The sequence below is a fragment of the Pseudophaeobacter sp. A-200-2 genome (assembly GCF_041008815.1).
In the GTDB taxonomy this organism is placed as follows: Bacteria; Pseudomonadota; Alphaproteobacteria; order Rhodobacterales; family Rhodobacteraceae; genus Phycobacter; species Phycobacter gallaeciensis_A.
This window is the reverse complement of the sequence record NZ_JAXGFU010000014.1, coordinates 56,282-99,682: the sequence shown is the minus strand read 5'-3', so window position 1 is coordinate 99,682 and position 43,401 is coordinate 56,282. Positions and strand designations below refer to the sequence as shown.

Here is a 43,401-nt window from a genome sequence, read left to right as displayed (position 1 = left end):
CCTCATCCTCAAAGATGCCTCAGTCTCTCCTGAGCGTCTCAACCGTCTTTCCGATCCGTCAGCAGCGTCTCCGCCGCGCCCCGTAGCGCCTCAGCGCCGCCGGTGAAGGGGGTTCTAGTCCCAACTCCAAATACCCGCAACCCTAAAATCAACAAAAACACATTTTTCAGGGAGAAAGATGGAATAACAAGCGAATACAATGATTTAAGTGAAGACATCGCGCCAAAGAACTGCCAGGAGCCGCCCCATGCCTGCCCAGCAGACGGACGCGTGGAAAGACTCACTCGCGACAAAACCCCACATCTAGACGAATGCCACAATGAGACCACAAGACACCCGCGACTCGCGGCAGCGACTCGGACTGATATCCGTCGCAAAACAGTCGAATCCTCCGCGTCGGCGGTTCTGCTAACAACCGACGGACCATCGTCTGCAGTCTGGCAGCGACGTCGGAGGATATGCCCCCCTCCCCTACCGCCGCAGTTACCTCTGCGGCGTCGCGTGAGGATCCACTTGGCCAAGCGGGACCAAATGCGCATAGTGCAGGCATGAAAGCAGCTGCAATCACCATGGTGCACAAGGACTACTGGGCTTTGCGCCAGTGGTACCGACATTATTCCGGCGCCCTGGGGGCTGAGAATCTCTTTGTCGTCGCCCATGGGCCGGACCCGGTGGTGCAGGAGATTTGCCCGGCAGCATCGGTCATCACGATCCCTCGGGACCGGTTGCAGGGGTTCGATCATTGGCGCGGGCGTCTTCTGAACGGAATTCAGCGAGGCCTGCTGGAGATCTACGACTGGGTGATCCGGACCGATGCGGATGAACTGATCTGCGTCGCCCCGCAACTCTGGTCTTCTCTGCCGAAGATGCTGGCCGCACAAGAGGCCAGCGCCATCTTTGCCCTTGGGGTGAATGTCTTTGCACCCGACGGCAAAACCGGAGCTGCGCCCTATGACGGTGTGTTCTCCGGGCATTACAGCAAGGCCTGGGCCGTGCGTCAGCCGCATGACCTGCGGCGCCACGGGGTACAGGTGCGGCCAAGGCGGCTGGCGGAGTTTCCCTATTGCATGCCACGCGGCGTCTATCTTGCGCATCTGAAGTTCGCCAACCGGCAGGCGGCGACCGAGATGGCCGACATCCGAACCGAGGTTGCAGGCGCAGTAGGCACCGGGACCCCCGGCAAGGCCTGGAAGCAAGCACATCAGGAAATGGCAGCGCAATACGCGGCCCTTGCCGATCTGCCACTGTCGCCATGGGAGAAAGCAGAGGCAGCGGCCTGGGACGCGTTGCAATCGCCGGTGCGGGACGAGGGGATCTCGGTCCTGCGCAGCAAGAGCCTGCGGTTTGACAGCCGGGTGCATCTGCCGGACTGGTTTCCGCCCCTGGGAGACTAAGGGCAGAGGCTAACCTCTGCCCTTTCGCTCTTTCCTTTACAGGTCGACCTCGATGGTGCCGTCCTTTTGTGCTGCGCGCGATTGGCACAGGATGACCGCGCCTTTGCGCTGCGCCTTGGACAGGACGAAATCGCGGTGCTCGACCTCTCCGGAAAGGAGGTCACATTTGCAGACCCCACAGATCCCGTCGGCACATTTCACATCGACGGTGATCCCGGCCTCTGCCAGCACATCGGTCGCACTTTTGTCCGCCGGGACGTGCAGATCCCGCCCAGACTTGCGCAGGCGCAATGTGAAGGGGTGGTTTTCATACTCGGGCGCCTCGGGGACCGAGAAATACTCCAGATGCCGCGCCTCCTCGGGAAAGCCCTGGCGCTCGGCGGCCTCAAGCACCCCCTGCATGTAGCGATCCGGGCCGCAGGTGTAGACGTGATACCCTGCCTGATAGCCCGCCAGAGCCTGATCAAGATCGGCCCGGGTGCCTTCCTTCGAGACATGCACATGGACGCGATCCGCCCAAGGCGCCTGCGCAAGATCGGGCAGATATCCCGCCGCTGCGCGGTCGCTTATGGAATAGTGCAGCTCGAACGGGCGGCCCAGCGCATGCAGACGATGCGCCATCGCGATCATCGGGGTGACGCCTATGCCGCCGCCCATCAGGAAGGACTTTGCAGCGCCCTCCTCCAACGGGAAATGGTTGATCGGCTTTGAAATGAAGATCCGGCGCCCTTCGGTAAAGATCCGGTGCAGCAGTTTCGACCCGCCCCGCCCGGCATCCTCGCGCAGAACACCGATCTGATACTTTGACCGGTCGGCGGGATCGCCCGACATGGAGTATTGCCGCAGGAATTCCGGCGCCACGACGATGTCGAGATGCGCTCCGGCGGTCCATTCCGGCAGGTCGCTGCCGTCGGGGCTGCGGAATTCATACTTGGTGACATCGGCGCTCATATCTTCGACCTTGGAGACGATCACCTGCAGCACGGGACTGTCCGCGTCGTTGGAATAGATGTGATCCCAGGCCCCGGTTTCCCCGCGCGCCCGGCGGGATTGATATTCTTCGGCAGTGACCATCGCCTGATAGGCCTCGATCCCGGCCTCCCGGTCCATTGGGAACGGATAGGGCCAGGGGTGCGGCGCCAGCGGCGCGGGATAGACCGCGAGGGTCTGATCCTCGTATTTCAGATCGAGATCCTTTTGCAGGCCGCGGGCATTGACCGGGTGACGAGTCGGGCGATAGCCACCGTCCTCTTCCAGCTCCAGATCCCACCACCATTTCTTGGCCGGGTTCATCTCGCCATTGCCGAGCGCATCGTCCAGTTTCGCCAGCGCAGGCGCCGCCTTGGGCAGCTTCATGGCCGCCCAGCGGAAGGGTTTTTCGGCAAAGATCCCCTCAAGATTCCACGGACAGGTCTTCATGCAGCGCCCGCACATGGCACCGCCCGGCGTGGTGATCCGGTAGGTGGTGCATTTCTGGCTGTCACTTTTCCAGATCTCATAGCCGTTGAACATCAGCTTGGGTCCGGCCGTGATCGCCCCCGAGGGGCATTCGCGGGCGCATTTGTTGCAGCTCTCGCAAAAGGACTGCAGGCCAAAGTCGATCGGCTTGTCATGCGCCAGCGGCATATCGGTGGTCACCACCCCGGATTTCAGGCGCGGGCCAAGGAAGGGATTCAGGATCACCTCGCCAATGCGGCTGACTTCCCCCAGCCCCGACAGCAGCAAAAGCGGCGGTTGCAGGACTTCGCCATCCATCACGGTGTGTGCCTTGGCCTTGTAGCCAAGGTTGCGGATCTGCCGCGCGATCACCCCGCCCAGCAGGGAAAACCGCAGATAGGCCCGCATGGATTGCGCCACCGCGATCCAGTCATCACCCGATGTGCCCTCAGTGGTGTCAAATCCCTGATCGACGATCATGCTGATCGCCTGATCGTGGTCGGGCACGATGGGCGTGCCGGTCGCGTCATGGCTGTACCAGGTCCAGTCGGGGCAGCGGCTGATGCCGACCGCGTCGATCCCCAGCCAGTAGCTGGCCGCCTTTACATTGGCCGCGTTGCGCTCTGCATCCGTGGGGCGCGGTCCCTGCGCGGGCTCACCATCCTGCAACAGGACAAAGGCCCCCAGCATCCGCCGCTGCGCCATCGATGGCGCCGCCTTGCGCGCATAAAGCCCACCGGTCGCGGCCTTCTGATTTGCCTTGCCCATGTCGCCGAACTGGCTGCGGGCAAACATGTCGGCGCGTTTGGGAACGCGGGCCACGCGCGCCTCGTCGATATAGGTGGTCGGCGTCTCAACCCGCTTCAGGGTTTCAAAGGGATGCGGCCCATCCTTGAAATCCCGCGCCGCGAAGGGATCCCCATTCAGCGCCGACCGTTCCGAGCCAACGCCAAGCCACCATTTCGGCCCCTTGGTAGAAAGGCCCGGCTGCTGGTCTTCTGGCGCCAGCGGGCGATCCATCGCAAGATCGAAATCGGTGGTCACCACCGCAAGGCCAAAGCGATCCCCCAGATAGGGATTCTCCAAACGGGAGCCATTCACCGTTGCCAGCCCCGCAGCCACGGCCAACTGATTAAGATCCACATCTGCCGAAGTGCCGGTATGCGCTTTTGCGTCCCAGCCCAGAAGGCGAATGTAATTGGCCAGCACCACGGCGGTTTCGCTGGCCCGCAGGCAGGCGCGGTGATGTTCCGCGTCGTGCAGCCAGTCGCAGCCATCCTCACCCGGATGCGGGTCGCGCGGCATCTCGTAAAGAAAGGTGATCGCACGGGTATGCCCGCCGACCCCACTGGGCGGCGCCTGCATGGCATCGCGCAGATCCGCCATGATCATATCAATGCCCGAAGCCAGCGTCTTGGTCTGCTTGGTCTTCAGATCATGGGCCAGCCGGTCGATATCCGGATTGCGATAGGGCTGCTGCAGATGCGCCGACTGTGGCACCGGGCCGATCCCGACCATCGCAGCATCAGCAAAATAGCCAAACGCCTTGATATGATCCGCCCGCACCTGGGGATCCTCCGGGCAGCCTGCCTGCGCCTTGTTGACCAGTCCATCCCGGATGGCATCCATCATCGCCTGATAATCGCCCATGGCGTTGACGATCGACCCCGGCAGATCCGGGCGGCTGAAGGTCAGCGGCTGAAACGGAGGCACCGCAGTGAGATCCGGCATCCTGCCCCGCGCCAGCCGCTCAAGCGGGAAAGGCCCCAGATGAACGGGCCGGTCACGAGTAGAGAAGAAACGCATCGCCATAACACCGGATCCTGCTGTGAACGAAAAAGCTGCGCAGTCTATACCGCAGGTACAGGCCTATCGGTAGCAGCCAATATCCAATTTCACAGAAAATCCACTTAAGTCGCTGAATAGTTTAAGAACAATAATGAGAGACGCGCCCGGTGGCGCAGCTCTCCACTTCTTATCAGGCCGACGGCCAAGCGACGGATCAGCCCGTGCGGCCGTCGAAACGGCGGACATCCACTCCGCCTTCGGTCAAGCTGGCACGCACCGCGCGGGCCAGAGACACCGCCGTCGGTGTGTCCCCGTGCAGGCAGATCGTGTCGATGGCGGTCGGGATACGCTTGCCGCTTTCGGTGATGATCGCGCCTTCCGTGACCATCTGCAGCATGCGCGGACCGGCCAGTTCCGGATCATGGATCACCGCGCCCGGCTGACTGCGATCAACCAGGGTGCCATCGTCGTTATAGGCGCGGTCCGCGAAGATCTCGCCACACCAGTTGCAGCCGAGATCCCGCACCACCTCTTCCATGGCCGTGGCCGCTAGCACCATGATGATGATGTCCGGATCCACCTCCAGTGCCGCCTGATAGCAAGCCCGCGCCATATCGTAGTCGGTGCAGGCCATGTTGGACAGGGCGCCGTGCAGTTTCAGGTGCCGCACCTCGGTGCCCAGCGCCGCCGCCATGCCACGTGCGGCGCCCAGCTGATAACGCACCAGATTGCCCAGCGTCTCATGCGGCACATGCATCCGGCGGCGGCCAAAACCCTGCAGATCCGGAAAACCGGGGTGCGCGCCGATGCCGACGCCATTGTCGCGGGCCAGCCCCATGGTACGCGCCATCACATCCGGATCGCCTGCATGGAACCCACAGGCAATATTGGCAGAGGACACCACGTCCAGCAGCGCCTGATCATCGCCCATATTCCACGGGCCAAAGCTTTCGCCCATATCCGCGTTCAGATCGACAGTTTTGCTCATGTATCGCCTCCAATGGCAAAGGGGTCGGCCAAAGCAGAGACCGCACCGCTGACAAGTTGATAGGACAGAAGGTCCTGAATATCTGCGGGATCCCGCAGCAGAGGATGGCAACCGCCCGGCAAGGCGCGCAGCGCCCGGTCATATGCGTCCTGAATCTGCAACCCCTCCTCCAGCGAGACCCAGCGGAACCTTATCGACGCGCCCGCCTGCGCCTGGGCCACCTTGGGCAGATCGCAAGGCAGGACTGTCCCGATCCGGGGATATCCGCCAGTGGTCTGGGCCTCACGCAGCAGCACGAAGGGTTTACCGTCGCCGGTCATCTGCACATCACCGGGCACGATCACTTCGGACAGGATGTTGAGCTGCCCGGCAGCCGCAAAGCCCTCCCCTTCAGACAGCATCTCAACCCCCATCCGGTTGGCCCGGCTGCCCCGAGTGAACTCTGTCTCCGCGAAGCGGTGGCGCACATCGGGTGGGAACAACGCGCTCTGGAAACTCTCCACGATGCGTAGCTCGCCGCCCTGAAACCGGTCTTCCGCAGCAAGGGTCAGCCCCGTTTCGCCCGGTGCATCCGGGCCGGCAGGCAACAGATCCCCCACCGCGACTGCCCGGCCCAGCCCCGCCGCCACATGGGCGGACCGGGAGCCAAGCACCGGATCCGTATCGATACCGCCCCCTAGGTGCAGATAGCCATAAACACCGCGCTGGGCCGGGCCGATGTCCAGCCGCTGTCCAGCCTCGATCCGGTGGCTGGCGTTCCACGCCAACGCCGCCCCATCCAGCGTCGCGGCCATCGGTGCCCCGGTCAGGGCAATGCGCAGGGGCGCTGTTGCTTCGAAAGTGCCGCCCATGCCGCCCATTTCCAGCGCGGCCAGCCCCGGATCCTGCCGCAGCAAGGCAGCGCCCTCAGCCAACGCCAGCACATCGGCAGCGCCGCCGCGCGACACACCTTGATCCAGTAGACCCGGACGCCCGCCGTCCTGCACCGAGGCCGCCGGGCCGATTTTCAGCACCTTCAGCGCGTTCATGCCGTGATCTCCTTTGAGATGGCGCCGCCCATGGCTGCATCACTCTCTCGCAGTTTCAGGAAATCAGCGCGCGAGACCGGTTCGAACTGCAACTCATCGCCCGCCTGCAGCGCAAAGGGCGCTTCGGATTCGGGGCGGAAGATCATGAAACCCGTTTGTCCGACATGGCGCCAGCCCGTCGGTGTGGCAGAAGAAAACAACACGAACTGACGGATCGCCAAGACCAGCGCACCGCGCGGCACCATCGGCGTCAGCTCGGTCTGGCGCGGAAGATCCCATTCAGGTCCCAGCGGCCCCAGATAGGGCTGCCCCGGCGCAAAACCGATGGTCAGAACCCGCACCCGCGCCGATCCCAGACTGTCGATGGCCTGCGCCTCGCTCATCCCCGCAGCATCGGCGGCCTCTGCCAGTTGCGGCGCCAGATCGGTGCCATAGACGGTGGGGACCCGCCAGAACCTGCGCCCGGGCGGCAGCGCCTGCTGATACCAATCCCGGGTACTCAGCTCTTCCTCAAGCCGGGCCTGTAGCCTGTGATGATCAAGGATCGCGGGATCGAAACGGATATAGACCGAGGCCAGCGAGGTTGCGGTTTCAAGCACGCCATCAAGGCCCAGCGCCTCAAGTCGCTGACGAAAGGCAAGCGTCGCCCGGTTCGAAGGCTCACTCAATGCATCGGCAAAGGTCACCAGCATCCCCGTCAGGCCGACCGTGCGGATCATTGGGAAATCCGAAGCTACGTGCGAAGTCATCCATGCCCCCTGTTTTGCGCGCAAACGTTGCGGCGCAGGGCGGGAGTGTCAACACAGCAGTTTTACACGTCGCCGGGGATCAGCCCCCCGCGAGGGCACCCCCGCCCCCATGACAGGAGACATCTGCGAACCAGCCAAGACAAGGCGGCGCGTGTCAATCAGAGGGTTTAGAAATCTTCCCAGCGCACAGCCTCGGCCGTGGCAGCGTTACCGACCGCGACCGGCGCGGCGGGCCTTGGCCGGGGGGCGGAAGCCTTGGCCGAGGGGCCTTTCCCAGAGCTCTCACCCTTGGTTTCCATGCCGATATCCGGACGCGTCTTGAAGGACTGCACCTCTTGCATCAGATGCGACGCATCGTTGGACAGAATCTGTGTCGCGGCCGTCGTCTGCTCCACCATGGCCGCGTTCTGCTGGGTCACCTGATCCAGCTGCGAAACGCCCGCACTGATCTCAACCAGAGTGGTGGACTGCTCTGAGGCGCCGGTGGCGATCTCGGAAATGTGACCGGAGATCGTCCCCACCGCATCGACGATTCGCTTCAGTTCCTCGCCGCTGCGGCCGACCAGATCGACGCCAGTGCCGACGTTGTCCTTGCTCTCGTCGATCAGTTGTTTGATTTCACCCGCCGCCGTCGCCGACCTTTGCGCCAGCGCCCGGACCTCTGCAGCAACAACAGCAAACCCACGCCCTGCGTCTCCGGCACGGGCGGCCTCAACCCCCGCATTCAGCGCCAAAAGGTTGGTCTGGAAGGCGATCTCGTCAATCACAGTGATGATCTTGGCGATCCGCTCGGATGAGTTTTCGATCGCGGACATGGCGCCAATGGCATCGGACACAACCCGCTCACTCTGCACGGCGACAGACTGCGTGTTGCCAACAATTTCCTCAACCTTGCGCGCGCCTTCAGCAGCAGCGCGCACGGTCGATGTCAGCTGTTCCAAAGCCGCCGCCGTCTGCTCCAGCGTGGCTGCCTGGCTTTCGGTGCGATGCGACAGATCGGTGGACGACTGACTGATCTCGGATGCGGTCTGCTCCACCGCGAAGGACACATTCTTGACCGTGTTAACGGCCTTTTCCAGCTGTTCCATGGAGCGATTGAAGGCTTTGGCGATTACCACCGTGTCTTCCGAGCTGCGCACATTGACCCGCTGACGCAGATCCCCCTCGCTCAACGCCTGAAGTCCGGCGGCAACCTCCTGCAGGGCACGACGGCGGGCTGTGACATCGGTTGCAACCTTGATGACCTTTTCGGTCACACCATCGGCACCAACCACAGGTGCATAGGTCGCCTGGATCCACACCACCGACCCATCCTTGGCAAGTCGGGGATATTGATCCGACATATTGCGCCCGGCTCGCAGCGCCGTCCAGAACTGTGCATAGTCCCCGCTTGCTGCAAATTTCGAATCCACGAACATCGCATGGTTTTTGCCGACAATCTCGTCGAGCTGGTATCCCAGCAACGAAAGAAAATTCTCGTTCGCAGAGATGATGGTTCCGTCAGCTTTGAACTGGATAACCGCCTGAGTTCGCTCGATCATATCCACGAGCACGCGATCCATTTCCGATCTTTCGGGCGCTGCCCGCGTCCTACCTTTAAAAAACACTCCAGCGCTCCGCGATGAGTTGGATTGGTTGTGTACTGAAAGCTCAAACTATCCGGAAATCTCTATCTAAACTTTAACGCTTGCAGAAAATCCGCGGTGCAAAAGAATAGCTCACGCTTCGACGGGATAGATGCCGACGGGAAAATGCGGCATGCCCGCTCCACTGCGAGAGGGCGTCTCTTCGACACCGAAAAAAGTAAAGGGGAGAAGAGAAGCAGTGGCGGACCGAGGAGGATTCGAACCCCCGACCCCTTGATTCGTAGTCAAGTACTCTATCCAGCTGAGCTATCGGTCCACTGCTGCGGGATTTAAGGCTCCCAGACGAATGCGGATTTACCATTCGTCTAACCTGCGCCGTCCACACCGTTTTCAGTGTTTCAGGTAGTGGCGGACCGAGGAGGATTCGAACCCCCGACCCCTTGATTCGTAGTCAAGTACTCTATCCAGCTGAGCTATCGGTCCACTGGTGGCGGGGTTTAATGTGACCCGCAGATAGGCGCAACCCCAAAAACGAAATTAGTTTCAGCGCACCCGCACGGGCGCGTGAGCGACTTAAAACGCTCCGTCTCCTTTGGGCAGGCAGATCTCAAAAACCGTGCCCTCCGGGCCAGTCTGACGCATGTAAACGGCGCCGCCATGGCCCCGCGCCAATTCCTGCGCGATGGCAAGGCCAAGGCCACTGCCCCCCTTGCGCGCGCCACCCTGGAACGGGGTGAACAGGTTGTCCTGCGCCTTTTTTGGCAGCCCCGGCCCGGTATCGGTGATCCGGATTGTCCAGGCGTCATCCTCTTCGCTGGCGGTGATTTTGACCTGCCCCGGCTTTCCGGTCGCGGCAATGGCCTGGCGGGCGTTGCGCACCAGGTTCATCACGATCCGGTAGAGCTGCTCCTGATCTGCCCGCACGGTCAGCCCGGCCGGGACCGCGGCCACGATCTCGACCTCTCCACCGCTGGCTGCCAAGGTCTCGCTTTCGGCGATGTCACAGGCGATTTCATGCAAGGAGACGAAAGCAAATGTTGGCGCGGGTTCTTCGGCGCGGCCAAAGGCCAGCGTGCCTTCGCACAGGGAAACGGCTCTTGTGATCGAATTCACCAGCTTGGGCGCCAGCCTGCGCACCAGTGGATCCTCGCTGGTTTCGATGCGGTCCGTGAACAGCTGCGCTGAGGTCAGGATATTGCGCAGATCGTGGCTAACCTTGGCCACCGCTCCGCCCAGCTGCGCCAGCCGTTCTTTCTGCTTCAGCGCGTGGGTCAGCTCGGTCTGCAGCTTCATCAGCGCCTCTTCGGCTTCGCGCAGCTCAGTTACGCCTGCGTTTGGCTGGATGATTCCCCGCGCATCCTCGGGCGCGGCTGCATAGCGCTGCATATAGCCCACAACGCCCTTGATCGGGCGCACCAGAAACACCCGCACCGCCATGAACAGCAAAAGCGCCGTAAAGACCGAGATGACCGCCGACAGGATCAGAATACGAACGCCATAATCGATCATCGCCGACCGCAGGGGCGCGGTCTCCATGGTGATTTCGATCAGCAGCCCGGCATCTCGCACCGGCGCGCCAATGACCCGGATAATGCGGTTTCCGGGCGTCACCATACGCGTCATCGCATCGGAAATGAGCGTGAACGGCCCGGCCATGCGCAGATCAAAGGTGCCTTCGATCGGCTGCGGAATCGGCGAGGACAGCACCAGCTGGCGCATCTCGTCCCGGCGCAGAACCACGTTGAAGACTCCGGCATTCGCCAGAAGCTCCTTCTCCAGCTCCGAATCCAGCATGTCGTCCGCCAGAAGCGCCAGCGAGGCGAGCTGCGCCCGCTCCAGACGGTCCGACAGGTAATCCAGCCGAAACCGGGAAATGGAGGGCACGAAGATCAGCACCTCGGCCAGCATTACAAAGACCGTGGTCAGAACCAGAAATCTGCCCGACAGCGTATTCAGCATTTCGCCCCTTCCGGCTTAGGGGATCCAGCGCTGTACGAACCGGACCACGCGTTCAACCTTGGGATTATCAAATAGACGAGGAGAGAAATAGGCCCCCGCGACCCGTTTGTTAACCTCACCAATCGTCGGATAGGGCGAGACCATGGCCGCGACCTGACTCATCTTCATATTATTGGCCAGAACAAGCGACCAGAGGTTGATCAGTTCGCCTGCCTGATGGCCGACAATCGTGACCCCCACCGGACGGCCCTTGACCACCATCGCCTTGATGAAACCCTTCGCCTTGCGCTCAGCAAGGGCGCGGTCGTTGTGGCTGAAATCAAACCGCGCGATCTCCAGCTTGCTGCCGTGTTTCTTCCGCGCCTCTGCTTCGGTCAGGCCGACCTGCGCCAGTTCCGGGTCCGTATAGGTGGCCCAGGGAATATGGGCGGTCTTTGCCTTTGACGGCAGCCCGAACAGGACAGAGCGGATGATCACCCCGGCATGATATCCCGCCACATGGGTAAACTGCAGCCCCCCGGCCACGTCACCGATGGCATAGACGCGGCGATTGGTGGTGCGCAGGCTGTCATCGACCTTGATCCCCGAGCGCGCGGTCTCGATCCCCGCTACGTCCAGGTTTAGCCGCTCCGTATTAGTCTTGCGCCCGACCGCCACCAACAGATGCGTACCTTTGAAGATGCGGCCATCCTTTGCTTCAACTTCAATAGCCCCCACCGCGCCGCGAATCTCACTAGCCAGGGCCTGTTCGACAATCTCAACGCCTTCGGAGCGCAGGTGATCCAGCACCAGGGTTGCGGCCTCAGGATCATCCTTTGCCAGCGCGGTGTCACCTTCGATCACCGTCACCTTGCTGCCCAAACGCACATGCGCCTGCGCCATTTCCAGACCGATGGGGCCACCGCCAATGATCAGCAGATGATCTGGGCGCTCGCGCAGATCAAACAGGGTCTCGTTGGTCTCATAAGGCACCTGATCCAGCCCGGGGATTGGCGGCACCAGCGGCGACGATCCCGTGGCGATGACAATCCGCCGCGCGGTGATGACGTGATCGCCCGCCTCCACCTCGCGCGGAGAAATAAACCGCCCGAGCGCACGGATCACCCGCACCCCGAACCCTTCGAACCGCTCCTGACTGTCGACCGGTGCAATGGTGTCGATCACATCCTGAACATGATCCTTGGCCGCCGCGTAATCCGCCTGCGGCACCTGATCAGCCACCCCGAAGGCCGCGGAATGCGCGGCGCCATAGGCCGCCTTGGCGCTGGCCAGCAGCGCCTTTGAGGGTACGCAACCGTAGTTGAGGCAATCGCCGCCCATCTTGTGCCCCTCCAGAAGGACCACATCGGCGCCCATCTGGCTGGCCCCGGCCGCGACAGACAAGCCACCTGACCCGGCCCCGATGACCAGCAGATCACATTTAATACGCTGCATGATCATGCCTCCGGCGTTTTGCCTGCACCCTTGCGGCGCAGCGATTTGACGATGATTGGCATGGCCGCCAGCACACAGAGCCCCAGAATCGGGCCGATCACATGCGGCTCCCACAGGAGCGACAGGTCGGGATCCTCGCCTCGGTCGAACACGGCGCCGACACCAACACCGATCCAGGTAAAGACGATGGCGCCGGGGATGATTCCCACCGCCGTCGTCCACAGAAAGTTTCCGAACTTCACCCCGACCATGGCGGGCAGCAGATTGGCCACGAAAAACGGTACCGCCGGAACAAGGCGTAACAGCAGGAGCACCTCAATCTCGTTTTCCCGCAGCGCCTGTTTCAACATTTGCACGCGTCCTTCGGCGGCTTCGAAGCGGGCCGAAAGTGTTTCGCCCAGCCCCCAGCGCGCCGCCAGGAAGATGCCTGCTGCACCGATGGTGGCCGAGACCACATTGAGCGTGGTCCCGGTGGCAAGGCCGAACAGGAACCCGCCGGTCACCGAAGCAACAGCGGCGCCGGGAAGCGAAAACACGACCATGACGATGTAAACGGCCGCAAAAACCGCCGCGAGGCCGATCAGATTCTCATCACGGAACTGCAACAGCGCCTCCCGATTGTCCCGAAGCGTGTCGAAGGTAAGGTAATCCTTCAGCGTCACGGCTCCGATCACCGCGACCACAGCCACGATAATCAAAGGCAGGTGCCGCGCGATGCCCGGCTTTTTGAGGTCTGTCATCTTGCTCTCACCCATGTCTTGGCTGTTCGGCAGGGCACGGCCACCGGGGGAGGTTCTCCCCCGTTGATCCGCCTGCCCCGGCGCCTTTTGCTGCTCCGGTGCATTTTTCTATGAACAATATGGCCCCGGCACGAGCCTGACGCATAGCAGTTCACGGGCGCTTGATCACCGGACATTTTTCGTGAGAAATCCACTAGTCCGCATGCGCGCCCTGTAACAATCCCACCGGTTTTCGTGACGCGACAGCGCCGCAGCCCCCCGAATTTTGACATAAATATTGCATGAGGGGACGAAAAGCGGCGAAAACACCGGCCAATGGGTTTGACTTGCCGCCCGATCCCTTCTAATGACCGGGCTTCGAGATTTGACCCCGGGAGGCGATTCCGCGCCCTGCCCGTAGATATAATGTGGAGACCGGAGCGATGAAACGCACCTATCAGCCTTCGAACCTGGTTCGCAAACGCCGCCACGGCTTCCGTGCGCGCATGGCCACCAAGGCAGGCCGCAAGATCCTGAACGCACGCCGCGCACGTGGCCGGAAAGAGCTGAGCGCATAAATCGCGCTCACTGCTTGATCCGCGTTGACGGTATGACACCGCCGAAGGCCCCCAAAGACGGCTCTGCCGACGACCGGGACACGCCTTCGGCGGTTTCCGTTTGTCCAGACGGCGCCGAATCCCCGCAAGGGATCGAGGTGTTGACCAAGCGCCGCGAGTTTCTTGCGGCGGCGCGCGCGCGTCGTCAGGGCAGCAAGGGCATGATGGTCCAGGGTCGCAACCGCCGGGATACCGGCGGCATTCGCGTTGGCTTCACCTGTTCAAAAAAGGTCGGCAATGCCGTTGCCCGCAACCGGGCCAAACGCCGACTGCGCGAGGTGGCTCGGATGATTCTGCCCAGTCACGGCCGCCCCGGCTGGGATTATGTGCTCATTGGCCGAGCCAATGAAACCGCCCAGCGCCCGTTCGAAGAGCTGAAACGCGACCTGATCTACGCCCTGAAGAAGATTCACGGCTGATCCTGTCTGCGGGGCCTTCCCCGGGCCCAACCTGCTTCCTATCTTGATCAGCATGACCTTCTTTGCCCGCATCCTTGCCCTGCCCGTGCGCGCCTATCGGCTGATCTTCAGTCCCTGGGTCGGTTTTAACTGCCGGTATCAACCCACCTGCTCGGCCTATGCGCTGGAATCGCTGGAAAAACACGGCGCGGTAAAGGGAACATGGCTGACCCTGCGGCGAATCGGCCGCTGCCATCCCTTGGGCGGAGATGGCTACGATCCGGTCCCGGGCAGCGATCCACAGCACGAGGCCGAACAAAAGAGCAGGTCACAGGGTTAAGGGGCTGCTATTCCCCGCCCAGTGCCCACGACAGGCACTCTCGGCTCAAAATCTTGTGCCCCGCTTTTTTCTTGGCAAAGCCGTTTTGACAGGCTACGGGGCCGTCATGCTTGATGATGATCTGGACGAAATCCATCCGCTCTTTGCCGGTGCGCCCTCCACCACCGAATTCAAGAAGCTGCGCAAACGCATAGTCCGCTATGCCCGCGAAGCGATTGATCAATACGGCATGGTGGAACGACGCACGGACGGCACCACGCCGCGCTGGCTGGTCTGCCTGTCCGGCGGCAAGGACAGCTACACCCTGCTTGCGGTTCTATATGAACTGAAATGGCGTGGGCTGTTGCCGGTTGACCTTCTGGCTTGCAACCTGGATCAGGGCCAGCCCGGATTTCCGGCAACGGTTCTGCCGGAATTCCTTGAAAAGATGGGCGTTCCGCATCGCATCGAATATCAGGACACCTACAGTATCGTCGTCGACAAGGTGCCACAGGGGCGGACCTATTGCGCCCTCTGCTCCCGCCTGCGCCGGGGTAATCTTTATAGGATCGCGCGCGAGGAAGGCTGCTCCGCAGTTGTGCTGGGGCACCACCGCGATGACATCCTTGAGACGTTCTTCATGAACCTGTTTCATGGCGGGCGACTGGCCACCATGCCGCCCAAGCTGGTCAATGAAGAGGGCGACCTCTTCCTGTTCCGCCCCCTGGCCCATGTGGCCGAGGCGGATTGCGAGAAATTTGCCAAGGCGATGAACTACCCGATCATCCCCTGCGACCTTTGCGGAAGCCAGGACGGCCTGCAACGCCAGCAGGTCAAACAGATCCTGGATCAGTGGGAATCAAACAGCCCCGGGCGCCGTCAGGTTATGTTCCGGGCCCTGATGAATGCACGCCCTTCGCATCTTCTTGACCCGAAACTGTTCGATTTTGTAGGGTTGAGCGTGAAAAACCCATCAGAAACAGAAGATTTGGACAAGATTCCCGTATTGCGTTAACTCCGCAGTCAGAAGCGGATCATAGTCTTTGCATGCACCCCTGTGCAGAAGGTGAAAGGTCCGCTCATGCCAAAACTCAATTCAGGTCTGCTGACGCACATCCGGAGAAAGATCGCTCCTGCGTTGTTCACGCCTCCTGTCTTGGCGTTTCTGCCTGCCCTGACACTGGCGACCTTCTGGATTGGCGGCGAGGCTGCGCTGCTTTGGGTGGCACTCGGCCTTCCCATTCTCTTCGCGGCCCTTGGCGGCTTTGACCGCTCACGTAATCGCGGCACACCCCGGGATAGCATCACCGGCATGATGCTGCGCGAAGGGTTCGAACTGGGTGTGCGCGACGTGTTCGAGGATACCTCTGATACCGGGCTGCGCTCGGTCATCTACATCATCGAAATCGACGATTACAAAAACGTGGTGGATCGCTACGGTCAGGAAGCCGGCGATCAGATCATGCAGCGTTGCGGCGACCGCATCGCCAGCACCCTGCGCAATAAGGATATCGTGGCACGGATCGGCGACAGCAAATTCGGCATCTGCCTGACACCCGTGTTGCAGCTGGACCTGGAATCCTGCGTGCAGCTGTCCGGCCGCATGCAGGCCTCGGTCGAAGAACCGATCTCGCTTGATGGCACATCGGTTTATATCTCCTGCTCCATCGGGTTCTGCCTGCGCAGCCGTGCGCCGGGCACCAAACCTTCCGACTGGGTCGCTGCCGCCGCCACCGCGCTGGCCGAGGCGCAGCAAAATGGCCCCTCGGGCATCCGGGTCTATTCCGCAGATATCTATCACCGCACCAAAGCGCGCTGTAATCTGCGCGACGAAGTTGCCGAGGCGCTGGAAACCGGTCAGATCATGCCCTGGTTCCAGCCCCAGATCTCAACGGATACCGGACGAGTGTCCGGGTTTGAGGCGCTGGCCCGCTGGATGCATCCGGTCCGCGGCCTGATCCCGCCTCATACCTTCCTGCCCGCGCTGGAAGAGGCCGGGCTGATGGAGCGATTGAGCCAGGTCATGCTGTTCCACTCTCTCACCGCCATCAAGGCATGGGACGCGGCTGGTGTGGAGGTTCCCTCTGTCGGGGTGAACTTTGCCACCCAGGAGCTGCGCAACCCCGGCCTTGCCGACAATATCCGCTGGGAACTGGAACGCTTTGGCCTGTCGTCGGACCGCCTGTCGGTCGAAATTCTGGAAACCGTCATGACGGACCAGCCCGACGATGTGGTGACCCGTAATATCGCAGCGCTGAGCGCCATGGGCTGCCGGATTGAGCTGGATGATTTCGGTACCGGCCATGCCTCGATCTCGGCGGTGCGGCGCTTCAATATCTCCCGGATCAAGATCGACCGCTCTTTCGTGATGAAATCGGACCGCGATCCGGAGCAGCAGAAACTGATTGCCGCGATCCTGACCATGGCCGAACGTCTGGACCTGGAAACCCTGGCCGAAGGCGTTGAAACCGTGGGCGAGCACGCGCTGCTGTCGCAACTGGGCTGTGACCATGTTCAGGGCTTTGGCATCGGCCGCCCGATGCCCTTTGACCAGACTCTGGACTGGATCACCGCGCATCAGTCCAAACTGCAGGACGCACCGGCCATTGGACGGCAAAACCCCTGATTTTTGGATTTCCCGGCGCCGGGGGCGGAATGCCGCCCCTGTTTTCCCGGATTCCGCTTGACCTTTGGGGTCCACCTCTGTTGAACCACACCCTGTCATTCCATGCACGAGGTGGCGGTCCCCAATGGACGATCAGAACAAGAATCTCATTCTCGCAACAGCACTCAGCTTCCTGGTGATCCTTGGGTGGTACAGCTTTTTCCCGCCGCCGGAACCGGAGCCTGCTCCGGAAACCGTGGCGAATGAAACGGCTCCTGCGGGAGACACGGCAGCTGCGCCCGGCGCAGCCCAGCCTGATACCGCGGTCAGCACCCAGCCCAGCGAAGAGGCCCAGGCCCCCGACGCTCCGCGCCTGACCATCGATACCCCGCGCCTGGCGGGCAGTATCTCGCTTCAGGGTGGGCGGATCGATGATTTGGCGCTGAAAGACTACCACGTCGAGCTGGCAGAGGACTCCGACATCGTGCGGGTCCTGTCCCCGGTGGGCGAGGACAATGCCTTTTACGCGCTTTATGGCTGGGCACCGGGCACCGGGCTTAGCTTTGACGATGTTCCGGGCGCCAATACCGTCTGGTCTGCGGACGAAGGCCAGGTTCTGACACCGGACAGCCCGGTGACCCTGACCTGGGACAACGGCAAGGGCCTGACCTTTACCCGTACCGTCGCAGTGGATGAGGATTATCTGTTCTCGGTCACCCAATCGGTTCAGAACGCCAGCGGCGCCACCGTGGCCCTGGCCCCTTATGGCACCCTGGCGCGTCACGGCGAACCTGCGAATCTGAAAAACTTCTTCATCCTGCACGAAGGCGTCGTCGGCATGGCCGACGGAGAGCTGGCGGAAATCGATTATGGCGACATGGCCGATTTCGACCCCGATCCGCGTGATGGATCGCGCGCCGAGGTCAAGCAGGTCGAATCCAACGGCTGGCTCGGCTTCACCGACCACTACTGGATGTCCACGCTGATTCCCGAACCCGGTCAGGGCTTCCGCTCGATCGCGAAATACGACGAGCGGCGCGAGATCTACCAGACCGACGTCGTGCTGCCGACCGCGACCCTCGCCGATGGCGAAAGCAGCGAAGTCACCACCATGCTGTTTTCCGGCGCCAAGGAATGGGCGACCATCCGTGGCTATCAAAAAGACGGCATCGAAGGCTTCCTCGACAGCATCGACTGGGGCTGGTTCTTCTTCCTGACCAAACCGATCTTTGCCGTCCTGCACTGGCTGCACGCGATGATCGGCAACATGGGCTGGTCCATTATCGGCCTCACCATCTTCATCAAGATCCTGGTCTTCCCGCTGGCATATAAATCCTATGCCTCGATGGCGAAGATGAAGGAACTTCAGCCGCAGATGGAAAAGCTGAAAGAGCGCGCAGGCGACGACCGTCAGAAGCTCCAGAAAGAAATGATGGAGCTCTACAAGAAGGAAAAGGTGAACCCCGCTGCGGGCTGCCTGCCGATCCTGATCCAGATCCCGATCTTCTTCTCGCTCTACAAGGTGATCTTCGTCACGCTGGAACTGCGGCACGCAGCCTTCTTTGGTCCCTTCCAGGACCTCAGCGCGCCCGATCCGACCTCGCTAATGAACCTCTTCGGCCTGCTGCCGTTCTCTGGCCCCGAGCCCGGAACCATCTTTGCCACCGTGTTCATCGGGATCCTGCCCATCCTTCTGGGTGTGTCCATGTGGCTGCAGCAGAAACTGAATCCGGCGCCCACCGATCCGACGCAAAAGATGATCTTTGCCTGGATGCCTTGGGTGTTCATGTTCATGCTTGGCGGTTTTGCTTCGGGTCTGGTGGTTTACTGGATTGCGAACAACACCATCACCTTTACGCAGCAGTATCTGATCATGCGCAGCCACGGGTATAAACCGGACGTATTTGGCAATATCAAATCCAGCATGAAACGCGCTCCCAAGACGGAAGACAAATGACAGACGCCGTTACAGAAATCTGGCGCCACCCGGTCAAATCACACGGCCGGGAAGCGCTGGAAACGGTAACACTGACCGCCGGGCAGACCATGCCCGGCGATCGTGTTTGGGCGGTCGCGCATGAGGCCTCTACCGCCGATGGCAGCGCATGGGTGCCCTGTTCCAATTTCAGCCGTGGCGCCAAGGCGCCGCAACTGATGGCGATTGATGCCAGCTATGACGAGGCCACCGGTCGCGTCATGCTGCGCCACCCCAGCCGGGGCGAACTGACCTTTGATCCCGACGCCGCAGAGGACCTGCCCCGGTTTCTTGATTGGGTGGCCCCGCTGATGCCTGCAGAGCGCGCCGCCTCGGCGCGGATCGTGCGGGTGCCGGGCCGCGGCATGACAGATACTGATTTCCCCTCGGTGTCGCTGTGCAACCTTGCCTCGCACCGTGCGATCGAGGCGGCGATCGGTCATGAGCTGTCGCCACAACGCTGGCGCGGCAACATCTGGTTCGATCTGGGCACGCCCTGGGTGGAAAACGAATGGCTGGGCCGTGAGGTGCAGATCGGGGAAGCGGTCTTTGCGGTGCGCGAACGCACCCGCCGCTGCATGGCGACAACCGCCAACCCGGCCACCGGCGAACGCGATGCCGAAACGCTGAAGACCCTGAACAGTGCCTTTGGCCATCAGGATTTTTCAGTCTATGCAGAGGTCGTGCGCGGCGGAACTATCCGCCTTGGCGATCTGGTAAAGGTGCTCTGATGCAAATGCAATTTTCCCTGGCCGAAGCGCCGGACGAGGCAACCGCCGAAAAGGGCCGCAAACTCTTTGCTGGCCAGTCCGAATTCCTGAAAGGCGTGGTCGCCATGTCGGGCCTGCCCGAAGCCGACCGGGTCGAGGTCTGCTTTGCCGGGCGCTCCAACGTGGGCAAGTCGAGCCTGATCAACGCGCTGACCGGCACCAAGGGGCTGGCGCGCGCCTCCAACACCCCGGGCCGCACGCAAGAGATCAACTATTTCACCCAAGGTCCCGATCTCTACCTCGTCGACCTGCCCGGCTATGGCTATGCCAATGCGCCGCTGGCGGTGGTGGAGAAATGGCAGAAGCTGCTGAAACGCTATCTCAGCGGGCGTCAGACCCTGCGCCGGGCTTTTGTGCTGATCGACAGCCGCCACGGCATCAAGAAGGTCGATGACGAGATCATGGCGCTGCTGGACAGCGCTGCGGTGACCTTCCAATGCGTGATGACCAAGGCCGACAAGGTCAAGGCGAAGGATCTGGACAAGGTTATGGAGCAGGTACGTAGCGCCCTGTCCAAACACCCGGCGGCCTATCCTGAAATCGTGATGACCTCTTCGGAAAAGGGCGAGGGAATCGCCACGCTGCGCTCGATCATCTCCGGCATCGACTAAGCCGCTCGGCGCCCGTCAGACGTGCTGGGCGCCGTTCACCTCAATCTCCGCTCCGGAGATATATGAGCTGCCTTCAGAGCAGAGGAAGTAGATCGCAGAGGCGACTTCCTCGGGCTGGCCCAGACGCTGCATCGGCAGTTTTTCCACGATATGTTCGGTCCCCGGTGACAGGATGGCCGTTTCCACTTCTCCCGGCGCGATGGCATTGACCCGCACGCCGAGCGGGCCGAAGTCATGCGCCATCTCCCGCGTCAGTGCTGCCAAGGCAGCCTTTGACGTGGCATAGGCCGCCCCAGCGAAGGGATGCACCCGGCTGCCCGCGATTGAGGTCACGTTGACCACGGAGCCCTTGGCGGCTGCCAGTTCATCCTTCAACCCCCGCGCCAGCACCACCGAGGCAAAGAAATTGACGTGGAACACCTTGCCCCATGTCATCAGATCAGTGTCGAGCGTGTTCAGCCGTTCGCCATCCGGCCCTTTGGGGGAAATCCCCGCATTATTGACCAGTGCATCCAGCCGCCCGTTCAGACGCTCCTGAATGACCCCAACCGCATTAATGGTGTCCGAGGGGTCCGACAGGTCCAGTTGCACGTGATTCTCTTCTCCGCCGCCCCAGGGGCATTCCTGCGGAAACGGGTGGCGGGAACAGGTGATCACCCGCCAGCCTTCGGCATTGAAATGCCGCACGGTGGCATGGCCAATGCCGCGGCTGGCTCCGGTCAGCAAAAGGGTCTTCTGGCTCATTGGGTGGGTTCCGGTCTGAGGGCTCTACGGCCTGACCCTATCATTCCCGCACCGCGCTGCAACGGCGCACTTGGCACAGGGCGCAGAACCGCGTAACACCACTTGCCAGAGGGACCCAGCCATGAAGAAGCAAGATATGAACCGCGATTGGATTGCAACCGCCGAGACACTGTCGAGCGCCCTGCCCTATATGCAGCGCTATGACGGTGCCATCGTCGTGATCAAGCTCGGCGGACACGCCATGGGCAGCGACGAGGCCATGGAAACCTTTGCCCGCGATATCGTGCTGATGCGACAGGTCGGAGTGAACCCGGTCATCGTGCATGGCGGCGGTCCAATGATCAACGCAATGCTGGACAAGCTTCAGATCAAGTCCGAGTTCGTCAACGGCAAGCGGGTCACCGACAAGGCCACGATGGAAGTGGTCGAAATGGTCCTGTCCGGTCTGGTCAACAAACGCATCGTGCAGGCGATCAATGCACAGGGCGGTATGGGTGTTGGCCTGTCAGGCAAGGATGCGGATCTGATCACCTGCGAAGAGACCAACCCGGATCTGGGATTCGTCGGCACACCGGTAGAAATGAATCCGGCGGTGCTGCACCACCTGTTCGAGAATGACATCATTCCTGTCATCGCTCCGATCGGAGCGGGCCGCAACGGCGAGACGTTCAACATCAACGGCGACACCGCCGCCGGGGCGATTGCTGAATCCCTCAACGCTGATCGCCTGCTGCTGCTGACGGATGTCTCTGGCGTGAAAAACGCCAGCGGCGAAGTGGTTACCGAGCTGAAGGCCGCTGATGTCGAGGAAATGACAAAGGCAGGTGTCATCGCAGGCGGCATGATCCCGAAGACGGAAACCGCCCTGTCAGCGGTCCGAAACGGTGTCCGGGCTTGCACCATCGTCGATGGACGGGTGCCGAATGCGGTGCTGCTGGAGCTGTTCACCGATCATGGCGCCGGGTCGATGATCCGGGCCTGACCCGCACGGGTGACATCAAGACAGTATTGAAACCGCCCCTCCCCCGGGCGGTTTTTCTTTGGGATCACGGGTCCAGAGGCTACATTTGGCTACCATCACCCAGGGAAGCCTATGACATCCGTACCCAGCTATCAGGAGATCGAGCGCGCCGCCAAACACCGCGACCTTGCTGTGCTTGGCGCCCTACACCCGCGCCATAGCCCAGTTCAGGGCCTGACGGGCGGTACGCTGGTCCTCTTGGGCCTTCTGGGACCGGAATGCTGGCCCCGCATCACCGGCGCGCCGGAGTTCAGCGATGCTGCGACCGATCCGCTGGACCGATGGTCTGAGCGGATCATCGACGCCTTGGCGACAGATACCGGAGCCACCGCCCACTACCCCTTTGGCGGGCCGCCCTATACGCCCTTCATCAACTGGGCGCTGGCCTCGGGGCGGGCTTTCACATCCCCGTCGCACATGCTGGTCCATGATACGGTTGGCATGATGATCTCGTACCGGGGAGCGCTTCACTTGCAGCAGGAGATCGATCTACCACCGCCTCCTCTGGCGCAGTCCCCCTGCGACAGCTGTGTGGCCAGACCCTGCCTCAGCACCTGCCCGGTACAGGCGTTGGTGGCGGGTGGCCCCTACGGTGTTACCGCCTGCCACAGTCATCTGGACACCCCGGAGGGCGCTCCTTGCCTTGAAAACGGCTGCCTTGCCCGGCTTGCCTGCCCCCTCAGCCAGGGGGCCGGTCGCGACCCGGTGCAATCGGCCCATCACATGAGCTATTTTCACAAGACATGACCTGCACACTTATTCTGACCCGCCACGCTAAATCCGCCTGGGACACCAGCGCCCCCAGCGACCATGCCCGCCCCCTGAACAAACGGGGCCGCGCCTCGGCCAAGGCATTGGGCGACTGGCTGCGGGACATCGATCAGTTGCCGGGACAGGTGCTTTCTTCCTCTTCGCAGCGCACGCGGGAAACCTATCAGCTGATGGATCTCTTCGCACCGGCTGTCTTTACCGAACGGCTGTTCCACGCCAGCCCGGAGATCATCTTTGAGGTTCTGAAACAGGCCGAACATCCGCGAACCATGATCCTGTGCCACAACCCGGGCATTGCCGCATTTGCCCATGCCATCGTAAGCCATCCGCCAGACCATTCGCGATTTGACGACTACCCCACCGGCGCCACGCTTATCGCCCGCTTTGACATCGACCGCTGGAGCGATCTGACCTGGGGCAGCGGCAAGGTGGTGGATTTCATCGTGCCACGCGAACTTCTGGGCGCCTGAACCCCCACAAAAGAAAAACCCGCCGGAATATCCGGCGGGTTTCTTATTGGCGCAATGATCGGGAAGATCAGTGACCCAGGATCTGGCTCAGGAAGAGCTGGGTACGTTCGCTTTGCGGGTTGTTGAAGAAGGCCTCCGGCTCATTCTGCTCAACGATCTGACCCGCATCCATGAAGATAACCCGGTTCGCCACCTGACGGGCAAAACCCATCTCGTGGGTCACGCAAAGCATGGTCATGCCCTCTTCCGCCAGTTCGATCATGGTGTCGAGCACCTCTTTGATCATCTCGGGGTCAAGCGCCGAGGTCGGCTCATCGAACAGCATGATGCGCGGCATCATGCAAAGCGAGCGCGCGATCGCCACACGCTGCTGCTGACCACCGGACAGCTGGCCCGGGAACTTGTTGGCTTGATCGGGAATCTTGACCTTTTCAAGGAAATGCATCGCCCGCTCTTCGGCTTCCTTCTTGGGCGTCTTGCGAACCCAGATCGGCGCCAGCGTGCAGTTTTCCAGAATGGTCAGATGCGGGAACAGGTTGAAGTGCTGAAAGCACATGCCAACCTCGGACCGGATCTTGTCGATGTTCTTCAGATCCGACGACAGCAGCGTGCCATCCACGGTGATCGACCCCTGCTGGTGTTCTTCCAGCGCGTTGATGCAGCGGATCAGTGTCGATTTACCAGAGCCGGACGGGCCGCAAATCACGATCCGTTCGCCCTCATAGACCGTCAGGTTGATATCGCGCAGTACGTGAAAGGACCCGTACCACTTGTTCATTCCGTCAATGGTGATCGCGACTTTGTCGGATACCTGCATTTGTGAAGTGCCAGTCATGTCTTGGCCTCCTTATCGGTGATCGGTCGCAAGGCGGCGTTCCAGCCATTGCGAGTATTGTGAGATGCCGTAGCAGACGACAAAGAACAGAGCAGCAGCGAAGCCCAGAAGCTCCCAGTAGACGCCGTTCCATTCGGTCGAAGCGAGGATCGGTCCGCGGATCATACCCACCAGGTCGAACATCGAGATGACCGACACCAGCGTGGTATCCTTGAACAGGCCCACGGCCACGTTGACGATGCCCGGGATCGAGATCTTCAGCGCCTGCGGCAGGATGATCAGACGCATTGCCTGCGGGTAATCGAGCCCCAGCGAATCCGCCGCCTCGTACTGCCCTTTGGGCAGGGCCGCGAGACCACCACGGATCACCTCGGCGATATAGGCCGCAGAGAACATGGTGATCATGATGACCACACGCAGGAACAGGTCCACCGTGGCATCAGGCGGGAAGAAATAGGCCAGCATCACCGACGCCACAAACAGCAGCGTGATCAGCGGCACACCGCGCACGAACTCGATGAAGACCACGCAGATCCATTTGATCAACGGCATGTCAGACTGACGGCCCAGCGCCAGGGCAATGCCCAGCGGCAGGGACAGCGACACGCAGGTCACACCCAGCATCAGGTTCAGCATGAAGCCACCCAGGTCACGCGAAGGTACCGCTGGCAACATCGCATTGTCCGACGCCCCTTCGGGGATCAGCAAGCTGCCCAGCCACCAGATGATCAGGGCTGCAGCAATGCCACCAAAGAAGCCCGCGGCGAAGGAACTCCGTCCATAGATCTGGAACACCACGCCGCCAACGATGAACCCCAGAAGGGCTAGGATCGGTGCCATGATTGTGCCACCCCAGATCAGCCAGAAGGCAATAAAGGGATAGAGCGCGGTGAAGATCAGCATCTTGCGGGGCAAATCGAAGAACAGCACTGGCGCAATCGCCACCAGCAGCAGAACCAGCGCCAGGTTCGGGCGCCAGTAGAACTCCGCCGGGTATTTGAACCCGTAAAGAAGCTGGTGCCAGCGTTCGGTCAGAACCGAGAAACAGGCGCCGACCTTTCCATCCAGAACCTCGCGGCACTCATTAAGCGAGTTGGTCGTCCACACGCCATTCACCAGCCAGGGCACGGTGTTCTGCAGGATCATGTAGATCAGGGTCAGCGCCACAAGGGTCAGGATCCCGTTGGGAATGCTGGAGAACAGGTTTTCCCGCAGCCACCTGACCACGCCAGCCTGGCTGGCAGGCGGCGGTGAGGGCGGAATGGTGCCTTCGGCGACAAAGGCAATCTGATGGGTTGTCTTGTCACTCATGGCTTAGCGCTCCTTCAGCTTCACGGAGGCGTTGTAGATGTTCATCACCATCGAGATGACCAGCGATGCCGTGAGATAGAACAGCATCAACAGGAGCACGCATTCGATTGCGCGTCCGGTCTGGTTGAGGGTAATGCCGCCCAGAGTCGCGGTGATATCCGCATAGCCCACGGCGATCGCCAGCGAGGAGTTCTTGGTGATGTTGAGATACTGCGAAATCAGCGGCGGAATGATCACCCGCAGCGCCTGAGGCAGAATCACCAGGTTCATGATGCGTCCGGGCCGCAGTCCCAGCGCGGCCGCCGCTTCGGTCTGGCCCTTGGAGATCGCCTGGATCCCTGCCCGCACGTTCTCGGCGATAAAGGCACCGGTGTAGATCGAAAGTGCGAACCACAGTGCGATCAGCGGACCGCCGATCTTGATACCGCCCTGGAAGTTGAACCCTTTGAGTGCGGGAACTTCCCAGGTCAGCCCCATGATGAGCATCAGCAGGATGAATGGCACCAGCCAGACGCCCAGCACCATCAGCAGCGTCTTGGGGCGCACGCCGGTGGCTTCCTGTTTCGCGGTCGCCCAGGTCTCGATCCGGCGGGTGACGAACAGCGAGCCGATCAGAACCGCCAGCACCAGAACCCAGTTGAGGGCGGTGGAAGCAAACAGACCGCTCTCGAACCACGGCATCGGAATGTAGACACCCCGGTTAGTGAAGGCGAAGAGATCCAGCAGCATCGTCGAATCCGGATTGTCACCGCGGAAGGCCCGCGGTCCCGGCAATACGGCGGTCATGATCGTAAAGATGATGATGATCCAGATCAGAACCGGAATGTTGCGGAAAATCTCGACGTAGACCGCCATCAGCTTGGAGACGAGCCAGTTGTTGGACAGACGCAGAACGCCGGCGATCACGCCGAAAATCGTCGCCGTAACGCAGGCAAGGAAAGCAACCAGAAGCGTATTCAGAACGCCCACAAGGGCGGCACGCCCGTGGCTGTCCTGGTTGTCATATTCGACAAGCCGCTGGTTGATATCATAGCCGGCGGGATTGCCCAGAAAGTCATAAGAGATGTTGAGGCCCGCGGCGCGCAGGTTCTGGATCAGGTTATTCCCCAGATACCAGATCGAAAGTGCAAGCAGGAGCGCGGCAATCGCCTGAAAGGTCAATGAACGATAGCGGGTATCGTTGATCAACATAGACAGCCGGAACCCGTCCTGTGGAGGGTCAGAGAGAGTTGACATGTAAAGAGATCCCCGAGGCTACAGATCTGTGTCCCGGCAGGGTTTTCCCCTGCTCCGCAGAAATCCGAAGCTCATTTTTTTTCAGATAGGAAAAGGGCGCAGGATGTCCTGCGCCCTCTCCGTTTTGTGCTTACCGGAACGGCGGCGAGTACAGCAGACCACCTTCGGTCCACTGTGCGTTCAGACCACGGGCCAGACCGATCGGGGTGTCTTCACCGATGTTCTTGGCGAAGACTTCACCGTAGTTACCGCCAGCGGCGATTGCGTTCTTGGCCCAGTCAGCCGACAGACCCAGCATCTCGCCCAGGGTACCTTCGGTGCCCAGCAGACGGTTGATTTCGGGGTTGTTGGTGCCTGCGGACATTTCAGCCAGGTTGGCCGAGGTCACGCCCAGCTCTTCGGCGGTGATCAGAGCGTTGAGGGTCCAGCGGACCACGTCGCCCCATTCGTTGTCGCCGTGGCGGACAAGCGGACCGAGCGGCTCTTTGGAGATGATCTCGGGCAGCAGCACGTGGCCTGCCGGATCGTCAAAGGTTGCGCGGGTCGCGGCCAGGCCGGATGCGTCGGTGGTGTAAACGTCACAGGCGCCAGCCAGATACTGCTGCTGTGCTTCGGCGTTGGTTTCGATCGGAACCGGCTCGTAGCTGATGTTGTTCGAGCGGAAGAAGTCCGCCAGGTTCAGCTCGGTGGTGGTACCGGTCTGGATGCAGACGGTTGCGCCGTCCAGTTCCTTCGCCGAGGAAACACCCAGATCCTTGGGAACCATGAAGCCTTGGCCGTCGTAGTAGTTCACGCCGGTGAATTCGAACTTCAGATCAACGTCGCGCGAAAAGGTCCAGGTGGTGTTACGCGCCAGCATGTCGATTTCACCCGAGGCCAGAGCCGTGAAGCGGGTTTTGCCGGTGGTCGGCACGAATTCAACAGCGGTCGAGTCGCCCAGAGTGGCCGCAGCAACGGCGCGGCAGACGGCGACGTCAAAACCTTCCCATTCCCCATTCGCATTCGGAGCAGCAAAACCGACCAGACCGGTGGTGACGCCGCAGTTCAGTTTGCCGCGGGCTTTCACATCGTCCAGCGTACCGGCAGCAGCTGCACCAGCTGCAATCCCGGCCACGGTCAGCGCGCCCAAAAATACGGATTTGTTCATTTTTACCTCTTCCTGATGTTCCACCTGTACTGGTGGTTTTTTTCCGCCGTTAGCCATACCGGAACGACGGGATCTAGGGAAAACACCTAAATCACAGGGAAGTTTGGGCGGATTCATAAACAAACGTCAAGGGTTGGATCACCAAATTCGATGGACGCATAGCGAACAGGGGGGCGATTGTTAAAATTTTTCGCTCAACCGTCCCGCTGTGATATTTCCTGTCTCACGTCCTATCCCGGCGGCTGTCTCAACCCGAGAAATCGTAGAACCGTTTAGCGTGCAAAAAAGAATCACGCTTCAGTTCTGCTGTGGTTTGCGCCTCTTCATCGACGCCCCACTGCTCTTCCTGCCAGCGTTCATCCAGCCGGGACAACTGCCAGATCTCCTCGGCGTCGCGCCAGTCCATAGCGGCAGCAAAGCCCAGGATCAGAGACCCCGACATCCCCACGAGATCGTGAAACCCAGCGAGCTGAAATGGGGTCATCCCATGCACCCGGGCGCGCAGGTCAGCAATAGTGGCCGCATCCTGCGGCTGATGAAGAACACCGCTGCGCGGATGCAAGCGTGCGCCCAGCGCCTCATGCGCCCAGTCGAGCGCCGGATCCCATTCCTCTGCCTGACGCGCGACCAGTTCCTTCGGGCTATCGGCCCGGTAGCACAGCAAATCGGAATCGCCATATTCAGCCAGCATATCGGCCACTTCGGCGTGCTGATGGGTCACCTTGTCGATGGCAGCATTGGCCGAGCGGGTAAAAGGCATGGTGGCGGGATTGACCGATTCGGTTTGCGCGTCCCACTCCGCTGCGATGGCTTCGGCCATCTGCTGCGAGGGGACTTCAAGCAGAGCCTTTGCCGGAGTTTTGACCCGGCGCCCGTCCAGTTCAACGGTATAGCCGTCATCCGTTTCGGCGACTGCCGTGGCTTTCCAGAATCGTTTCGGTGCCCATTCGCTCATTGTCTTATGCCTTCCAGATCTTCTCTAGCAGCGGTTCCAACTCGGTAAAACTGCCGATCATATGGTCTGCCTGCAGCCGCTCTGCCGGGTGATAACCCCAGTCCACCGCGATGGTGGTGACCCCAGCCGCGCGGCCCATATCCATATCAAAGCTGGTATCGCCGATCATCACCGCATGGCGCGCGTCCACTCCGGTTTCAGCGAGCGCCGTCAGCACCATCGAGGGATGCGGTTTGGACGGGTGGTGATCGGCCACCTGCCGGGTCACGAAACAGTCCAGATCATGCGCCGCGATCAGCGCATCGAGGCCCCGCTGTGATTTCCCGGTCGCGACACCCAACAGGTATTCGGGCACCGCGTGCAGGGCGTCCAAAGCCTCCCGTGCGCCCGGAAACAGCGGCGAGTGCCCCGCCCCTGCAGCCTGGCGCTCCGACATATAAGCCTGCTTGTAACCGTCCACCAAAGCAGCCTGCGCCGTCGCGCCAGCCTCGGGCGCCAGCTGTGCCATGGCCTGCGGCAGCGACAGCCCGACAATCGACAGGACCGCATCGCGCGAAGGTGCGGGCAGATCGACGGCGGCAAAGGCCGCGCTCATCGCGCTGGTGATGGCCGCCTGACTGTCGGCAAGGGTGCCGTCCACATCGAACAGCACTAGCCGCAGCGGGGCACTCATAGGAGACCCTCGAACGGATCCTCCGCCGCCAGATCCTCGGTCCAGCCAAAGGTATCCCAGCTGTGTTTCATGTGCTCGGGCAGCTCTGCGGTGACCGAGATCTGCTTTTTCGTCACCGGATGCTCAAACGCCATCCGGCGGCAATGCAAATGCAGCTTCTTGCTGATGATGCCACCCAGTTGTGCGCCCCAACCGTCGCCCAGGTTTTCCTGACCCGAGCCACCGTATTTGCCATCGCCGACAATCGGATGGCCGATCTCGGCCATATGCGCGCGCAGCTGATGGGTGCGGCCGGTGACCGGCTCCATCGCCACCCAGGAAGCGCGCCCCGCCACCCGGTAGAGCGTGGCATAAAAGGTATGCGCCCGCTTGGCGCCTGGCGTGCTGTCGATCTCGGAAGGGTGCACCGCGATCATTTTTTCGCCTTCGCCGCTGCGACCATGGCCGCCCGCCTTTACAAGACCGGCCTTAATTTCGCCCAGGTATGGCGTTGGAACGCCGGCAACCAGCGCCCAGTAGATCTTGCGCGTGTTGCGATGGCGGAAGGCGGCGGTCAGCGCCTGCGCGGCTGCCCGCGTTCGCGCCAGAACCAGTACACCCGAGGTATCCTTGTCCAGCCGGTGCACCAGTCGGGGTTTTTCATCATAGCCAAAGCGCAGAGCCTCGGACAGGCCATCCACGTGTTTGGTGGTGCCGCTGCCGCCCTGCACCGCCAGCCCGTGCGGCTTGTTCAGCACGATGACATCATCGTCTTTGTAGATCACGCAATCGCGGATCATCTTGGCATCCGCATCCGAGATCCGCCGCTTTTCCGGCGTGATCGGCTGATGATCGGCCGACGGCAGCGGCGGCACGCGCACGGACTGCCCGGCCTCAACACGGGTGCTGGCCTTGACCCGGCCACCGTCAATGCGAAGCTCACCCTTGCGGCACATCTTCTCGATGCGGCCCTGGCTGACATGCGGGAACAGGCGCCGCAGCCAGCGGTCCACGCGCTGGTCCGCATCCTCTTCGGTGACGGTAATTGTCTGAACGCCGCTCATGCGAAAACTCCTCTGGCGGCCATCAGGCCCAAGAACAGACCGCCAACAGACAGTCCCACAGACAGCACAATATAGAGAGCCGCCTGCCCCATTGCACCCCGTTCGATCATATTTGCCGTCTCAAGCGAGAAGGCCGAGAAGGTCGTGAAGCCGCCCAGCATGCCAGTCATGACAAAGGGGCTGAGATGGGTCAGCCCCTTGTGCGCGGCGGTGACAGCAAAGACCCCCATGATGAAAGAGCCGATCACGTTGACCGTGATGATGGCCAAGGGGAAATCGCCATGGCCGAACAGTCGGACCACGCCAAGCCCGGTAAGATAGCGGCAGGCGGCCCCAAGGGCGCCGCCGAGGGCGACATATAGAACGGTGAGATACATGCGCGGTCTGTCGCGCGGCGGGCCACGGATGTCAAGTTTTCAACGCGCAAGGCGGCCAAGCGCAAAATTCATGCCAACCTTCCAGTGGGTGGATGTCTTGTCAGACCTGCACGCCCCCTTAGTTTGTCAGCCATCCACTGGGAGGAGACCCTTATGCCATCTCGCCGTTCCTTTCTCGCCAGCCTTGCCGCACTGCCGCTTTTGCCCCGCAGTGGCTGGGCCGCGGCGCCGGTTCAGCTTGTGCTGGCGCCCCTGCAGCAACAGATCGCGCCCGCGCAATACGGCAAGACAGATCTTTGGGGGGTGAACAGCAGCATGCCGGGACCGGCCCTGCAGGCCCGGCAAGGGGACCGGCTGAAGGTTCAGGTCAACAACGGGCTGCCGCAGGCAACCTCGATGCACTGGCACGGCATCCGCATCGAAAACGCCATGGACGGCGTACCGGGGCTGACGCAGGACCCAATCGCGCCGGGCGCAGAGTTCACCTATGATTTCGCCCTGCCGGATGCCGGGACCTATTGGTATCATTCCCACGCCCAGTCGGTCGAACAGGTGGAGCGCGGCATTCAGGGCCCGCTGATCGTTGCCGAACAGGACGCCCCCGATGTGGATCAGGATCTTGTGCTGATGCTGGATGACATCCGCCTCACGCAGGATGCGGCGGTGGACCCGGTGTTCGACCACCCCCACGACATGTCCCACGCCGGGCGCATGGGCAATGTGATGCTGACCAACGGCCAGATCGAGGCGCGCTACCCCGTGCAGCAGGGCGACCGGCTGCGCCTGCGGCTGATCAACAGCGCCAATGCCCGGATTTTTGCCCTTGGGCTGCAGGGGCTGACAGGTTGGATCATGGCTTATGACGGCATGCCTCTGACAGCGCCGGAAGATATCCCCGACCAACTGCTGCTGGCACCCGCGCAGCGGATCGACCTGATCGTCGATGTGACGGCCGACGCGGGCGAGGATGCCTTTCTGGTGCAGTTCGAACGCGATGGCGGTTACGCGCAGGCGAGCTTTCCTGTGGGGGCAGGCACAAGCGCCACGCGCAGCGCCCCTGCGCCTCTGCCCCCGAACCCGGACCACCCGATCACCCTCAGCAATGCGCGCAATGTGACTCTGCGCATGGAGGGCGGCGCCATGGGCGGAATGCGGGCGGCTGAGTGGCAAGGCAAGGCGCAAGACATGCGCACCCTGGCGCAGGCTGGTCAGTTTTGGGCGCTGAATGGCGTCGTTGGACGACCGGAGGCGCCGCTGGTGCGGGCGGCCCTTGGCGAGACGGTCAAACTCACCATGGTCAACGACACAGCCTTTCCCCATGCGATGCATCTGCACGGCATGCATTTTGCCGAAGTCCTGCCGGACGGCGGACTTGGCCCCCTACGCGATACGCTGCTGATGATGCGCGGAGAGACACGAACCGTCGCCTTCAACGCCCACAACCCCGGCAAATGGCTGCTGCATTGCCATATGCTGTCACATCACGCGGCGGGCATGGGCACCTGGGTCGAGGTTACGGCCTGACCCGATAAGCGGATCACCCGGTCAGCTGTTCCGCTGTAGCCGCAGCTTGGCAAAGAACTCGGTCCGCCGTTTCAATTCCCGTTCAAACCCGCGCTCGACGGGCTGATAGAGAACCGGGCGTTTGACGCCTTCGGGGAAATAGTTCTGCCCGGAAAAGCCATCCTCGGCATCATGATCATACTGGTAGCCCGCGCCATAGCCCTGTTCGGTCATCAGCTTGGTCGGGGCATTCATGATATGTTTCGGTGGCGGCGTGCTACCCGTTTCCTTGGCCAACCGTCGGGCGGCCTTGTAGGCCATGTAGCCCGCGTTGGTCTTTGGCGCGAGTGCCAGATAGATCACCGCCTGCGCCAGCGCCAGCTCCCCTTCCGGGCTACCGAGCCGTTCGTAGGTCTCCCAGGCTTGCAGACAGACGGCCTGCGCCTGCGGGTCCGCCAGCGCGATATCCTCGACCGCCATCCGGGTCAGCCGCCGGGCCAGAAAACGCGGATCCTCGCCGCCCTCCAGCATGCGCGCATACCAGTAAAGCGCCGCATCGGGATCCGAGCCGCGCACGGATTTGTGCAGCGCCGAGATCAGGTTGTAATGCTCCTCGCCGGATTTGTCGTATTTCGCCGCCCGCCGCATCAGCCGGGTCGCCAGCGCCTCGCGCCCGAGCGGCGCCTCAACCCGCCAGGCAGAGACCTGTTCGATCAGATTGAGCAGCGCACGCCCATCGCCATCCGCCATTTCCTGCAGCGCGTCGCGCGCATCGCCGGTCAGCGGCAGCGCCCGGCCGAGTTCCTTCTCGGCGCGCTGGGTCAGCAGTTCCAGATCCGCCAGCGGCAGGCGTTCCAGCACCAGCACCTGCGAGCGCGACAACAGAGCGGCATTCAGCTCGAAACTCGGGTTTTCGGTGGTGGCGCCGACCAGAAGGATGGTGCCATCCTCCATATGCGGCAGGAACCCGTCCTGCTGCGCCTTGTTGAAACGGTGGATCTCATCAACGAACAGCAGCGTGCCCTGTCCATTGGCGCGCCTGTGCTTGGCCGCCTCGAACACCTTCTTCAGATCCGGTACGCCAGTGAAGATGGCCGAGATCTGCACGAAATGCAGATCGGTTTCCTTAGCCAGAAGCCGCGCGATGGTGGTCTTCCCCACCCCCGGCGGCCCCCAGAACACCAATGAGGACAGCGATCCCGATGCCAGCATGACACCCAGTGGTGCCTCCGGTCCCAGCACCTGCTGCTGGCCGATCACCTCGGACAGGGAGCGCGGGCGCAGACGGTCCGCCAGCGGCCTGTTGGGTTCTTCGCCGCCGGTGGGTTGCGGCGCGTCGCTGTCAAAAAGATCTGCCATGGATCAGAGCCGGAAACGCAGGCTGACGCGCTGCCCGCGCCGCAACAGGTCGAGAACCAACCAGCCCTGCGTGCGGCCCATCAGATCGACCACATCCTGCGGCGCCGTGACCGCTTCGCCGTTGATCCCGAGCAGGACATCACCCGGTTGCAGGCCCGCGCGCGCGCCATATGGCCCCGGGTCGGCGATCACCACCCCCTCTGCCGAAAGCGGCAGCTGCATATCCACGATAAGCCGCGGGTTGATGCGCGCCACCGTCAGCCCCGGCAAGGGGCTGCGCTCCCCCAGCTGGACCGGGTTGGCCGCCGGGCTGTCCGGCGCGCTGTACATCTTGACCCGCACCACTTTTTTCTCACCGCCGCGCCAGCGCGCCACGTCCGAGCTGCCGCCGAGACCTGCAATGGTCATGCGGAACACCATTTCAGAGGGCGAATTCACCGGCTCGCCGTCGACCTCGGTCACCACATCGCCAACCTCAAACCCGGCCTTGGCAAAGGGGCTTTCGGGGTGCAGTTCGGAGATCAGCATGCCTTCGGGGCGTGGCATCCCCAGCGAGGCTGCCAGATCCGCATCCACCGGCTGCCCGGTCATCCCCGCCCAGGGGCGCTGAAAGCTTTCCGCGCCCGCGCGGGCCTGATGCAGGAACTCCCGCACCAGATTGGCCGGAATGGCAAAGCCGATGCCGTTGGATCCGCCCGAACGGCTAAGGATCCGTGTGTTGATCCCGATGAGCTCGCCATTCACGTCGATCAGCGCCCCACCAGAGTTGCCGGGATTGATCGGCGCGTCGGTCTGGATGTAATAGCCAAAACCTTCTCCGGTGCCGGTGCCCGTGCGCGCCAGCCCCGAAATGATACCGCTACTGACCGTCTGCCCCACACCAAAGGGATTGCCGATGGCCAGGGCCAATTCGCCGACCTCAACCTGATCGCTGTTGCGCAGATTGAGGAACGGCAGGCCCTCTGCATCTTCAAGCCGCAGGATCGCCAGATCGCTGGCCTGATCTGCGAGGACCACGCGGGCGTCATATTCGTGCCGGTCAGTGGTCACGACGCGGATTTCCGTCGCCATTCCAACCACGTGGTAATTCGACACAACGATGCCATCCTCGGCAAGGATCACCCCCGACCCCAATGAGTTCTGCACCCGGGGGCGCGGGTTGGAAAAACTGCGGAAGAAATCGTCAAAGAAGGGATCGCCCGCAAAAGGCGATGCCTGCGGCGCCTCGGTCACGATCTTGGCGTAGATATTGACCACTGCGGGGGCCGCCTGTTTCACAAGCGGCGCAAACCCAAGTGAAATCTCAGCCTGCGACTGCGGCACCCGCGTTTCGGCGGGGGCCTGCGTCCCCAAAGCAAGAGCCAGCATCAGAGCGGTCAAAACAGCGCGGATCATATCGCCTCCATTCCTTGGTCAGAACAGGATATGCGGAGGCTGGCAGCGGAATGCAAGCGCAGCAACGGCGCCAGTCGCGGTCCCCTGCCGGACCGGCACGCGAGGACAGAAATGAAAAAGCCCCTGCAGGCACAGCTGCAGGGGCCAGAATGACAGACCGTTGTGGCCTGTAATTTATTATTCGTCGTCGGCAGCCGCTTCGGCTTCGGCAACGCGCGCCTTGTCGGCAGCGCCCTTGGCATTTACGTCGCGGTCAACGAATTCGATGATCGCCATCGGCGCCATGTCGCCATAACGGAAGCCGGCTTTCAGGATACGGACGTAACCGCCCTGACGATCCTTGTAGCGCGGGCCCAGAACGTCGAACAGTTTCGACACATACTGGTCTTCCTTCAGACGCGAGGCGGCGTTCCGGCGGGAGTGCAGGTCGCCTTTTTTCGCCAGCGTGATCAGTTTTTCGACGATCGGACGCAGTTCTTTTGCCTTGGGCAGAGTGGTTTTAATCTGCTCATGCTCGATGAGCGAGCCAGCCATGTTTGCAAACAGAGCCTTGCGGTGCTCATGGGTGCGGTTCAGGCGGCGATATCCACGTGCGTGACGCATTTTCTAGTTCCTTCTAAAGGTTTTGCTTTGTCTGTCAGCCGATGCGTGTCAGCTGCTCTCCTTGGGGCGGGTTTGCCCTGATTGTCCCCACCAGCGTGGGCATTTGTAGTTGGGGAGGACTTGCGCCCTCCCCTTATTCTCAGAACGAATCTTCGAATTTCTTGGCCAGATCTTCGATGTTGTCCGGCGGCCAGTCCTCGACATCCATGCCAAGATGCAGGCCCATGCCCGACAGCACTTCTTTGATCTCGTTCAGCGACTTGCGGCCGAAGTTCGGCGTACGCAGCATCTCTGCTTCGGTCTTCTGGATCAGATCGCCGATGTAAACGATGTTGTCGTTCTTCAGGCAGTTTGCCGAACGCACCGACAGTTCCAGCTCGTCCACTTTCTTCAGCAGAAGCGGGTTGAACTCGAGACCATCGTCCTCGTCCTGGCGGCCAGCCGATTCCGGCTCGTCGAAGTTGACGAAGATCGACAGTTGGTCCTGCAGGATGCGCGCAGCATAGGCCACGGCGTCGTCCGGCGTAACGGAACCATCGGTTTCAACCTTCATGGTCAGCTTGTCATAATCCAGAACCTGACCTTCACGGGTCGGCTGAACGTCGTAGGAGACCTTTTTCACCGGCGAGTAGATCGCATCGATCGGGATCAGACCGATGGGTGCGTCTTCCGGCTTGTTCTTCTCTGCCGAAACGTAGCCTTTACCGGTGTTGACGGTCAGTTCCATGAACAGGTCCGCACCATCGTCGAGGTGGCAGATCACGTGGTCACGGTTCAGAACTTCGATACCGGCGCTTTCCGAGATATCACCAGCGGTGACAACTGCGGGGCCTTTGGCATTGATCGACAGGCGCTTGGGGCCTTCGACTTCCATGCGCAGCGACACACCTTTTAGGTTCAGGATGATGTCGGTGACATCTTCGCGAACGCCAGCGACGCTGGAGAATTCGTGCAGAACATTGTCGATCTGAACGCTGGTGATGGCCGCGCCTTGCAGCGAGCTCATCAGGACGCGACGCAGTGCGTTGCCCAGTGTCAGACCAAAACCACGCTCAAGCGGCTCTGCAACGATGGTTGCCTGCCGTGCGGGGTCATTGCCCGGCTTCACGTCAAGCTGTGTCGGCTTGATCAGCTCTGCCCAGTTTTTATGGATCATGCAGTCCCTCCATTCCTGTCCGTACCCCATGTCCGAAGGTGCAGACGCCCGAGGTTTAAAATGACGCACTGGGGCCCGACAAATCAAGCGGGGCCCCAGCGAAAGTCGTAAATAATTAGACGCGGCGGCGCTTTGGCGGGCGGCAGCCGTTGTGCGCGATCGGGGTCACGTCACGGATCGAGGTGATGTTGAACCCGATTGCGGCCAGGGCGCGCAGTGCGGATTCACGACCCGAACCGGGGCCCTGAACTTCGACTTCGAGGGTTTTAACACCGTGATCCTGAGCTTTTTTGCCTGCATCTTCTGCAGCCATCTGCGCCGCATAAGGCGTGGACTTACGGGAGCCCTTGAAGCCCATGGTGCCAGCGGAGGACCAGGAAATCGCGTTACCCTGAACGTCAGAGATCAGGATTTTGGTGTTGTTGAACGAAGAGTTCACATGTGCAACGCCGGTGGCGATGTTCTTGCGCTCTTTACGCTTCGTGCGGGATTTATCGCGTGCCATTGATCAAACCCTCCCTTACTTCTTCTTACCAGCGATGGCCTTTGCGGGGCCTTTGCGGGTGCGAGCGTTGGTGTGGGTCCGCTGACCGCGAACGGGCAGGTTACGACGGTGGCGCAGGCCACGGTAGCTACCCAGGTCCATCAGACGCTTGATGTTCATGGTCACTTCGCGACGCAGGTCACCTTCAACGGTGTAGTTTGCGTCGATGTGCTCACGGATGGCCAGAACTTCGGAGTCGGACAGCTCGTTGACGCGACGGGTTGCGTCGATGCCAACGGCTTCACAGATGGCTTTCGCCGAAGTGTTGCCGATTCCGGTGATATAGGTGAGGGCGATGGGGACCCGTTTGGCAGTCGGGATGTTTACGCCGGCAATACGTGCCACGTGTCACTTTCCTTTTCGTTGCGGTTCCGTAACTCCAGAACCTTTTTTCACAACACCTGATGACGCCCCGAGAGGCTTTTCATCAGATAATGTATCGAGGTACTCACGCGGCACGGAATCGGGCCGCCTGGATTGATTCCCAAGAGGGATGGGCTTCCCTATTGAGAATTCCGCATGTCGTCAACCCGGCGCCCGGCGGAAACGTCAAAGTTTATGGGCCCAGGGGCAACATCCCTCCCCGACACCTGCGTGGTGCCCGGATGGCGTCAATCCGTGCAGGAATAGAACCGCGTCGTGTATTCGTTGCTGTCGAACAGTGCGATCTCCCCCGGGGCTTCTTCACTCATCACGAAGGTGAACAGGGTTGGCATGAAAACCGGACCGGGCGTCTGGCAATGCCCCACATGGGTCGTGACTTGATACCCGTCCCAATGATACTGCAGATCCGGATCGAAACTGCAGAAATACTCCATTGAGCTGAAGCCGTCCTCCTCCAGGATCAGCCCACCGTCATTGGCAAAATCCATCAGCTGGTCCTGCTCCTCCGCGTTTGTCGGGCAGGCGGCAGGATCATTGACGAAATAACGCTCGGCAAATCCGGGGGACGTCGTCGCCATACAGAGAACAGCCGCGGCGGTGATCATGGAACGGGTGGGTGTCGTCATTGGCAAGGTCCTATTACAAGATCCGCCCACCCTCTCCTGTTCGCCTTTCCAAAACGAAAAGAGCCGGGACATGCCCGGCTCTTTTTTCATTCTGTGCTGACATTTCAGATCAGCCGAGGACCTTGGCGATAGAGGCCTGAACCTCGTCGATGGATGCCAGACCGTCGATCTTGTTCAGCTTGCCCTTGGCATAATAGTAGCCGATCAGCGGCGAGGTTTTCTTGTAGTATTCCATCAGACGGGTCTTGAGGCTTTCCTCGTTGTCGTCCGCGCGCCGCTTGATGTTGCCGCTGCCGCAGTTGGCGCATTTGCCATCGGCGGGCCAGGGTTTGGTTTCATCATGGTAGACTTCACCACAATCGCCGCAGGTCGACCGCCCGGTGATCCGCGCCACCAGCGCTGCATCGTCCACCGCCATTTCAACAACGGCGTCCAGGCTCTGCCCCATCTCGGCCAAAAGGTCGGTCAGGGCATCTGCCTGCCCCAGTGTGCGCGGGAAGCCGTCAAAGATGAAACCACCCTCGGCGCCTTCGGCAATCTTTTCGCGGATCAGACCAATTACGATCTCATCCGTGACCAGCTCACCGCGGGCGATGACCTCGGCCACCTTCTTGCCCATCTCGCTGCCGCTGGCTTGTGCATCGCGCAGCATGTCGCCAGTGCTGAGCTGTACCATGCCCCGGGTTTCGACCAGATGACGGGCCTGCGTGCCCTTACCCGCGCCCGGCGGGCCCAAAAGAATAATATTCATCGACGAGCGGGCCCCCGTTTTGTGCGTTTCTTGCTGCGGCCACGCAGCTGGCTTTTCTCGATCAGACCTTCGTACTGGTGCGCCAGAAGATGGCTTTGCGCTTGCTGGATCGTGTCCATGGTGACCGAGACAACAATCAGAACCGAGGTGCCGCCAAAGTAGACCGGAATGGCGAACTGACCGCGCAGGATTTCCGGCAGCAGGCAGACAGCCGCCAGATAGGCCGAGCCCAGAACCAGAACGCGGTTCACAACGTATTCGATGTACTCAGCGGTTTTCTTGCCGGGACGGATGCCTGGGACAAAGCCGTTCTGGTTCTTCAGGTTCGTCGCCACTTCATCAGGTTTGAAGGAGACGTTGAAGGTGTAGAAATACGCGAAGAACACGATCATCGACACGAAGAACAAGAGGTACAGCGGCTGACCGGGGCCAAAGTTGGCCAGCAGCCAGGACATCACCGGACCAGAGGCCGAACCCGCCGAGAAGGTGGAGATGGTGGTCGGCAGCAGCAGCAGCGAGGAGGCGAAGATCGCCGGGATCACGCCCGCCGGGTTCACCTTGACCGGCAGGTGCGACGAGCCGCCATCATAGACCTTCATGCCCACCTGACGGCGGGGGTATTGAATGTGAATCTTGCGCAGGGCGCGTTCCATGAAGACCACGAACATGATTACCGCGACAACCATCACGATCACGCCGATCAGAACCGCCGGGCTGATGGCACCGGAGCGGCCGGAAGCAAAGAACTGCGCGATGGCTGCGGGAACCTCGGCGATAATGCCGACAAAGATGATCAGGGAGATACCGTTACCGATGCCCCGCTGGGTGATCTGCTCGCCCAGCCACATCAGGAACATGGTGCCGCCCACCAGGGTAATCATGCAGGCCAGACGGAAGTACATGCCCGGATCGGTCGCAAGATCGCCCGATTCCAGCGAGACCGCCAGACCATAGGCCTGCGCCGTTGCCAGCGCGACGGTGCCGTAACGGGTGTACTGGTTGATCTTCTTGCGGCCCTGGTCGCCTTCTTTTTTCAGCTGTTCCAGCGCCGGAACCATGGAGGTGAGCAGCTGAACGATGATCGATGCCGAGATGTAAGGCATGATCCCGAGGGCAAAAATGCCCATCCGTCCAAGCGCACCGCCGGTAAACATCGACACCATGCCGCCGATGCCCTGCCCCGCCGACTCCATAAATTCGCGCAGTGCCGAGGCATCAATGCCCGGGACCGGAATGAATGTGCCAAGACGGTAGACGATCAATAGGCCGAGGGTGAACAGGATGCGGTTGCGCAGATCCTTGGCCTTGCCGAGCGCGGACCAGCTGGTGTTCGCCGCCATTTGTTCTGCTGCTGATACCATGAAATGGGTCTCTTTTTGCGAAAACGCCGCCCGGAACCGTTTTCCGGCTCGGGCGGCGTATGGAAAAACTGTGACCTATGTAAGCGGCATCGGCGCCGCTCACAAGCCGTTACTCAGCAGCAGCTGCTGTCGCCACGGTCAGGGTGCCGCCCGCTTTTTCAACTGCCGCGATGGCAGATTTGGACGCGCCGGTCACGGTGATGTTGGATTTGGCCGAGAAATCGCCTTTGGCCAGGATCCGCACACCGTCTTTTTTGCGGCGCAGCAGGCCCGATTCGACCAGCGAATCTTCGGTGATGGTTGCCGCGTCCAGCTTGCCCGCGTCGATGAACTTCTGGATCAGGCCCAGGTTCACAACAGCGAAAGTCTTGCGGTTCGGCTTGGTGAAGCCACGCTTAGGCAGACGTTGGTAGAGGGGCATCTGGCCGCCTTCGTAGCCATTGATCGAAACACCCGAACGGGATTTCTGACCTTTGATACCACGGCCACCCATTTTGCCTTTGCCGGAACCCGGGCCACGGGCCACACGGGTGCGTTTCTTGGCGGCGCCGGGATTGTCGCGCAGTTCATGAAGTTTCATATCGCTTCTCCTTGCCGGATGTGACCCCTGAAGCGTAAGCGGGCCAACCTCGGCTCTTCTTGATTGTTGATTCTGTGGCTTGGATTGCCACCGGGGGCGTATAGACGCTGTGCCGGGCGATATCAAGCCCTGCCTCCGGGTACGCCCCCCCCATGTCCGCTACAGGCTTCCCGCGCAAGGCGACGCCGGACAAATTAAAAACGCCCCTGCGCAGGGCAGAGGCGTCTTTCGATCCCGGCCAGTCCGGGGGAGGCAATAAGTCAGGCCGGGCTATGGTGTCCGATCAGTTGCCGTAAGCGTGCAGCCGGGCAATGTTGCTGATATCGCAGCGCCGCACGCCGATATCGGCCAGCTCGCGGTTGGACAGGTTTTCCAGTTCCGCATAGGTGCGCCGGTATTCGGACCGGCGGGCCAGAGTGGTGCGGAAGTTCGCAACTGCGGCGCGGATGCGGGCGCCAAAGGAATAGGTCTGGGTAGCGGAAGTTGTATAGGCCATCGTCGTCGTCCTTGATCTCGGCAAAACCGGGATCCCTTCCCGGCTGGTCGTTCATGTCTGTTTTGTGACACCGGGGAGATAGGTCGCATTTCATGACCTAACAACCGACACTAGCGTTTGACCGCTATGCGTTTTCGGAATGGCTATAAAACAGGCGATAATGGGGATTTTGCCCCCATCCGTGCAGATAATCGCAAATCTCCCGAGAAATCCGTTGAGTTACGTGAACTGCTTCACACTTCGCGCTTGCACATCGTGATAGCGGGCAGCGAATTGTAACAGTTTTTTAACAAGGCGGTTTCGGAATGATTGCGAGTCGGGACCTCGGTATAGCAACCTCTTATCTCAACTCAGGCGCCTACAAACCGGCCCTGAAGATTGCAAAACGCCTGCAAAAATCCCATCCGCGAGACCCGCAGCCGTGCAACATTGCCGGTATCTGTCTCTCAGCCATGAACAAGCTGCCCGAGGCGATCGCTCAGTTTCAGCGCGCGATGAAGATTGACCCCGGCTTTGTTGACGCCCGGCACAACCTTGCACAGACGTTGATTCTGGCAGGGCGCCACACGCAGGCCATCAGGGTCGTCGAACCCTTGCGTGACGGCGACGCGACAGCCTGTTTTTTTCTGGCTCAGGCCCATGTGCAACTGGGCGATCTCACCGCGGCAGAGGTTGCGATCAATCAAGCGGTGACCTTGCGCCCGTCATTTGCACCTGCCCAGAATCTGCGCGGCCTGATCCTTGCCAACCTCGGCGAAGAGACGGATGCGATCGCGGCCTACGAAGCGGCGCTATCGCTTGATCCCAACAACGTGGAGGCCCTCGTCAACATCAGCCTCCCGCTGGCCCGCCAGAACAGACACGCCGAAGGCCACGAGATGGTTGAACGCGCCGTTCAGCTCGCGCCCGAGCACATTGGTGCCCGGCTCCGGCTCGGAACCTCATTCATCGAGGCCGGACGGTTCGAAGAGGCCAAAGAACAATTCCGGGCTGTCCTGGCCCTGCAGCCCGCGCAGACACAGGCGTTTGAACAATTGTCGCTGTTGCTCGACAGGGACGAGATGAAAACCCTGGTCGGCCCCGCACAAAAGGCGCTCGGCAAACTCCGCTCAGGCTCGGTCGAAGCTGCCGAACTGCAGTTTGCCTTATCCCGGATCGAAGATGCCACGGGCGACCGGCAGGCCGCCGCCAAGGCGCGCGAGCGTGCAAACGGTATCCTTGCAAAACAAATGCCCTATGACGCAGAGGAGGACACCCGGCAGACTGAGCGCATCCTGAGCCGCTTTCCGGACATCACTCCCTCTCCGACCGACAAACCCGACGGACCATATCCCATCTACGTCCTCGGCCTACCCCGCTCCGGCACCTCGCTGGTCGAGGCAATGCTGAGCCGCCTGCCAAATGTGGAAACGATGGGCGAACGCGCGGCAACCGGGTTTCTGGTTCAGGATTTCGTGAGCAACGACATTCCGTTTGATGCCGAGGCGGCGCGCATCTTTGCCCATAAAGATGCAGCGCGGCTGCCCCCCTGCCCTGACGATACGCGCGCCTATGTCGACAAGATGCCGGAAAACTACCGCTACATAGGGTTTCTCAAAACGGCCTATCCGCATTGCAAGATCGTGCACGTACGGCGTGACCCACGCGACGTGGCCTTGTCGATGTGGAAATCGCACTTCACCG

At 61.2% G+C, this 43,401-nt stretch carries 42 protein-coding genes and 2 tRNA genes (1 of these 44 running past the window's edge); 14 read left to right on the top strand and 30 right to left on the bottom strand.

Translation table 11 applies throughout. The features are described 5' to 3' along the window. The first annotated feature begins 548 nt into the window (after window positions 1-548). The gene (locus tag SM766_RS18955; protein ID WP_368948768.1) at window positions 549-1,394 is read left to right on the top strand and encodes a glycosyltransferase family 2 protein; all 846 of its coding nucleotides are present in this window, start codon (window positions 549-551) and stop codon (window positions 1,392-1,394) included. Window positions 1,395-1,430: 36 nt separating this feature from the next. Here SM766_RS18955 and SM766_RS18950 read toward each other — a convergent pair whose 3' ends face one another. From SM766_RS18950 to SM766_RS18905, 10 genes are all read right to left on the bottom strand, one after another. Next, complete coding sequence (locus SM766_RS18950; RefSeq protein WP_368948767.1) at window positions 1,431-4,643, bottom strand: 2Fe-2S iron-sulfur cluster-binding protein; 3,213 nt, start codon at window positions 4,641-4,643, stop codon at window positions 1,431-1,433. A gap of 190 nt (window positions 4,644-4,833) precedes the next feature. Further along, window positions 4,834-5,607 (bottom strand): LamB/YcsF family protein, encoded by a 774-nt coding sequence (locus SM766_RS18945; protein WP_274831113.1) that lies wholly within the window; start codon window positions 5,605-5,607, stop codon window positions 4,834-4,836. Then, complete coding sequence (locus SM766_RS18940; RefSeq protein WP_368948766.1) at window positions 5,604-6,635, bottom strand: 5-oxoprolinase subunit C family protein; 1,032 nt, start codon at window positions 6,633-6,635, stop codon at window positions 5,604-5,606. The genes SM766_RS18945 and SM766_RS18940 overlap by 4 nt, the downstream gene beginning before the upstream one ends. After that, the gene (locus SM766_RS18935) at window positions 6,632-7,384 is read right to left on the bottom strand and encodes a 5-oxoprolinase subunit B family protein (protein WP_274869320.1); all 753 of its coding nucleotides are present in this window, start codon (window positions 7,382-7,384) and stop codon (window positions 6,632-6,634) included. Before SM766_RS18935 ends, SM766_RS18940 begins: the two co-directional genes overlap by 4 nt. A 167-nt stretch (window positions 7,385-7,551) precedes the next feature. Continuing rightward, window positions 7,552-8,991, bottom strand: coding sequence for a methyl-accepting chemotaxis protein (locus tag SM766_RS18930; RefSeq protein WP_420480635.1), 1,440 nt, complete (start codon window positions 8,989-8,991; stop codon window positions 7,552-7,554). A 218-nt stretch (window positions 8,992-9,209) separates the two neighbouring features. Then, a tRNA-Arg gene (locus tag SM766_RS18925) sits at window positions 9,210-9,286 on the bottom strand. Between the two features lie 90 nt (window positions 9,287-9,376). After that, window positions 9,377-9,453 (bottom strand) — tRNA-Arg (locus SM766_RS18920). A gap of 90 nt (window positions 9,454-9,543) precedes the next feature. Next, window positions 9,544-10,929: a sensor histidine kinase gene (locus SM766_RS18915; protein ID WP_274834294.1), complete on the bottom strand. Its 1,386-nt coding sequence runs from the start codon at window positions 10,927-10,929 to the stop codon at window positions 9,544-9,546. A 15-nt stretch (window positions 10,930-10,944) separates the two neighbouring features. Continuing rightward, window positions 10,945-12,363, bottom strand: a complete 1,419-nt coding sequence (locus tag SM766_RS18910; protein ID WP_368948765.1) for a dihydrolipoyl dehydrogenase family protein — start codon at window positions 12,361-12,363, stop codon at window positions 10,945-10,947. 2 nt (window positions 12,364-12,365) lie between these two features. Continuing rightward, window positions 12,366-13,103: a TVP38/TMEM64 family protein gene (locus SM766_RS18905; RefSeq protein ID WP_335645307.1), complete on the bottom strand. Its 738-nt coding sequence runs from the start codon at window positions 13,101-13,103 to the stop codon at window positions 12,366-12,368. A gap of 422 nt (window positions 13,104-13,525) precedes the next feature. Here SM766_RS18905 and rpmH point away from each other — a divergent pair, with 422 nt between their 5' ends. The 8 genes from rpmH to yihA all read left to right on the top strand — a co-directional run bounded on the left by rpmH (window position 13,526) and on the right by yihA (window position 20,377). Next, a complete protein-coding gene (rpmH, locus tag SM766_RS18900; RefSeq protein ID WP_008554144.1) occupies window positions 13,526-13,660 on the top strand; it encodes a 50S ribosomal protein L34 in 135 nt (44 codons plus the stop codon). Between the two features lie 32 nt (window positions 13,661-13,692). Then, window positions 13,693-14,118: a ribonuclease P protein component gene (gene rnpA / locus SM766_RS18895; RefSeq protein WP_065271426.1), complete on the top strand. Its 426-nt coding sequence runs from the start codon at window positions 13,693-13,695 to the stop codon at window positions 14,116-14,118. Between the two features lie 52 nt (window positions 14,119-14,170). Continuing rightward, window positions 14,171-14,437, top strand: a complete 267-nt coding sequence (gene yidD, locus SM766_RS18890) for a membrane protein insertion efficiency factor YidD (RefSeq protein WP_368948770.1) — start codon at window positions 14,171-14,173, stop codon at window positions 14,435-14,437. 106 nt (window positions 14,438-14,543) lie between these two features. Then, a complete protein-coding gene (gene ttcA / locus SM766_RS18885) occupies window positions 14,544-15,431 on the top strand; it encodes a tRNA 2-thiocytidine(32) synthetase TtcA (RefSeq protein ID WP_065271428.1) in 888 nt (295 codons plus the stop codon). Window positions 15,432-15,497: 66 nt separating this feature from the next. Then, window positions 15,498-17,042: a putative bifunctional diguanylate cyclase/phosphodiesterase gene (locus SM766_RS18880; protein ID WP_065273587.1), complete on the top strand. Its 1,545-nt coding sequence runs from the start codon at window positions 15,498-15,500 to the stop codon at window positions 17,040-17,042. A 124-nt stretch (window positions 17,043-17,166) separates the two neighbouring features. Continuing rightward, a complete protein-coding gene (gene yidC / locus SM766_RS18875; RefSeq protein WP_368948764.1) occupies window positions 17,167-18,978 on the top strand; it encodes a membrane protein insertase YidC in 1,812 nt (603 codons plus the stop codon). Continuing rightward, entirely contained in the window at window positions 18,975-19,727 is a 753-nt protein-coding gene (locus SM766_RS18870; RefSeq protein ID WP_368948762.1) for an MOSC domain-containing protein, read from the top strand. The genes yidC and SM766_RS18870 overlap by 4 nt, the downstream gene beginning before the upstream one ends. Beyond that, a complete protein-coding gene (gene yihA, locus SM766_RS18865; RefSeq protein WP_065271431.1) occupies window positions 19,727-20,377 on the top strand; it encodes a ribosome biogenesis GTP-binding protein YihA/YsxC in 651 nt (216 codons plus the stop codon). The genes SM766_RS18870 and yihA overlap by 1 nt, the downstream gene beginning before the upstream one ends. A 15-nt stretch (window positions 20,378-20,392) precedes the next feature. Here the strand turns inward: yihA and SM766_RS18860 are convergent, their stop codons facing one another. Next, window positions 20,393-21,121: an SDR family NAD(P)-dependent oxidoreductase gene (locus SM766_RS18860; RefSeq protein ID WP_065271432.1), complete on the bottom strand. Its 729-nt coding sequence runs from the start codon at window positions 21,119-21,121 to the stop codon at window positions 20,393-20,395. A gap of 121 nt (window positions 21,122-21,242) precedes the next feature. Here SM766_RS18860 and argB point away from each other — a divergent pair, with 121 nt between their 5' ends. The 3 genes from argB to SM766_RS18845 all read left to right on the top strand — a co-directional run bounded on the left by argB (window position 21,243) and on the right by SM766_RS18845 (window position 23,383). Continuing rightward, window positions 21,243-22,103, top strand: coding sequence for an acetylglutamate kinase (gene argB / locus SM766_RS18855; RefSeq protein WP_065271433.1), 861 nt, complete (start codon window positions 21,243-21,245; stop codon window positions 22,101-22,103). Between the two features lie 111 nt (window positions 22,104-22,214). Further along, a complete protein-coding gene (locus SM766_RS18850; RefSeq protein WP_368948761.1) occupies window positions 22,215-22,889 on the top strand; it encodes a ferredoxin in 675 nt (224 codons plus the stop codon). Next, entirely contained in the window at window positions 22,886-23,383 is a 498-nt protein-coding gene (locus tag SM766_RS18845) for a SixA phosphatase family protein (RefSeq protein ID WP_065271435.1), read from the top strand. The genes SM766_RS18850 and SM766_RS18845 overlap by 4 nt, the downstream gene beginning before the upstream one ends. Window positions 23,384-23,450: 67 nt before the next feature. On the opposite strand, the gene SM766_RS18840 is transcribed toward SM766_RS18845, so the two are convergent. The 8 genes from SM766_RS18840 to crcB form a co-directional block, all read right to left on the bottom strand. Further along, complete coding sequence (locus SM766_RS18840) at window positions 23,451-24,200, bottom strand: amino acid ABC transporter ATP-binding protein (protein ID WP_082996035.1); 750 nt, start codon at window positions 24,198-24,200, stop codon at window positions 23,451-23,453. Window positions 24,201-24,230: 30 nt separating this feature from the next. Beyond that, on the bottom strand, window positions 24,231-25,529 hold the full coding sequence (locus SM766_RS18835; RefSeq protein ID WP_368948760.1) for an amino acid ABC transporter permease: 1,299 nt from the start codon (window positions 25,527-25,529) through the stop codon (window positions 24,231-24,233). Between the two features lie 3 nt (window positions 25,530-25,532). Then, on the bottom strand, window positions 25,533-26,765 hold the full coding sequence (locus SM766_RS18830; RefSeq protein ID WP_065271438.1) for an amino acid ABC transporter permease: 1,233 nt from the start codon (window positions 26,763-26,765) through the stop codon (window positions 25,533-25,535). A gap of 130 nt (window positions 26,766-26,895) precedes the next feature. Next, window positions 26,896-27,912: an amino acid ABC transporter substrate-binding protein gene (locus SM766_RS18825; RefSeq protein ID WP_065273588.1), complete on the bottom strand. Its 1,017-nt coding sequence runs from the start codon at window positions 27,910-27,912 to the stop codon at window positions 26,896-26,898. A 247-nt stretch (window positions 27,913-28,159) separates the two neighbouring features. Further along, window positions 28,160-28,867 (bottom strand): ATP12 family chaperone protein, encoded by a 708-nt coding sequence (locus SM766_RS18820; protein WP_274830243.1) that lies wholly within the window; start codon window positions 28,865-28,867, stop codon window positions 28,160-28,162. A 4-nt stretch (window positions 28,868-28,871) separates the two neighbouring features. Continuing rightward, window positions 28,872-29,540, bottom strand: a complete 669-nt coding sequence (locus tag SM766_RS18815) for an HAD-IA family hydrolase (RefSeq protein ID WP_368948759.1) — start codon at window positions 29,538-29,540, stop codon at window positions 28,872-28,874. After that, on the bottom strand, window positions 29,537-30,583 hold the full coding sequence (locus SM766_RS18810; protein WP_368948758.1) for an RluA family pseudouridine synthase: 1,047 nt from the start codon (window positions 30,581-30,583) through the stop codon (window positions 29,537-29,539). The genes SM766_RS18815 and SM766_RS18810 overlap by 4 nt, the downstream gene beginning before the upstream one ends. After that, complete coding sequence (gene crcB, locus SM766_RS18805) at window positions 30,580-30,960, bottom strand: fluoride efflux transporter CrcB (RefSeq protein ID WP_065271442.1); 381 nt, start codon at window positions 30,958-30,960, stop codon at window positions 30,580-30,582. The genes SM766_RS18810 and crcB overlap by 4 nt, the downstream gene beginning before the upstream one ends. 153 nt (window positions 30,961-31,113) lie before the next feature. On the opposite strand from crcB, the gene SM766_RS18800 reads away from it, so the two are divergent. Continuing rightward, the gene (locus SM766_RS18800; RefSeq protein ID WP_368948757.1) at window positions 31,114-32,484 is read left to right on the top strand and encodes a multicopper oxidase family protein; all 1,371 of its coding nucleotides are present in this window, start codon (window positions 31,114-31,116) and stop codon (window positions 32,482-32,484) included. A 21-nt stretch (window positions 32,485-32,505) separates the two neighbouring features. Here SM766_RS18800 and SM766_RS18795 read toward each other — a convergent pair whose 3' ends face one another. The 11 genes from SM766_RS18795 to SM766_RS18745 form a co-directional block, all read right to left on the bottom strand. Then, a complete protein-coding gene (locus SM766_RS18795; protein ID WP_274830246.1) occupies window positions 32,506-33,822 on the bottom strand; it encodes a replication-associated recombination protein A in 1,317 nt (438 codons plus the stop codon). A 3-nt stretch (window positions 33,823-33,825) separates the two neighbouring features. Next, on the bottom strand, window positions 33,826-35,217 hold the full coding sequence (locus tag SM766_RS18790; RefSeq protein WP_368948756.1) for a trypsin-like peptidase domain-containing protein: 1,392 nt from the start codon (window positions 35,215-35,217) through the stop codon (window positions 33,826-33,828). Window positions 35,218-35,394: 177 nt separating this feature from the next. Next, window positions 35,395-35,820: a 50S ribosomal protein L17 gene (gene rplQ, locus SM766_RS18785; protein ID WP_065271446.1), complete on the bottom strand. Its 426-nt coding sequence runs from the start codon at window positions 35,818-35,820 to the stop codon at window positions 35,395-35,397. A gap of 139 nt (window positions 35,821-35,959) precedes the next feature. Further along, window positions 35,960-36,976 carry a DNA-directed RNA polymerase subunit alpha gene (locus tag SM766_RS18780; protein WP_065271447.1) on the bottom strand — a complete coding sequence of 339 codons (1,017 nt, stop codon included), beginning with the start codon at window positions 36,974-36,976 and terminating at the stop codon, window positions 35,960-35,962. A gap of 115 nt (window positions 36,977-37,091) precedes the next feature. Continuing rightward, a complete protein-coding gene (rpsK, locus tag SM766_RS18775) occupies window positions 37,092-37,481 on the bottom strand; it encodes a 30S ribosomal protein S11 (protein ID WP_065271448.1) in 390 nt (129 codons plus the stop codon). 15 nt (window positions 37,482-37,496) lie between these two features. After that, the gene (gene rpsM / locus SM766_RS18770) at window positions 37,497-37,865 is read right to left on the bottom strand and encodes a 30S ribosomal protein S13 (RefSeq protein WP_065271449.1); all 369 of its coding nucleotides are present in this window, start codon (window positions 37,863-37,865) and stop codon (window positions 37,497-37,499) included. 266 nt (window positions 37,866-38,131) lie between these two features. After that, window positions 38,132-38,530, bottom strand: coding sequence for a hypothetical protein (locus SM766_RS18765; protein WP_368948755.1), 399 nt, complete (start codon window positions 38,528-38,530; stop codon window positions 38,132-38,134). Window positions 38,531-38,639: 109 nt separating this feature from the next. Beyond that, window positions 38,640-39,281, bottom strand: coding sequence for an adenylate kinase (locus SM766_RS18760; protein ID WP_368948754.1), 642 nt, complete (start codon window positions 39,279-39,281; stop codon window positions 38,640-38,642). Next, the gene (gene secY / locus SM766_RS18755; RefSeq protein ID WP_274834265.1) at window positions 39,278-40,642 is read right to left on the bottom strand and encodes a preprotein translocase subunit SecY; all 1,365 of its coding nucleotides are present in this window, start codon (window positions 40,640-40,642) and stop codon (window positions 39,278-39,280) included. The genes SM766_RS18760 and secY overlap by 4 nt, the downstream gene beginning before the upstream one ends. Window positions 40,643-40,751: 109 nt before the next feature. Next, entirely contained in the window at window positions 40,752-41,222 is a 471-nt protein-coding gene (gene rplO / locus SM766_RS18750) for a 50S ribosomal protein L15 (protein WP_065271453.1), read from the bottom strand. A 283-nt stretch (window positions 41,223-41,505) separates the two neighbouring features. Next, on the bottom strand, window positions 41,506-41,718 hold the full coding sequence (locus SM766_RS18745; RefSeq protein ID WP_065271454.1) for a DUF1127 domain-containing protein: 213 nt from the start codon (window positions 41,716-41,718) through the stop codon (window positions 41,506-41,508). Window positions 41,719-42,170: 452 nt separating this feature from the next. Here SM766_RS18745 and SM766_RS18740 point away from each other — a divergent pair, with 452 nt between their 5' ends. After that, window positions 42,171-43,401: the 5' portion of a sulfotransferase gene (locus SM766_RS18740; protein ID WP_368948753.1), read on the top strand. The gene runs 362 nt beyond the window's last position; the window shows 1,231 of its 1,593 coding nt (coding positions 1-1,231); the start codon lies at window positions 42,171-42,173; its stop codon lies beyond the right edge, outside the window.

Bases quoted from the DNA above. Each gene is read 5' to 3' on its own strand.
- SM766_RS18830 (WP_065271438.1), bottom strand. From the start codon at position 26,765: ATGTCAACTCTCTCTGACCCTCCACAGGACGGGTTCCGGCTGTCTATG.
- yidC (WP_368948764.1), top strand. From the start codon at position 17,167: ATGGACGATCAGAACAAGAATCTCATTCTCGCAACAGCACTCAGCTTC.
- yihA (WP_065271431.1), top strand. From the start codon at position 19,727: ATGCAAATGCAATTTTCCCTGGCCGAAGCGCCGGACGAGGCAACCGCC.
- ttcA (WP_065271428.1), top strand. From the start codon at position 14,544: ATGCTTGATGATGATCTGGACGAAATCCATCCGCTCTTTGCCGGTGCG.
- SM766_RS18850 (WP_368948761.1), top strand. From the start codon at position 22,215: ATGACATCCGTACCCAGCTATCAGGAGATCGAGCGCGCCGCCAAACAC.
- SM766_RS18780 (WP_065271447.1), bottom strand. From the start codon at position 36,976: ATGATCCATAAAAACTGGGCAGAGCTGATCAAGCCGACACAGCTTGAC.
- rplQ (WP_065271446.1), bottom strand. From the start codon at position 35,820: ATGCGTCACGCACGTGGATATCGCCGCCTGAACCGCACCCATGAGCAC.
- yidD (WP_368948770.1), top strand. From the start codon at position 14,171: ATGACCTTCTTTGCCCGCATCCTTGCCCTGCCCGTGCGCGCCTATCGG.
- SM766_RS18860 (WP_065271432.1), bottom strand. From the start codon at position 21,121: ATGAGCCAGAAGACCCTTTTGCTGACCGGAGCCAGCCGCGGCATTGGC.
- rpsK (WP_065271448.1), bottom strand. From the start codon at position 37,481: ATGGCACGCGATAAATCCCGCACGAAGCGTAAAGAGCGCAAGAACATC.
- SM766_RS18815 (WP_368948759.1), bottom strand. From the start codon at position 29,540: ATGAGTGCCCCGCTGCGGCTAGTGCTGTTCGATGTGGACGGCACCCTT.
- rplO (WP_065271453.1), bottom strand. From the start codon at position 41,222: ATGAAACTTCATGAACTGCGCGACAATCCCGGCGCCGCCAAGAAACGC.
- SM766_RS18955 (WP_368948768.1), top strand. From the start codon at position 549: ATGAAAGCAGCTGCAATCACCATGGTGCACAAGGACTACTGGGCTTTG.
- SM766_RS18945 (WP_274831113.1), bottom strand. From the start codon at position 5,607: ATGAGCAAAACTGTCGATCTGAACGCGGATATGGGCGAAAGCTTTGGC.
- argB (WP_065271433.1), top strand. From the start codon at position 21,243: ATGAAGAAGCAAGATATGAACCGCGATTGGATTGCAACCGCCGAGACA.
- SM766_RS18765 (WP_368948755.1), bottom strand. From the start codon at position 38,530: ATGACGACACCCACCCGTTCCATGATCACCGCCGCGGCTGTTCTCTGT.
- SM766_RS18825 (WP_065273588.1), bottom strand. From the start codon at position 27,912: ATGAACAAATCCGTATTTTTGGGCGCGCTGACCGTGGCCGGGATTGCA.
- rpmH (WP_008554144.1), top strand. From the start codon at position 13,526: ATGAAACGCACCTATCAGCCTTCGAACCTGGTTCGCAAACGCCGCCAC.
- SM766_RS18820 (WP_274830243.1), bottom strand. From the start codon at position 28,867: ATGAGCGAATGGGCACCGAAACGATTCTGGAAAGCCACGGCAGTCGCC.
- SM766_RS18840 (WP_082996035.1), bottom strand. From the start codon at position 24,200: ATGCAGGTATCCGACAAAGTCGCGATCACCATTGACGGAATGAACAAG.
- SM766_RS18870 (WP_368948762.1), top strand. From the start codon at position 18,975: ATGACAGACGCCGTTACAGAAATCTGGCGCCACCCGGTCAAATCACAC.
- SM766_RS18845 (WP_065271435.1), top strand. From the start codon at position 22,886: ATGACCTGCACACTTATTCTGACCCGCCACGCTAAATCCGCCTGGGAC.
- SM766_RS18935 (WP_274869320.1), bottom strand. From the start codon at position 7,384: ATGACTTCGCACGTAGCTTCGGATTTCCCAATGATCCGCACGGTCGGC.
- SM766_RS18950 (WP_368948767.1), bottom strand. From the start codon at position 4,643: ATGGCGATGCGTTTCTTCTCTACTCGTGACCGGCCCGTTCATCTGGGG.
- secY (WP_274834265.1), bottom strand. From the start codon at position 40,642: ATGGTATCAGCAGCAGAACAAATGGCGGCGAACACCAGCTGGTCCGCG.
- SM766_RS18905 (WP_335645307.1), bottom strand. From the start codon at position 13,103: ATGACAGACCTCAAAAAGCCGGGCATCGCGCGGCACCTGCCTTTGATT.
- SM766_RS18915 (WP_274834294.1), bottom strand. From the start codon at position 10,929: ATGCTGAATACGCTGTCGGGCAGATTTCTGGTTCTGACCACGGTCTTT.
- SM766_RS18810 (WP_368948758.1), bottom strand. From the start codon at position 30,583: ATGAGCGGCGTTCAGACAATTACCGTCACCGAAGAGGATGCGGACCAG.
- SM766_RS18790 (WP_368948756.1), bottom strand. From the start codon at position 35,217: ATGATCCGCGCTGTTTTGACCGCTCTGATGCTGGCTCTTGCTTTGGGG.
- crcB (WP_065271442.1), bottom strand. From the start codon at position 30,960: ATGTATCTCACCGTTCTATATGTCGCCCTCGGCGGCGCCCTTGGGGCC.
- SM766_RS18910 (WP_368948765.1), bottom strand. From the start codon at position 12,363: ATGCAGCGTATTAAATGTGATCTGCTGGTCATCGGGGCCGGGTCAGGT.
- SM766_RS18940 (WP_368948766.1), bottom strand. From the start codon at position 6,635: ATGAACGCGCTGAAGGTGCTGAAAATCGGCCCGGCGGCCTCGGTGCAG.
- SM766_RS18795 (WP_274830246.1), bottom strand. From the start codon at position 33,822: ATGGCAGATCTTTTTGACAGCGACGCGCCGCAACCCACCGGCGGCGAA.
- rnpA (WP_065271426.1), top strand. From the start codon at position 13,693: ATGACACCGCCGAAGGCCCCCAAAGACGGCTCTGCCGACGACCGGGAC.
- SM766_RS18880 (WP_065273587.1), top strand. From the start codon at position 15,498: ATGCCAAAACTCAATTCAGGTCTGCTGACGCACATCCGGAGAAAGATC.
- SM766_RS18760 (WP_368948754.1), bottom strand. From the start codon at position 39,281: ATGAATATTATTCTTTTGGGCCCGCCGGGCGCGGGTAAGGGCACGCAG.
- SM766_RS18745 (WP_065271454.1), bottom strand. From the start codon at position 41,718: ATGGCCTATACAACTTCCGCTACCCAGACCTATTCCTTTGGCGCCCGC.
- SM766_RS18835 (WP_368948760.1), bottom strand. From the start codon at position 25,529: ATGAGTGACAAGACAACCCATCAGATTGCCTTTGTCGCCGAAGGCACC.
- SM766_RS18800 (WP_368948757.1), top strand. From the start codon at position 31,114: ATGCCATCTCGCCGTTCCTTTCTCGCCAGCCTTGCCGCACTGCCGCTT.